Genomic DNA, 56,690 nt, shown 5'->3' on the forward strand with positions numbered 1-56,690 from the left:
CGCTGGCCGTCGCGTTTGCCTGTTTGTGCTGGGCGATTGACAACAATCTGACGCGCAAGGTGTCTGCTTCAGACGCGCTGTTTATTGCAGGGGCCAAAGGGTTGTTCGCAGGGCTGGTGAACTGCGCGATCGCGCTGATGATGGGCGCAAAGATTGCGCCACTTGCGGTGCTAAGCCCGACATTGCTGATCGGCTTTTTGGGCTACGGTGTCAGTTTGGTGCTTTTTGTACTGGCATTGCGTGGCCTGGGGGCTGCGCGGACCGGAGCGTATTTCTCGACAGCACCTTTCCTGGGCGCGGCGATCTCCATCCTGGTTCTGGGTGAGTCGGTGTCGGTGCTGTTCTGGGTCGCGGCGGCGTTCATGATGTTTGGCGTCTGGCTGCACCTGACCGAGCGCCATGAGCATGTCCATTTGCATCAGCCGTTGGAGCACACCCATCGGCATGCCCACGACGAACATCATCAGCATGAACATGATGAAGAAGTCACCGGGAACGCCCCCCATAGTCATGCCCATCAACATCACGTGATCAGTCATAGCCATCCGCATTTTCCGGATATTCACCATCGACATCGGCACTGAGTGGCTGCGTGATAGATTGAGTCGCAGGGACGCCGTAACACCCAGACCTTCAATGGAGCTATAAAGCACCCATGTTCGAACACATCGACTTCAATTACTTGCTGGCAACCTATGGTTATCTGGCCATTTTCATCGGGTGCCTGCTGGAGGGTGAAACCATCCTGCTGCTGGGCGGGATGGCCGCGCACCAGCATGTGCTCAAGCTCTTGCCAGTGATTGGTTACGCCAGTCTGGCGGGGATGCTGGGTGATCAGTTGCTGTTCTGGATCGGCCGGTATTTCGGCGCTCGCCTGCTGCCGCGCCTGCACAAGCAGCAGGCTGTCATCGACCGGGTCACTCAAATGATCAATCAGCATCCAGCGGTATCGATTTTTTCGGTGCGGTTTTTATATGGCATGCGGCTGGTCGGGCCGATGGTGATTGGGGCCTGCAAGGTTTCGCCTTTGAAATTCACCTGCATCAACGCGTTGGGCGCTGCCATATGGGCAACGCTGTTTGCCAGCGCCGGGTATTGGGCCGGGGAGTTTCTGGAAGGGATGCTGGGCGACCTCAAGCCGTATCGTTTGCCGATTGCGCTAGGGGTCATTGCGCTGATGGTTGCCGTGGCCGTGGCACGTCATTACCGGGCGAGAAGCAAGGCCGTCAAATCACTTTGACGGCACGGCCGATAAATTGAATCGGGCCAGTAGGCTTTCCAGTCGTCGAGCCGTTGGGACCTTCAAGGGTCAGCTCAAAGAGTTGATTGGGCTCCAGCGGTGGCAAGCGATCCAGTGGCAATGACAAGGTTTGTCCAGGCTTGACCAGCCCCAGGGACACGGGGCCATCCCAGCCATCGCCCTTGGTCCAGAACTCCAGCGCCTTGTCGCTGGGCACCTGTGCGATGCCCAAGGGGATAAGCTGGATTTGTTGGCGGTTACTGGCCTGGATCACCCAGCCTGGTGCCTGATTTTGCGGTGCGACCAGTACCACCATGTAAGCAGGCGGTGAAGCTGTCGGGGCTGCGGTCAATAACACCGTGCCCAGCACCAGGGCGGCCGCCAGGCCCGCAGCTGACAGGCCGCGCCACAATGGCAGCAGGTTCCACCAGGATGTGCTGGCCTGAGTCCGGGGTACAGGGACATTCAACGCGTTGAGACTGCGTTCGATTCGAGGCCACAGCTGCCTGGATGGCGTCTGTGCGGGCACCAGGTCGTTGAGTGGCAACAGGCGCGCTTCCCAGCGCTGCACCGCTGCTTGCAGGTCGGCTTCATGGGCCAGGCGCTGCTCGACTGAACGCCGCTGTTGCGCGTCCAGGGTTCCCAGCACGTATTCGCCCGCCAAAGCATCAAGGTCGGCCGGGTCGTTGTCTTCAGGTTTGAAAGTCATCCCATGCACTCGCGCAAGGCGCTCAAGCTGCGTTTGATCCAGGCTTTGACCGTGCCCAGGGGCGTGGCCAGTTTTTCGGCAATTTCGGCGTGGGTATAACCGTCGACGTAGGCATGCACGATGCACGTACGCCTGGCGGGTTCGAGTTGTTCGAGGCAGCCGTAAATCCGCTCGGAGCCCGTTCGCCATTCAAGGGCATCCTGCGCCTGACTGCCATCGAGGTCGGCCAGGGGCTGTAGTGCCAGTTCGCTGTCTTCGCTGACTTGAAGCTCAAGGCGATTGTCGCGCATGAAGTTCAGAGCCAGATGCCGTGTCACGCTGAAAATCCAGCCCCGTGCCGACCCGCGCTGAGGGTCAAAACTGGGAGCGCGCGTCCAGATCTTGATAAAGGCGTCATGCACGATGTCCTCGGCCAGAGCGTTGTCGCGGGCAATGCGCCTGGCAACACCGAGCAGTCGTGCGCTTTCCTGGGCATACAGGGCAACCAGCGCCTGCCGTTCACCGCGGGCGCAGGCGAACAGGCAGGCTTCATAGTCAAACAATGGCTCAGGTAGCGTCACTGTATTCAGCCGTTAAAGGTGGGACATCCCCGGGGCATTACCCCAGGCTCCATCGGAGCAGCGTAGACGAGAAACGCTACAAGCCACGGATCTTAACGGCTGGCCCAGAAAATGTAGTCAGCCTGATAAGGAACCACCTGGCGCTGGCCCTTGTTGACGGCCGTGCATTCGCTGCTGGGAGCCACGCCGCCTTTGAGGGCGACACGCTGGATATAGCTCACGCCGCTCATGGCGCCTTTGCCTTCAGCCGGATTGGCCTTGACCAGTTGGTACGGCAGATTGCCTGCGCCGGCGGGAGCTACCGCGAGCTGGGTGCCCGTCACTTTGGAACCGTCCAGGGCTTGCCAGGTGGCTGGCGGGCCAAAATAGGTGCCGACTTGTTTACCATTTGTGTCGTTGAGTTGGGCTTTTGGACCGACAAAAAACCATTCCATCTGACCGGGCGCATTGGCTTTTTCTTTGCACTCGTAAGTGATTTCGCCTACGCCAACTGTCGTCATCGCCATCTTGTGTCCGTCGGGAACCCTAATGTTTTCGGGCAAATCAGCCTGGGCATAGGCGACGGGCACCCCGACAAACATCACGGCGGCAAGTGTAACGCTGGCATGGCTGATCAAGCGTTTTACGTTCATGTACCTATCTCCTGATGGGTTAACAGCGTAGTGGCTGTTACAGGTACTACCCGTAGGCGAGGGGTTTGGATGCAGTTGCAAAAAATAAACATGAAAGGCAAAGTCCGGGACCCGGTTGCGTGACTGAGCCCTTGGCCTAAGCTTTGAGTTACAGGCTCAACGCCACGGGTTTCAAGGCATTGGCAACACGCTCGCGAAGCCGGTCCGATAATAAAAGGAGATCTGGATGTTTATCCGTTTATTGATCCTTGCCAGTGTGCTGGTGAGTGGCACGGTGCAAGCTGTTGAAGTTCCAAGTCCCCTTGAACAGGATCGCGGCAAAGCTCGTCCATTGGTGATTGTTGCCCGTGCCGAGGCTGATCCAACCCTGGTAGCCCTCAAGAAAGCACTCGAAGACCCGGCCACCAAACAGGCTTTCAACGAACGCAACATGGTGCTTTATACAATTGTCGGGATCACTGGCAAACGTGATGGCAAGGACCTTGAGCCCCAGAGCACGATGTCGATGATTCGCGGACTCAAGCCGGGGATGATCATTGACAAGGCCAAAGTGATCCTGATCGGCAAGGATGGCGAAAAGAAAGTCGAGACAGTCGGCGACGTTGATCTTGGCGAGCTGTTCAAAACCATCGATGCCTTGCCTTCGACTGAAAAGGAAACCCAGGCGCCGGTTGCGGTCGAGACTCCAGTCAAGGGCGCTGCTGCGGGCAAGTCGGCCAAACCGGCAAAGCAGGTCAAGGCCCTGGAAGACTGAGAGGTCATTGAAAGACAGGCAAAAAAAGGCCCGCTGGGGGAAGCGGGCCAAATGGGATTCACTAAGGAGTGGATCCAATCTAGGCCCGACGATGTGAAAGTGGTGTGAAAATCCCGTCGTCAAAACGAAAGTACACATTCAAATGTGTGTGGTAAAAATAGAGCCCAGCTGTAGCGCAATGCCAGCACTGTAATCCGATAGGGTGAGTCAACCGCTCCTCTGACTGCCGGATACCCTCATGCCGTTCTCCCTTGAACTGATTACTGCCTTCGCACTGTTTGCGTTTGTCTCATCCATCACGCCCGGGCCCAACAACACCATGCTGCTGGCATCGGGCGTCAACTTCGGGTTCAGGCGCACCATTCCCCACGCGCTGGGCATCAGCTTCGGCTTCATGTTTCTGGTACTGGCGGTAGGGCTGGGGCTGGGCGGTGTGTTCAAGGCCGTGCCTGTGGCCTATACCGTGTTGCGTTACCTGGGCGCGGCCTACCTGCTGTACCTGGCCTGGAAAGTCGCCACGTCAGGGCCGGTTTCGGATTCGGATTCTGCCCAGGGCAAGCCTTTGGGGTTCTGGGGTGCAGCGGCGTTCCAGTGGGTCAATCCCAAGGCCTGGGTGATGGCCGTCGGTGCAATCACTACCTACACGCCGTCCCAGGGGTACATCGCCAATGTGTTCATCATCGCCCTGGTCTTTGCCGTCATCAACTTGCCCAGCGTGTGTGTCTGGGCAGGCTGTGGCAGCGCGTTACGCAGTGTTCTGACCAAGCCAAAATGGTTGTTGGCGTTCAATCTGACGATGGCAACTCTACTGGTGGTGTCGCTGTATCCGATTCTGTTTGATGTTCATTGAGCCACTCCTGACTCAGGGTTGGCGTGTCGCCCAAATACTCCAGTAACCAGCTCATGGCCGGGGAGTGATTTTTTTGCGACCAGGCAATGCATGAAGGGCTGGCCGGGAAGGGCCGTTGCAAGTGCAGCGCCACCAGCTTGCCCTGTTCAATCAAGGGCTGAGCCAGGTGGGCAGGGACCATGCCGACGCAGAGCCCGTCGCTGAGGCAGGCCAGCCCCGTTGCCCAGTCGGGCACCATCATTCTGCGCTGGTTGTCCAGCGTCCAGGTGTCCCGTTTGGGCAGGCTGCGGGAGGTGTCATCCATGCACAGTGAAGGGAAGGGGCGCAGGTGATCATCGCCCAGCAACCCCACAACCGAAGCCAGGGGGTGCTGTGGGCTGACCACGCACAGCCAGTGCAGAAAGCCCATGTCGCGAAAAGCAAAGCTGCCCGCCACCGGCACTGCTCGCGTGGCGCCGATAACAATGTCGGTGCGACCGTCCACCAGCGCGTCCCACACACCGTTGTACACCTCGTACTGGACAATCAGCTCCACGTCGGGAAAGTGCCGATAGAAATCGATCACCATTTGCCGGCAGCGCGGATGCTTGATGATGGAGTCCACGGCCACCCGCAATTGACCGCTCCAGCCATTGGCAACCTGCTGGCACAGGCGACGGGTGCCCAGCATTTTTTTCATCACGTCGCGGGCTTCTTTGACAAACATCTGCCCGGCGGGCGTCAGCTCCACATCCCTGTGGCGACGAACAAACAACGGAACGGCCAGCCACTGTTCCAACTGGCGAACGGTGTAGCTGACGGCTGAGGGGACGCGGTGCAGCTCCTGGGCCGCACCACTGAAACTGCCGTGGCGGGCTACCGCATCAATGACATCCAACGAGTATTCGGACCACATGGGTTTGCCTTCAAAAAATTCGATGCCAGTTGGCAATTATTATCGCTTCACAAGCTGATCCTCGGCTGGATAATGGGCGGCAGTCAACAAATTGTTTGATGGCAAGTTTTTGGGTGCACATGAAGAATTCTTTTGGTTTTACCTGTTATCTGGCCGGGCTCAGCATGCTCGGCTACCTGGCGATGGATATGTACCTGCCTGCATTCGGCGCTTTGCGCAGTGAATTAGGGTTGTCTGCCGGCGCTGTGGGCGCGAGTCTGAGTATCTTTTTGGCCGGTTTTGCAGTGGGGCAGTTGCTCTGGGGGCCGTTGTCGGATCGCCTGGGTCGCAAGCCGGTGCTGCTGGCGGGGCTGTCGCTGTTTGCGCTGGGGTGTGGGGGCATGTTCTGGGTTGAGAACAGCGTGTTGCTCTTGAGCTTGCGGTTCATCCAGGCCATCGGTATCTGTGCGGCGGCCGTTACCTGGCAAGCACTGGTGATTGATCGCTACCCGGCCGACAAGGCCAGCCGTGTATTTGCCGGGATCATGCCGCTGATGGGGCTCTCACCGGCGTTGGCCCCTTTGCTGGGCGCCGTGGTCTTGAGTCACTTGGGCTGGCAAGCGATCTTCGCAGTGTTGCTGGGCCTGGCGGTACTGCTGATCATTCCCACGCTGATGCTCAAGGAAAAAGCGCGCACAACACCCCGGACGGTAGCGTCAGGCGTGAGCTATTGGCAGCTTCTGCGCTCGGCACCGTTTAGTGGCAACGTGATGATCTTCGCCGCTTGCTCGGCCAGCTTCTTTGCCTGGTTGACGGCATCACCTTTTATCCTGGGCGACATGGGCTACAGCCCGAGCGATATTGGCTTGAGTTACGCGCTGCCCACCCTGGCGTTTCTGGTGGGTGGCTACAGCTGTCGCAGTGCACTGCTGCGGGTCAGTGGCCGTACGCTGTTGCCCTGGTTGCTGGTCGCTTACTGCGCGAGCATGGTGGGGCTGTATCTGGTGGCCACGCAAACCGAGCCAACGCTGACCACCTTGCTGATTCCGTTTTGTTTGATGGCACTGGTTAACGGTGCGAGTTATCCCATTGTGGTTGCCAATGCCTTGATGCCGTTTTCGGAAAATTCCGGCAAAGCGGCTGCATTGCAAAACACCATGCAGCTTGGCCTGTGTTTTCTGGGCAGCCTGCTGGTTTCGGCGTTTATCAGTCAGCCACTGCAAATCACCGTTGAAGTGATGCTGGCAACTGCACCCTTGGCGGTGCTGGGTTACTTGATTCAGCGGCGCAAGGCAAATGCCAAGGCATTCGTGACTTCCTGAAGGTAGCGGCAGGTGGAAAATCTGTAGCCGCTGAGGAGTAGAACGAGGCTGCGATCGGCTGCGGAGCAGCCGTAAAACCATGGTTCGCGATTCTTCAGGTGGCACGCGATTGCCGGGTTTTGCGAGGAGTGCCTCCTCGATCGCAGCCTCGCACGGCTCGTCAGCGACTACAGGTTTCGCTACCCATCCCGTGCGTAGTCGCTGACGAGCCGTGCGAGGCTGCGTTCGGTTTGGTGCGCCACTGCGACGAAGCAGTCGTAAAAACGGAATTCATGATTTATCAGGCATACCGGGTGTTCCGGGTTTAGTGAGGTCAAAGACGGATCAGGCCACATCCACCAGCACGATTTCGCTGTCTTCAATGGCTGTCACGCGCAGTACCGACTCATCGACCACTGCCACGCCGTCACGGGCGCTGGCACGCAGGCCGTTGACTTCGATCACCCCGGTGGCAGGTACCAGATAGGCGCGGCGGCCACTGTCCAGCCGATACTCGGCTGTTTCTCCGGCCTTGAGGTTGGCGGCGACCAGGCGTGCATCAGCGCGAATACCCAGGCTTTCGTGGTCCCCATCCTTGCCGCTGGCCAGTGTCACAAAGCCTTCGCGCTGGCCCTTGGGGAAGGGCCGGGCGCCCCAGGACGGTGCCTCGCCTTCCTTGTTCGGGATGATCCAGATCTGGAAGATCCTGGTCGGTGTCGACTCCATGTTGTATTCGCTGTGAGCAATGCCGGTGCCCGCACTCATGACCTGGACATCGCCCGCTTCAGTGCGGCCCTTGTTGCCCAGGTTGTCCTCGTGGGTGATTGCACCTTCACGGACATAGGTGATGATTTCCATGTCGCGGTGAGGGTGCTTCGGGAAACCGGTGCCAGGGGCGATAACGTCGTCGTTCCACACCCGCAGGTTGCCCCAGTTCATACGCTGTGGATCGTAGTATTCGGCGAATGAAAAGTGGTGATGGGCATCCAGCCAGCCGTGGTTGGCACCGCCCAGGGTAGTGAAGGGTCTGAGTTCAAGCATGATACGTCTCCTGTTCAGGTTGCCCGTGGGTGTGAACGGCTACCCGGTTGATAATGGTGTGATTCTCTGTCAGGAACATATCGATAAAAAGCTTAAAAAATGCGTGTAACCAATCTAATAAATAGATGTCTAGTGTTGTCTCTAAATAGGCTTTACCTTCACTGCCTGCCCTAAACGGCTGATGCTCAAGCAATTAGCTAGATCTCTGTGCGCAATGGGGCGACCATAGCTCATCCGCCCGGACAGCCTCACACCCTGGAGTCAGCGTGCCGCAACACACCCCCGAACTGCCTGAAGAACTTGCCCCCATTACCCAATTGCCATTGTTCAAGCGCCTGGCTGCGCGATTATTTGGCAGTGGTTTGAACCGTTTGCGGGCACAACATGCTGCGTCCTGGTTGCAAGGCCAGGCGGACGGGTTTCGCAGCGGGCACAGTGCCGGGGTCGATTACGGCTTTTCAGAGGGTCATGCCGAAGGCCTGGAAGAGGGCCGTCAGGTGCTGTTTATCAGTGACACGCGCCCGCAGGAGCTGCGGGCGCCCGGTATCGATGACAACCTGTTCGATGACTGGCGGCTGCCGCTGGGGCCAGAACTGAAAAAGCAGATCAAGGCGGATGTTGCCGCCATCCTGCCCGAGCACGCTCAGCCCAGTGCCGCACAGTGGAAGATGATCTTCAGCGATACACCATCCACCTCCGTGGTCGCGGGTGCCGGGGCAGGGAAGTCGACGTCGCTGGTGTTGCGGATCCTGCTGCTGACCCACTACCTGGGTTTCGAGCTCGATTCGATGACCGTCGTGACCTTTACCCGCGAATCGCGCAAGGATTTCATCAAGAAGCTGCAAGAGATTTTTGCCTTGTGGGGCCGCACCCTGTCGCTCAAGGAAGCCCGGGATGTAGTGCGCACCTTTCACTCGCGGATTTTGCCCATGGTGCGCAGCTTGCCCGGCTACTCCCGGTTGCAGGCCTTCGAGACCCTGAACACCCGTAGCCTGCTCAACGATGAAGATGCCGACAGCAACCCGTTTGACCTGCGCATCAACGATGCCCAGCGTCAGCAGCTCAATGCCTGCTACCACGGGCTGTACACCCGCGATGAGCGCTTTCGTCAGACCCTGGCACCTCTGCGCATGCATGCCTTGCAGCTCAAGGAACTGGAGCGCGACCATCCTGAAGTGCAAAAGCGCATGGCCGTGACCGAGCTGGCCGCCAAGCGCGATGAAGAACTCTGCGACACCCTGGAAGACTTGTGGTTTGCCGCCGGTGCGTGGCCGATCAAAGGTATCGAGCCCAATCGCGAAACCGTCGAGATCAATGGCTCGCAGTTCCATTGTCACGGTTACATTGCCGAGCTGGATGCCTGGGTAGTGCTGGGCTTTGATCCTCGGGAGAATCCGCAGATTTGCCGTCCCGGTGCCCGGCTCAGTGTGCGTGCCGAGTGGGCAGTAAAACGCACTCTGTTTCGAGCTTTCTGCGGTAAGCCATTGATTTGGCTAGATAGCTATGACTCTGCCAAGCGTGTTATCAGTTCAATGGCGGGTGATGCCAGCGCAGGCCCGGGCTTTGATTACAAGCTCAAGGGTGAGTTGGGTTCAGCGCCGCTGCTCGACAGTTTTGTCGCGGCGGCAAGCTTTATCGAGAACCTGGGGCTCGACGTGGCGGCGGCGGTGGGCGATATGCGCTTTGCCAAGGAAGACCCGGACCGTTTCTTCTTTGAGGCCTTGAGCCTGTACTGGCGGGCGCTGGAGGATCATCTGCTGGCCCAGACGCCCCCGGTCATGACTTACAACCGCATGTTCTCCCTGTTTGGCGAAAATACCCCGCAGAATTTCAAGCTGCTGAGCCATGAGCAACTGCGCCCGCTGTCCCATCTGATGATCGATGAGTTTCAGGACGTCTCGCCGCAGATCGTGTCCTGGTTGCGCGCCAGCTTGCGCGAAATCCGCAGTCGTGGACCGGCGATGCATGTGGGGCGCGGGACCCAGCGCTCATCGCTGCTGTGTGTCGGGGATGACTGGCAATCGATCTACGGCTGGCGAGGCAGCTCGCCCAAATACTTCATGGAGTTCAACAAGGAATTCCCGTCGCCCGCGACCACGCGGGTGATGCTCAGCGACAACTTCCGCAGTCATCAGCACATCATTGATGCGGCCGAGCATATTGTGCGCGCGGCGCCCTCCATTGCCGGCAAAAAGGCCAAGGCCAGTGGCGAGCCCAAGACGCCAGTTCCGGTCAATGTGCTGCATCGCGACGATCAGGGGTTGGCAGCGCGCCTGATCGAGCATTACAACGCCGGTGACAGCATCTTGATGTTATATCGAAAAAGTAGCGATAAACTATTGATAGAAAAGGATATTCAGTCTGTAGTTAATGTTGATTCAAGGTTGGCGCCTGAGGATCGCAGGCTTAAGCAACTGACCTATCACAGCTCCAAGGGGTTGCAGGCGGATGCCGTTTTCTTGCTGGGTGACTGCCAGCACCTGACGTCTTCGCCCTACAAGAATCAGGTGTATCGCATGGCTGGCCTGGGCAAGGACGCAGACCCTGAGCCTTATGACAGCGCCCAGAAAGACGAAATCCTGCGGCTGGCCTATGTAGGCATCACCCGGGCGGTCAAGCACTGCTATTGGTATCTGGAAAATCAGGATGCCCAGGGACCGAATGTCCCCAAGGCCTCTGATCGTGTGCCTCAAGGCAAGGCGTTTTTTGAGGATTTGCGGGCGTAATCTTCAGCAAACGTCGAAACGGCAAGGCCGTCCATCTGCCATCCGCCCTGGATGGCATCACCGCACTCGAATGACTGCACTTGAATGAGTAGGGCTCAGCAACATCGAGCCCACGATTCTGCGTGTCCGCAGTTCCGGGTCCTTCGACCGTTGTCTTGTGTGCGATGCCATCCGAAAACATCAAGTGACTGAGTGTGCCTGGTGTGGGGCTGTGTTATTTGGCAATGTTAAAAAATGTTAGATGAAAAAATAACTTCACATAATCTGATCATTGGTGGATTATCTGCTCAATCCGCATGACAACCTGAAAACAACATAAAACAGGATTGCGACGATGTTCGAGACTACGCCCAGCCGCCTTGTCGCCACTTCTTCTGTGGCTGGCACCGCCATCACCATCGATCCAGTCTTTCCCCTCTCTGCACACGTGGACAATGCCCTGCGCCTTTACGGTCAGGCCGTGCCCGCAGCTTTTCTCTGGAGTACCCCATGAATAACAAGAATGTCGGCGTAATCGGTCTGGGCGCGATGGGACTGGGCATTGCCCGTTCGCTGTTGCGCAGCGGCTTCAACGTGCATGCCTGTGACGTGCGCGAAGCCGTCACCACGCAATTTGCCAGCGAAGGCGGTGTGGCCTGCACTTCACCGGCTCACATGGCCGGTGAGTGTGATGTGATCATCACCGTTGTGGTGAATGCCGAGCAGACCGAAACCGTGTTGTTCGGTGAAGGTGGCGCCGTGGCTGCATTGCGCCCGGGGAGTCTGGTGATTGGCTGTGCCACTGTCGCGCCGACCTACGCAGTGGAACTGGGGCAACGCCTGGATGAGAAAGGCTTGCTCTACTTGGATGCGCCGATCTCCGGTGGCGCCGCCAAGGCTGCGGCGGGCGAGATGACCATGATGACGTCCGGCCCGGCTCCGGCCTACGCCAGGGCCGATGCGATCCTGGCGGGCATGGCCGGTAAGGTCTATCGCCTGGGTGATGTTCATGGCCTGGGTTCCAAGGTCAAAATCATCAATCAATTGCTGGCCGGCGTGCACATCGCCGCTTCCGCAGAGGCGATGGCCCTTGGGTTGCGCGAAGGGGTGGATGCCGATGCGCTGTATGAAGTGATCACCCACAGCGCCGGTAATTCGTGGATGTTCGAAAACCGCGTACCGCACATTCTCAAGGCGGACTACACGCCTTTGTCCGCCGTCGATATTTTCGTCAAGGATCTGGGCCTGGTTCTCGATACCGCGCGGGCCAGCAAGTTTCCGCTGCCGTTATCGGCAACGGCACATCAGATGTTCATGCAAGCTTCCAGCGCGGGTTTTGGCCGCGAGGATGACTCGGCCGTGATCAAGATCTTCCCGGGCATTGAGCTTCCGAAAGCCAAACCTGAATCCGTTTGAGGGCCGCGTCATGACTACTTCCATCGCCCGCCCGTTGCTGGGGTGCATCGCCGATGACTTCACTGGCGCCACGGATCTGGCCAATATGCTGGTACGCGGTGGCATGCGCACGGTGCAAAGCATTGGCATTCCCGGTAGCGAAGTCGCCGCCGGGCTCGACGCCGACGCCATTGTGATCGCACTGAAATCCCGCACCATGCCGACCCAAGACGCTGTCGCAGAATCCCTGGCGGCGTTGAACTGGTTGCGAGAGCAAGGTTGCGAGCAGATTTTCTTCAAGTATTGCTCCACGTTCGACTCCACAGCCGCCGGGAACATCGGCCAGGTCTGCGAAGCATTGCTCGAGGCGCTGGGCAGTGATTTCACCCTGGCCTGTCCGGCATTCCCGGAGAACGGGCGAACCATCTTTCGTGGCCACTTGTTTGTGCAGGATCAACTGCTCAGTGAGTCGGGGATGCAGCACCATCCGCTGACGCCCATGACCGATGCCAATCTGGTACGTGTCCTGCAATCCCAGACCACCCTGAAGGTCGGGTTGCTGCGCTACGACAGCATTGCACTGGGCGCTGAACACGTACGCGGAAAAATCGCCGAATTGCGGGCGCAAGGTATTGGCATGGCCATCGCCGATGCATTGAGCGATGAGGACCTTTACACCCTGGGCACGGCCTGTGCCGACCTGCCTCTGCTGACCGGTGGTTCGGGTCTGGCGCTGGGGCTGCCGGAAAACTTCCGTCGCGCAGGCAAGCTGAGGCAGCTGGATGCGTCGTCCTTGCCCACGGTTTCGGGAGGGGAAGTGGTCCTGGCGGGGAGTGCCTCTGTCGCGACCAATGGGCAAGTTGCTGCGTGGCTTGAGTCTGGCCGACCGGCCTTGCGCATTGACCCGTTGGCCCTGGCAGCCGGAGAGCCGGTTGTTGCCCAGGCACTGGCTTTCGCCAGGGAACACGGGCAGACCGTATTGATCTATGCCACCAGCTCGCCGGACGAGGTCAAGTCGGTGCAACAGCAACTGGGTGTCGAGCAGGCTGGCAGCCTGGTAGAGCGCGCCTTTGGCGACATTGCCAAAGGTCTGCTGAGTACTGGCGTGCGTCGCTTCGTGATCGCAGGCGGTGAAACCTCGGGCGCGGTGGTGCAGGCGTTGGGGGTGCAACTGTTGCAGATCGGGGCGCAGATCGATCCGGGCGTGCCTGCCACGGTCAGCAGCACCGATGAGCCTTTGGCGCTTGCGCTCAAGTCAGGCAATTTTGGTTGCCGGGAATTTTTCGACAAGGCTTTGAAGCAACTGGCCGGAGGTGCGCAATGAGTCGCGAAGCCGCATTGCGCGAGGAAATTTGCGACGTGGGTCGCAGCCTGTATCAGCGCGGCTACACCGTGGGCAGCGCTGGCAATATCAGCGCCCGTCTTGACGATGGGTGGCTGATTACCCCCACCGATGCCTGCCTGGGTCGTCTTGATCCAGCGGCCATCGCCAAGGTCAACCTCGCGGGAGAGTGGGTGTCCGGTGACAAGCCGTCGAAAACCCTGGCCCTGCATCGTCAGGTCTATGACCGCAATCCAGGCGTCGGTGGTGTGGTGCATACCCATTCCACCCATCTGGTGGCATTAACCCTGGCCGGGGTATGGCAACCGGATGACATTCTGCCGCCGTTGACGCCTTACCAGGTGATGAAGGTCGGGCACATCCCATTGATCGGTTATCAACGGCCGGGCTCCCCAAAGGTGGCCGAGCAAGTCGCGCAACTCGCCAACAGCGTGCGGGGCGTGATGCTCGAACGGCTCGGCCCGGTGGTCTGGGAGAGCTCCGTATCCAAGGCCAGTTATGCCCTGGAGGAGCTCGAGGAAACGGCACGACTGTGGCTGATGAGCGACCCGCGTCCGCAGCCGCTGGATCAACTCGCCCTGGATGAATTGCGAGAAGCGTTCAACGTTCACTGGTAGGGCCGATACACCGCTAATGCAGGCTATGCCCGGGAGCAGCAGTGCTACTCCTGTGGGGAGCGGCTTGCCTGAAAACAATAACAACAGGACTGACCTCATGGCATACGATCACCGTATCACTCATGTTTTAAGTGGCATTCGCCCACCCTTCGTTCAACCTGGAGCGCGGCAGTCATGAGCCCGTTCATTCTGATGTTGACTGCCGGAGCCGGGATCGCGCTGTTGCTGTTCCTGGTGCTCAAGTACAAGTTTCAACCTTTCGTGGCCCTGATGCTGGTCAGCATTCTGGTGGCATTGGTGGCCGGGGTGAAACCGGCGGATCTGGTGGCAACCATCGAAGGCGGCATGGGCAAGACCCTTGGTCACATTGCGATCATCATCGCGCTGGGCGCAATGATCGGACGGATCATCGAGCTTTCCGGCGGTGCCGAGGCACTGGCCAAGACGTTGATGGAGCGCTTCGGCAACCGTCGCACGCCGTTGGCGCTGACGGTTGCCGGTTTTATCATTGGTGTACCGGTGTTCTTCGAGGTCGGGGTGATCATTCTGATGCCGCTGGCTTACGGAGTGGCGCGCAGAGCTCGTAAACCGCTGTTGGTGTTTGCGTTGCCGATGTGCGCGGCGCTGCTCACCGTGCATGCTTTTTTGCCACCCCATCCGGGCGCTGTCGCGGCGGCAAGTCAGCTGGGGGCTGACCTCGGTCGTGTGCTGATGTTCGGCCTGCCGATCACGGCCTTCCTGTGCTACGTCGGCTACCGGGTGGCCGGGCGCATGACGCGCCGCTTCTACCCGATGAGCGATGACATTCGCGCTGAAGTCTATGGCCCGCATGTGACCAACGAAGACTTGGCGGCATGGACCAATGGCCAGTCAACCGACACGGTAAAAGCGGCTGTCGCCGAGACCCACATGGGGCTGGAGGAATCCACCAGCAGTATCGTCTCCAGGCTGCCGCCGGCACCGCCGCCCGGCTTTGCACTGATTTCAGGCCTGATCCTGTTTCCCATCGTGCTGATCCTGCTGGGCACTCTGGCTAACTCGTTGCTGCCCCCGGAATCGACCTTGCGCGGGATCATGACCGTGCTCGGCGCACCGCTGGTGGCGCTGTTGCTGGACACCTTGCTGTGTGCCTGGCTGCTCGGCTCGCGCCGTGGCTGGAGCCGCACCCAGGTTTCTGATGTCATCGGTTCGGCCCTGCCCGGCGTGGCCATGGTCATCCTGATTGCCGGTGCAGGGGGTGTATTCGGCAAGGTGCTGGTCGACACCGGGATCGGCGCGGTGGTCTCCGACATGTTGCGTACCACAGGGTTGCCCGTGCTGGCCCTGGGGTTCCTACTGACCATGTTGCTGCGTGCGGTACAAGGTTCGACCACTGTGGCGCTGGTGACTACCGCAGGTATCATCAGCCCGCTGATCGTCACCCTTGACCTGACGCCCAACCACATGGCGCTGCTGTGCCTGGCCATGGGCGGTGGCGGGTTGGCCATGTCGCACATCAACGACGCGGGCTACTGGATTTTCACGAAACTGGCCGGGCTCAACGTCGCGGACGGTTTGCGCACCTGGACCGTGATCACGACGTTGCTGGGCACGCTCGGCTTCTTGATCACGCTGGTGATCTGGCCATTTGTCTGACCCATTTCCCAAGGAGTTAACATGCCTCGTTTTGCTGCCAACCTCAGCATGCTGTACCCGGAGCACGCTTTTCTGGATCGTTTCGCCGCGGCGGCGGCCGATGGTTTTGAAGCGGTGGAGTATCTGTTTCCTTACGACTACAGCGCCCAGGAACTCAAGCAGCGCCTGAGCGACAACGGCCTGGTCCAGGCCCTGTTCAACGCGCCGCCCGGAGACTGGGCGGCGGGAGAGCGGGGCATTGCAACCTTGCCGGGCCGCGAGCATGAGTTTCGCTCGGGCTTCGACCGCGCGCTGGAGTACGCCGCAGTCCTGGGCAACAGCCGTATCCATGTGATGGCGGGGTTGCTGCCTTCGCCAGCCGAGCGTGCACGCCACCATGGCGTGTACCTGGAAAACCTCTCGTACGCGACGGCTCAAGCGAGCCAGGCGGGCATCACCGTGTTGCTGGAGCCGATCAATACGCGAGACATGCCCGGGTTTTTCCTCAACCGCCAGGATCAGGCCCACGCCATTTGCAAGGAGGTGGGCGCGGCCAATCTCAAGGTTCAGTTCGACTGCTATCACTGCCAGATAGTGGAAGGGGACCTGGCCACCAAGCTTCGTCGCGACTTTGACGGGATCGGTCACATTCAGATTGCAGGTGTGCCTGATCGTCATGAGCCCGATTTGGGGGAGCTCAATTACCCGTTCCTGTTCGACCTGATGGACGAGTTGGGCTATGACGGCTGGGTCGGCTGCGAGTACCGCCCCAAGGGAGACACTTCGGCGGGGCTGCAGTGGTTACGGGAGTGGAGGGCACGCTGATCAGGCGTTCACTCAAGTGATTTCTGCCGCTGTGGGAGCGGGCTTGCTCGCGATGATCGTTAACGATGACGCGTATTGACTGAGTCAATGCGCCCCTCTGAAGACCATCGCGAGCAAGCCCGCGCCCACAATTGCAGCCAGTACCGGCGCTGTTTGTCAGGCCGGCTTTTGATCGCCCGGTAACAAGAGTTCGATACCCTGCTTGCGAATCCCGTCGGCTGCCGCGGCCGCAAGGGCATCATCGCTGATGATGATGTCGAACTGCTCAAGCCCCGCGATCTTGTACATGCTGAACGTGCCGTACTTGGAGCTGCTGGCGATCAGCACCACTTGCGAGGCTGAATGCATCGCCACCTGCTTGACCTCCACCTTCAACGCCGAAGGGGTGGTAATGCCGCGACGCAAATCCCAGGAGCTGGTGGAAATAAAGGCGACGTCCGTGACTATCTGGCGCAAGGTCGCGACGGCCAGGTTGCCGACACAGGAATGGTTGGAGTGATCAAGCTGCCCGCCGGTATGAATGACCGTCACCTGGGGGGCGTCCAGCAAGGCTTGAACCACGCCAAAATCGTTGGTCACTACGGTCATGCCCGTCAGTGCCTTCACATAGGGCACAATTTCCAGCGTGCTGGTACCGGCATCCAGGTACACCGTCATGTCGGCATGCAGAAGTCGGGACGCGAGCCTGGCCATGGCTTGCTTTTGCGGCAACTCGACCACTGCCTTGAGCTGATGACTGGGCTCGCTGTGCAGTTGGCTGGCAATCCGTACACCACCCGTTACCGAATAGGCGCGCCCCTCTTGCTCCAGCAAGGCGATATCGCGGCGTACGGTCATGTGCGAGCAGTCGAACATCTCCATCAACTGATGGACACTCAGTATCTGGTGCTTGCGCAATTGTCGCAGGATCAGCTCGCGGCGCTGGTCAGGAATCACCGGTGCGGTGCTTGGGGCTGCGGTGTCCTTTTGGCTGGGCATTCGGTGCTCCAAGGGGGTAGGGCTGCGTGTTTCGCATGTGCGTGCATAGTAGCGAATCCGCTGCCTGATCAGTAGTGCCAGGGCTCAATGAAGGTGTGGATTTTCAGGGAGATAATGACGAATCAAGGACATGGTTTTTATCCTCCAGGCCGGGAAAATTGCTCCGGATGGCTCGACGGTCAAGAATGCCTGTCAGTGATTGTTGCAACGTTTCAGGCAAAAGTGGCCACTACGTTTCAGTACGTATAGATACACTGCGCGGGTCACCAATTCGCGACAGGCCTGTTTAATGAGTGATGTCCGTAAAACAAAAAAGTGAAGGAACTTCTTTTGATCAATACCCTGCTTGCCAAAAACAACCACGCCCGTGCTATTGGTTTATCGGCCCTTGCCCTCTTGATCGGGGGCTGCAGCAGCGGATACCAGCCACCTGATAAAGCCTCCGAATTGCCCCCTGCACCCGAGATTTCCTCGGGCTTTCGGGCTGGCATGGCCCCCGTGCATGCAACCCGTCACATGGCCGCGGCAGCCAATCCATTGGCAACCGCTGCAGGGCAGCAGATGCTGCGCAAGGGTGGATCGGCAATTGATGCGGCCATCGCCATGCAAGCCGTGCTCGCACTGGTAGAGCCTCAGGCAAGCGGCATCGGCGGCGGTGCGTTCATCGTGTACTGGGACGGCAAGCGGGTTCAGGCCTTTGATGGCCGGGAAACGGCCCCGGCAGGTGCCACTAGCCATATGTTCATGGGTAAAGACGGCCAGCCGATCCCTTTTACGCAGGCCCAGATCGGCGGGCGTTCGGTGGGCGTGCCGGGGGTGCTCAGAGCGCTGGAAATGGCCCATCAGCAACATGGCAAACTGCCTTGGCGTGACCTGTTCCAGCCTGCCATTGAACTGGCGCGCGAAGGGTTTCCTGTCTCCAAACGCCTGCATACCCAAATCACCGCCGACCCCTTCATCGCCGCTTCACCGCAAATGGCCAAGTACTTCCTGACGGACCAGGGGCAGCCTTTGCCGGTCGGCACACTGCTTAAAAACCCTGAGCTGGCCCAGACCCTGGATGCCATCGCTACACGCGGGGCCGACGCCTTCTATCAGGGCGCCGTGGCGCAGGGGATGGTGAATCAGGTCAGGTCCCACACCAACCCCGGCACCCTGTCCCTGTCCGACATCAGCAGTTACCGGGCCATAGAGCGTCAGCCAGTGTGCGGTGACTATAAACAGTGGCAAGTCTGCGGCATGCCGCCGCCGTCCTCAGGTGGCGTTGCCGTGCTGCAGACCCTGGGGATTCTCGAAGTCCTGCAAAGCAAATCGCCAGCGCTGGATCTGGCCACCCTGCAACCCGTTCCGAGCAAGACCGGGGCAGGCCTGGAACCTGCGGTTAGCGCCGTGCACCTGATCTCGGAGGCCGAGCGTCTTGCTTACGCCGACCGGGCGCTGTATCTGGCAGATAGCGACTACGTGCCGGTCAATGTGAAAGGGCTGACCGATAAAGCGTATTTGCAGGCCAGGGCATCTCTTGTTGGCGAGCGAAGCATGGGGCGCGCCCAGGCGGGGACTCCCGCAGGGATGAACCTCGCGTTGGCACCGGATCGATCACCACTGCGTATTTCCACCTCGCAAATTGCAGCCGTTGACGATCAGGGCGGCGCCATATCGATGACCACCTCGGTTGAAGCTGCATTTGGCTCACATGTGATGACCAACGGCTTTATCTTGAACAACCAACTGACTGATTTCTCCTTTGTCCCTGAGGAAAACGGCAAGCCGGTGGCCAACCGTATCGAGCCGGGCAAGCGACCTCGTTCTTCAATGGCCCCGACACTGGTATTCGATCGAAAAAGTGGCGAGCTGGTTGCCACCATTGGTTCTCCGGGTGGCTCCCAGATCATCGAGTATGTGAACAAGGCGGTGATTGGCCTGGTGGACTGGAAACTCGATCCTCAGCAGGCGATCAATCTTCCCAACTTTGGTAGCCGCAACGTGGGCACAGAAGTCGAGGCCAGCCTTGTCAGCCCGGCACTGGTGCAGCAGTTGAAGGATCGAGGGCACGATGTGTCCGTCATCGAGATGACCAGTGGCACCCAGGTTATCGTTCGCGATAAGCAAGGCTGGGCCGCCGGTGCCGATCCTCGCCGTGAAGGCACTGCATTGGGGGACTGAGCCAGCGCCCACAGGTCTGGTAATGCCCTTGATGGCAGAGTCAATGTGGGAGCGGGCTTGCTCGCGATGCAGGCGCAGGCGCTGATCAGGCCTGCGCCTGCCAGGCCTGTGGCGGTACGAAGCTTTCGAGTTCGTCCTCCACGACCTGGATGATGTGCCCCAACTGGCCCAGGCTCATGACCGTGGCGCAGGGGATGCCGGCAATCGCAATCACGGTCTCGCCACTGGCGCGGTCAAACAGTCGGGCGATCATGCTGCTCGGCGCGTCCATGGTCGCCTCGAAGCCCATCGGATGAAAATGCCAGCGCATCAGTTGGCAGGCGTTCGGGAAGGTGACTTTATTGATGTTTCCCTGCGAGTACATAGAGCAATTCCTTTAGCTCAAGTTGTGGCTGCGGCACGATTCTGGCCGCGTGTGTTTGCACGTATTGCGAGCTCAAAGCTAGCATCCAACACTGATAGCGATAAGCCTTATTTTGCCCGTTAGCCGATTGAGTGCTCAGGTTTTGATATGAATCATGCACTTAGGCTTTTTATCTCCTGTCGAAGGCCATTGAAGCCGGCGCACAAACTCGGCACTCTCTGTTTTTTGCCTTCGAGCACTCTATGTCAGCCTTAGACGACGGCCCCGAGCACACCCGCGCCACTGGCGAAACCGTGATGCGTTATCACCTGTGCTGGAAGCATCGGGACCTTGATGGAGTCATGGCGCTTTATCATCCCGAGGTGATCTACAACGATTTTTTCCAGAATCGGGTCATGACCCTCGATGAACTGCGCGAGTATGTGCAGTCGTCCATGCCCAGAGAACCGGATGAAGCACTCGAACACAGCGATCGTATCCGCCTGGATGGCAATACCGCCTTTATCCAGTACCGCATGACCCTGCGCGGCAGCCAGGGCCTGGTGTCCTTCCGGGCCAGCGAAGCCATTACCGTGCGTGACGGGCTGATCTGGAGGGTCAATGAGTACGCCTCTCTGGTTCACGAAGCCGCCGCTCATTGCGCACGTCCGGGATCGTTGCGGCCTGCGGTCAGCCGCCTTGGGCTTTCGGCCCGGCAATTGAGCTTCATGGCCCAGGACCTGCAAACCTATTTCGAACGCCAGCAACCCTGGCTCGATCCCGACCTGGACCTGCAACAAGTGGCCAAAGCGTGCGGTTACACCCGCAATCAGATGTCCTATCTGCTCAACCAGGTGCTGGGGCTCAGCTTTTATCGCTATGTGAACCAGGCACGGCTGCGCCATGTACTGGCGGCGATGGATGTGGCCGCAACCCCTGTCAAAGTCGATGAGCTGGCTTTTTCGGCGGGGTTCAACTCGATATCAGCGTTTTACAGCTGTTTTCGCCAGCACACCGGGCAATCGCCCAAGGCCTACGCCAAACAAATTTCTTTGCGGGCACGCACGCAAGACGCGCCAGAGGCCAACGACTAGGATCGAGCCATTCTTGGATCGGTGTGGAGTCGGTAATGCCAGCATGGCGCTCAATCAGTTTGTGGATGGACCAGCTTGGGGAGGAACTCGTACCTCGCCCGTCCCTTGAGCACGACCTGGATGTCGATGTGGTCATTATCGGCGCCGGTTACACCGGACTCTGGACGGCGTACTACCTCAAACGCCATGCGCCTGAACTGAGTATCGCCATCGTTGAGGCGCAAACAGCAGGCTTTGGCGCTTCCGGACGCAACGGTGGCTGGTTGATGGGCAACTTGCTGGGTGAAGACCGCTTGCTCGCAGGCCTGTCTGTGGAGCAGCGGCGCCAATCCTTCGATTTGCTGCACGGCATTCCCGATGAAGTAAAGAGCGTCATTGATCGTGAAGGGATCGAGTGTGATTACCGCAAAGGGGGCGGGCTGTATTGCGCGGCCCGCTATCCGGAGCAGGAAGCCAGCTTGCGCAGCTATCTGGCGAGTCTTTATGCCGAAGGCCTGGACGAGTCCGACTACCGTTGGTTAAGCCCCGCCGAACTGGAACAGCAGATCCGCGTCGCCAAACCCTATGGCGGGATTTTCACACCCCATATTGCAACCATTCACCCTGCCAAACTGGTACGCGGCCTGGCCCGTGCCGTTGAGCGCATGGGGGTGAAGATTTATGAACAAAGCCCGGTAACCGAATGGCGCGCAGGTTTTGCCCGCACTGCCAGGGCCCAGGTCCGCAGCCGGTGGGTGGTGCCAGCCGTGGAAGGCTACGCCAACACCCTGGCCCCTCTTGGGCGTTATCAATTGCCTGTGCAGAGCCTGCTGGTGGCTACCGAACCCTTGTCGCAAGCCACTTGGGACGGCATCGGCCTGTCCCGAGGCCAGGCCTTCAGCGAAAGCAGCCGTCAAGTCACCTACGGCCAGCGCACTGCGGACAACCGCCTGGTGTTCGGGGCCCGGGGTGGCTATCAGTTTGGCGGGCGCTTGCGCGAGAACTTTGATCTGAGCAAGGACGAAGTCCAACTGCGTCGCTATCTGTTTGGCGAACTGTTCCCGCAGCTTAAAGATGTGGAGATCACTCACGCCTGGGGCGGCAATCTGGGGATGTCGCGACGGTTTCAGCCGCACATGCTCTGTGATCGCCAGCAGGGCATTGCGTTGGCCGGTGGGTACGGCGGAGAGGGGGTAGGCGCCAGTCATTTGGGCGGGCGCACCCTGGCAGACCTGATTTTGCAGCGCGACACCCTTGAGGTCAGGCAACCGTGGGTGTTGACCGAAGGCGGTCTCGGCGCACTCAAGGCCTGGGAGCCCGAGCCGTGCCGCTGGCTGGGCTACAACGCGATCATTCGCAGCTTTGTGTACGAAGACAAAACCCTGGCCAATCCGGACAGCCCGCCCTGGCGTCGGCAATTTGCCAGCCGCATGGCCGGGTTTATGGAAGGTTTCATGCATTAACCCACACTTGCGCTTAACAGGAAGCATCCCATGAGCATCACTCAATTCAAAAATACCGCCCACGTGGCCTTGCACGAGTCTTTCCCCGTCGCCGTACCGCTCGGTACGCCGGTGGCGGTGACGTCAGTCACCTGTGTCGAACGTAGCGACGGCGTCGAAACCGGCATCTGGGAATGCACCCCGGGCCGCTGGCGTCGCCAGATCGTGGCGCAAGAGTTCTGTCACTTTATCCAGGGCCGCTGCACCTTCACCCCGGATAACGGTGAACCCCTGACAATCGAAGCGGGCGATGCACTGATGTTGCCTGCCAACAGCACCGGAATCTGGGACATCCAGGAAACCGTGCGCAAGACCTATGTATTGATCCTTTGATCGCCGAAACCTGCCAATAAAAACAGCTGCCCAAAATATGCAAGGAATCGAATCATGATCCGTATGACCCTGTTGCCCCTGATGCTGGCCGGTACGCTGTGTCAGGCCGCCGAAACTGTGAAGGTCTATAACTGGTCGGACTACATTGCTCCTGACACGATGAAGAACTTCCAGCGCGATACCGGTATTGCGTTCAGCTATGACGTGTTCGACAGCAACGAGACGCTGGATGGCAAGTTGATGACGGGCTCATCGGGTTATGACGTGGTGTTTCCCTCCAACCACTTCATGGCGCGGCAGATCCAGGGCAAGGCCCTGAAGAAACTCGACAAGAGCCAGTTGCCGAACTGGAAGAACCTCAACCCGGTGCTGCTCAAGGCGCTGCAGGTCAATGATCCGGGCAACGAGCACGGGTTTCCCTATCTGTGGGGCAGTACCGGGATTGGCTACAACATCGCCAAGGTCAAGGCCGTGTTGGGTGACGATGCGCCGGTGGATTCCTGGGACTTGATCTTCAAGCCCGAAAACATGGAAAAGCTCAAATCCTGTGGCGTAGCGATTCTCGACAATGGCCCGGAAATCCTGCCCGCGGCGCTCAACTACCTGGGCTTGCCCCATCACAGCAAGAACCCGGCCGACTACAAGAAGGCTGAAGAGTTGCTGCTCAAAGTCCGGCCCTATATCAGCTACTTCCATTCATCGAAGTACACCAGTGACTTGGCCAACGGCAATATCTGCGTGGCAGTCGGCTTTTCGGGAGACATTCTGCAGGCCGAAACCCGGGCCAAAGAAGCCAATAACGGCGTCGAAATCGGCTACAGGATTCCCAAGGAAGGTGCCGCCATCTGGTTTGACATGGTTGCCATGCCCAGCGACGCACCGGACGAAAAAGCTGCCTATAGCTTTATGAACTACCTGCTGCGCCCGGACGTGATGGCCGGTATCACCAACCATGTGCATTACGCCAATGGCAACGAGCAGGCAGATGCCTTGGTCAGCCCTGAAATCAAGGCTGACACCAAGGTCTATCCAACCCCTGCAATGATGGACACGTTGTTTGCGCTGGAGGCCATGCCGCTGAATATCGACCGGGTACGCACCCGTATCTGGACCAATATCAAAAGCGGCAAGTGATTAGCGCAGTGCTTGCGGGTTAACCAGGTTGGCCGGGCGGTCACCGGCCAATGCCGCCAGCAGATTATCGACCGCACAGCGCGCCATTGCTTCGCGGGTCTCGAACGTGGCCGAGCCGATATGCGGGGTGGCCACCACGTTATCCAGTTTCAGCAAGGGCGAGGTCAGCTCCAGCGGTTCGCGCTCGAATACGTCAAGCCCGGCAGCCCGTATCTGGCCGTTTTGCAAGGCATGAATCAGCGCCGCTTCGTCCACCACCTTGCCCCGCGAGATATTGATAAAGATGCTCTCGGGACGCATCAGGGCAAATTGCCCGGCACCGATCAGGCCTTCGGTCTGAGCGGTCAGGGGCAGGGTCAGGCAGATAAAGTCGGCTTGCTGCAATAACTCATCCAGGCTGCGGTATTGCGCGTTGAAGCGCGCTTCAACAGCGGGCTTGGGCGAATTGCTGTGGTAAATCACCGGCATTCCGAAGCCAAAGTGGCCGCGTTGGGCCAGGGCTTCACCAATGCGGCCCATGCCGATAATGCCCAGGGTCTTGCCATGCACGTCGGTGCCGAAATGCTCGGGGCCGACGTTTTTTTGCCATTGGCCATTACGCACCATATTGGCCAGTTCCACCACGCGGCGGGCGCTGGCCAGTACCAGGGCGAAGCCGGTGTCTGCGGTGGTCTCGGTGAGCACGTCAGGTGTATTGGTGAGCTGGATTTTACGTTCGGTCAGGTAATCGATGTCGTAATTGTCGACACCCACCGAGACGCTGGACACCACTTCAAGATCTGGCGCCAGATCCAGCAACTGCGCGTCCAGCTTCAGGCTTGCCCCCAGTATTCCCTGGGCCTGGGGCAGGGCGGCACGCAATGTGTTCATGCCGTCGGCGTCCAGGCGCTCGATCAGCGTGACATTGGCGTGGGCTTCTAGGCGCTGCATCAGCGCCTGGGACAGTTCTTTGTAGAGCACGACATTCTTTTTCAAGGGAATCACCAACGTTGAATTCAAGAGTGGGCCAGGCGTTGCGAAGTACTGTGGTGCGGCGCAGCAGGGTCTTTGGCAGCGGGTTTGAGCATCAGTGTCAGGAGCACCGAAATCATCAGGGCACCGCTCATCAACAAGAAGGATGCACCGGTGGAGCCGGTGGAGCTGTTCAGATAGCCAACCAGGTACGAGCCTGCAAATGAGCCCAGCGCGCCCATGCTGTTAATCAGGGCCATAGCGCCACCGGCCACGTTGGAGGGCAGGATTTCCGGGATGATGGCGAAAAACGGGCCATAGGGTGCGTACATGCAACCACCGGCGATCACCAGCAATGCGTAGGACCACCAGAAGTGTTCGGCGCCCAGCATGTAGGATCCGTAGAACGCGATAGACGCGATCAGCAGCGGCGGCCAGACAAAGCGTTTGCGCTTTTGCAGTTTGTCCGAGCCCCAGGACACCACCAGCATGGCGATGACCGCTGCCAGATACGGCAGGGCAGAAAGCCAGCCCGCTTCGATCATGTCCATCTGCGCGCCCTGCTTGAGGATCGACGGCAACCACAGCACAAAGCCGTACACGCCGATACTCCAGCAAAAGAACTGCAAGGCCAGCAGGATAACGGCCGGTGTACGGAACGCAGCTGCATAGTTTTTCACCGGCTTCATGCCGACTTGCTCGGCATCCAGCGCGCTTTGCAGGTCCACTTTCTCCTGGTTGCTCAGCCATTTGGCTTCGCTTGGACGGTCATCGGCCAGGCGCCACCAGATAAACGCCCAGAACACTGCAGGCAGGCCTTCGACGATAAACATCCAGCGCCAGCTGTAATGCTGTACCAGATAGCCAGAGACCACCGACATCCAGAGCATGGTCACCGGGTTACCCAGGATCAGGAAGGTGTTGGCGCGTGAGCGTTCGGCACGGGTGAACCAATGACACAGGTACACAAGCATCGCCGGCATCACGGCGGCTTCAACCACCCCGAGCATAAAGCGGATAGCGATCAGCCAGTAGGCGTTGGAGACCACGCCGGTCAGTGTGGCGAGGCTGCCCCAAAGGATCAGGCTGACAAAAATCAGCTTTTTGACGCTGTTTCTCTGGGCGTAGATGGCACCGGGTACCTGGAAGAAGAAATACCCCAGGAAGAACAGCGCGCCCAGCAATGACGACAGGCCTGGGGTGATATTGAGGTCTTCGGCCATCCCGGAGGCAGCGGCGAAGCCGTAGTTGGCTCGGTCAAGGTACGCCAGACTGTAGGTGATAAACACGATCGGCATGATGTACCACCAGCGACGGGCGGCGAGTTTTAGCGATTGCATGTGAGGTGCTCCTGAGCTTGTTTTTGTTTTTTCGCAGCAGGTTACAAATGAAGCCAATGACGGTGTTTAAAGGGACGCGGGCAGCGCGCTGTAGGTGTTCAGTTCGGCACGGGTCGGCAAACCCTCCATGTCGCCACGGCTCTGTACGGCACGGCTGCCGATCCAGTTGCCCCGTTGTACGGCCTGGGCAAATCCGAGGTTTTCCAGCAAGGCACTGACCACCCCGACGGCAAAGCCATCACCGGCACCGACGGTGTCGATGACGTTGGCCACGGGTACGGCCGGGATAAATTGTTCATCCTGGGCCGTGCGATAGAACGCACCTTTGGCACCCAGTTTGATGATCACTGCTTCCGCGCCCTGGTCGAGGTAGAACGCGGCAATATCAGCCGGGTCGTCGTAGCCGGTCAGTATCCGGCCTTCGCTCAGGCCCGGCAGTACCCAGTCGGCACAGGCGGCGAGGGCGTTGATGTCGCGGATCATCTGTTGCTCGCTGGCCCATAGCGAAGGTCGCAGATTGGGGTCGAACGACACGCTGCTGCCTGCGGCGCGCATCGACTTCATCAAATCGAAGGACAACGCATTGCAGCTCGGCGAGAGTGCAGGGGGGATGCCGGTGGCGTGCAAATGCCTGGCACTGAGCAACTGCGCATTGAGCGCAGAACTGTTCAGGTGACTGGCGGCCGAACCGCGACGGAAGTATTCGACCTGCGGGTCGCTGCCATCATCGACGCGGGACTTGAGCTGAAAGCCGGTGGGGTTCAGCGGATCGATTTCAACATGCTGGCAGTCCAGGCCTTCGGCTTGCAGCGTGTCGAGTACAAAACGCCCCAGGGAGTCGGCGCCTACGCGGCTCAGCCAGGTGACATTGAAACCCAGCCGGGCAAGGCCGATGGCTACGTTGCTGTCAGCCCCGGCGATGCGCTTGTGGAACTGCCCGACTTGCGCCAGATCACCGGTGTGCTCGGCGACCAGCATGGCCATGGTTTCGCCAAACGACAACACATCAACCTTAGACATGGCTCAGCTCCTGTTGCTTCTGGCTCAAGCGGGCCAGCACGGCAACATGGGCCTGGGTCAGACCGTCGAGATCCGCGCCCTGCAGCGGGTATTCGATGGCACGGGTCAGGCCGTGGGGCATGTGGGTCATCAGGTGTTGCCACTGTTGCAAGTCGATGGCAGTCGGTGGCGTTGCGACCAACTTGCCGTCCGGGCGACGGACCACGCCTTTGCAGTGCAGGTAAGTGACGTAGCGGCCCAGCAGGCGGGCAGCGGTGCTGGCCGACTGGTCCTGCCACTGCCAGTTGCCGATATCGAACGTCATGCTGATGGGCGCTTGCTGCTGCTCAACCTGATCGAAAAAGCGCTGCATGGGTTCAATGCGCCCGCCATAGGAGGTCTGGTCGTTTTCCACCAGCAGTCGCACCGGTTGCTGGTTCAGGCAGGCTGCGAGGTTCTGCATGTCACAGTGTTCAGTGAAATAGCCCAGCGACACCTTCAGCCATTGGGCGCCGAACGCGTGGGCCCGCTTCAGGGTGGCGAGCAGTTGGGTATTGGGACGTGATTGCCCGGCTTCCCACAGTTCCAATGGCGAGGAGAATACGCACTCCAGCCCCAGTTGTTGTACGGACTGGCTAAAGGCGATCGGGTCTTCTGTGGTCAACAGTTCTTCGCGCAGCTCGATGCGGGACACGCCAGCATTGGCCAGCAACTCAATGAAACTGTGTTGTCCGCGCTGGCGAACCAGATCGGCGCCGTAGCTCGACAGGCTGATGGAAACGGGAAATGTCGTCATTGTTATTAATCTCTGAAACCGGTTTCATTTTATTGTGCGTTAAACGGCTGGTCACCGGTTCATGGGTTACCAGCCGCTGAAGTGTCAGGCCGTCAGGGGGTGTGTTGAGCCGCGAATAATCAATTGCGCAGGAAAATCCAGCGCCCGTGGCGGTGACGTGTCACCGCTCAGGCGCTTAAGCAGGCAGTCAAAGGCACTGGCGCCGATCTGTTGCGTGGGCTGGGCCAGTGCGGTGATGCCGCTGCCCACCAACGGGAACCATTCCAGGTCATCGAGGGCAATCAACCCTACGTCTTCGAACAACCGGCAGTTCAACTCGCGCAACACCTGGGTGCACGCCAGTGCGGCGAGGCCGTTGGCGCAAAAGATCGCCTTGGGGCCGTGGCCGGTTGTTTGCAGGAAGGTCTGGATGTCGGCGCGAAGGCCCGGGCCGGTCTTGATCACGGCACCGCGAAGGGCAGGGCGTGCGGCCAGTTGCCCGGTAAAACTGCTGATACGCTCGATCCGGGAACTGGTACCGTCAACCGGCTCGCTGACCATCAGCACATCGCGATAACCCTGCTGATCAAGATGCTCCAACGCCATGCGCACCGCCTCGGGGTTATCGAGGCCCACCAGGTCGGTGTGCAACTGCTCCACTTTGCGGTCGATCAGCACGATGGGCATTTCTTGATGCAACGCTTGCAGCGCGTCAGGGTCATGGCCAAGGGTATTAAGGATCAGGCCTTCGATATTGTAGGCACGCAGAGCTGCCAGGTGCTGGCGCTCCTGCTCGTCATTACGGTCGGTGTTACAGACGACAAGGTTGTAGCCATGCAGGCGGCAGGCGGTTTCGACGCCGTGCATGACTGCAATGGAATAGGGGTTGCGAATATCGGCCACCAACATCCCGATCAGTCGGGTGCGACCGCGTTTCAGGCCACGGGCCATTTGATTGGGCCGATAGCCCAGATCATTGATTGCCCGCTCGATACGCTCGGCGATGGCTTCGGACAGCAAGGCGCGGTCTTCGCCAATAAAGCGCGACACGCTGGCCTTGGACACTCCGGCCCGCTGGGCAACATCGAGCATGGTCACGCGGGTGCGCTGGGCTGCTGAAAAACTGTTCACGGCCTGAAACCTTTTATTTGAGTTATCGCAGGCGGTTTCGCGGCAAAGCGCTGAAACCGGTTTCATGGAAACTCAAAAGATGGAGAGATGTCAAGGTTTCAGCGGCAAGCTGAAACCTTGCACCTGCTTCTAGACCCTGAACTGACGCAATAACCCATTGAGCTGCACGCTCAATTCCTTGAGGTGGGCACTGGCGGCGCTCGACTGTTCTGCCGCCTGGGCAGTGCCCTGGGACAGTTGGGCGGCCTGGGTCACGTTCTGGTTGATGTCTTCCACCACGTGGGCCTGTTGCAACGTGGCGCTGGCAATGGATGCATTGAGATCGTTGAGATTGTTCAGTGCATGGCCAATGCTGGTCAGGCTTTGCCCGGCCTGGGTGGCTTGTTCGATGGTCAGTTGAGAGGCCCGGCTGCTCGTGCCGATGACATTGACCGCGGCTTCGGAGTGCTTCTGCAAGCCTTCGATCATGGTCTGGATTTCGGCCGTGGATTTTTGCGTGCGCTGGGCCAGCAGCCGGACCTCGTCGGCCACAACGGCAAAGCCACGCCCTTGCTCGCCTGCGCGGGCCGCTTCGATGGCGGCGTTGAGCGCCAGCAGGTTGGTTTGTTCGGCAATCGAGCGGATCACCTCAAGCACGCTGCCGATTTCGCTGCTTTGCGTGGCCAGGGTCCGGATGACGTCGACTGCCTGATTGATGGTGCCGGACAGTTGGTCGATCTGTTGCAGGCTGCTGTCGATGTTTTGCTGGCCAAGCTCGGCTTGGGACTGGGCGCCGCGCATTTCGCCGGCAGCATGCTCGGCGTTCTTGGCCACCTCTTGCACGGCGTACGTCACTTCGTTGATTGCCGTGGCGACCTGATCCATTTGCAGGGCCTGCTGCTGGCTGCGCTGCTGGGCGTCGGTCGCGTCATTGCCCAGCTCAGTGGAAGACTGCTCAAGTGCCGTGGCGGTGGACTGCAGATGGCTGATCACATTGCGCAGCTTGGCGGTAAAAGCATTGAAATGCTGTGCCAGAAGGGTGACTTCATCCCGGCCGTGGGTATCGAGGCTACGGGTCAGGTCGCTTTCACCGCTGGCAATATTGGCCATGGCCTGCACCGCCTCTTGCAGCGGTCGCACAATGCTGCGGGCAATGAGGGTGACCAGCAGCGCCATGACCAGCGCTATGCCCAGGCCTGCCCAACTGGCTTTCCAGGCCTGGGCGCGGAATTCGGCCTGCATGTCGTCGATGTAGACGCCAGAGCCGATGACCCAGCCCCAAGGCTCGAACAATTGCACATAGGAGGTTTTTTGCACCGGATCTTGCGCGCCGGGTTTTGGCCAGCGGTAGTCAACCATGCCCGCGCCCCTGGTTTTGGCCAGGTGTGCCATTTCGTTAAAAATCCCGAAGCCGTCCGGGTCTTTGATGGCGGACAGGTCCTTGCCATCGAGCTTGGGGTTGGTGGGGTGCATGACCATGTACGGGCGCAGGTCGTTGATCCAGAAATAGTCGTCATTGTCGTAGCGCAGTGTGCTGATCACGCTCAGAGCCTGCTGCTGTGCCGCTTCACGGCTCAAGCTGCCGGCCGTCTCCAGGCCGTGGTAGTAGCTGAGCACGCCACTGGCGGCCTGCACCACATGTTGGGTCTTCTGGGCTTTGCCTTCATACAAATCGTCATGTATCTGCTTTAGCATCAATAAGCCCAACGCCAGCAGCATCGCCATTGCAACGATCAGAATCAGCCATAAACGACGGCTGATGGACAACCCGCGCAGGGTATTCATAAATGTTCACTCCTGTTTTTCTTCTTGTGGTGTTTCGCAGAACAACTTTTTTCAGACTTGCCTGTCAGACGAAACCGAAGTCATGTCATAGCAGCGAAAGTAGAACGTGTCTGATAGGATCTCGGCCGAAATTGGCAAAGCTTCATCTTTATTGATTTCTGACAGTTTTTTCACACCGTTCTGGGGAACATGTCGCACCTGTAACCCACTTCAGGGCAGCGGTGGCAAACACTTAATCAAGACTAATCAGCTCTGCATGAGGCAGGGCTTTATGGGGGAATAATGGATCTTTGGACTGCCGCTCAGGCGTTGATACTTGGCGTCGTTGAGGGCTTGACGGAGTTTTTGCCGATCTCAAGCACCGGTCACCAGATTATCGTGGCCGACTTGCTGAACTTCGGCGGCGAGCGGGCGATGGCGTTCAACATCATCATCCAGCTGGGCGCCATTTTGGCTGTTGTCTGGGAATTTCGTCGCAAGATCATCGACGTTGTCATCGGTTTGCCCACTAAACCAGAGGCGCGCCGTTTTACCACCAACCTGATCATCGCGGTGATGCCTGCTGTGGTGCTGGGAGTGATTTTTGCCGATGTGATTCACGAGTACCTGTTCAACCCGATTACCGTTGCCACGGCACTGGTGGTGGGTGGTGTCATCATGTTGTGGGCTGAGCGTCGCCAACACGTGATTCGTGCCGAAACAGTGGACGACATGACCTGGAAAGACGCGGTGAAAATCGGCTTTGCGCAATGTCTGGCGATGATTCCAGGCACTTCGCGCTCGGGCTCGACCATTATCGGCGGCCTGCTGTTTGGCTTGTCCCGCAAGGCGGCGACCGAGTTTTCATTCTTCCTGGCCATGCCAACCATGGTCGGTGCGGCGGTGTACTCGGGCTACAAGTACCGTCATCTGTTCCAGCCTGACGACTTGCCAGTGTTCGCGATTGGTTTTGTGACCTCGTTTATCTTCGCCATGATCGCGGTACGGGCATTGCTGAAGTTCATTTCGAACCACAGTTATGCCGTGTTCGCTTGGTATCGCATCGGGTTTGGCTTGCTGATTCTGGCCACCTGGCAGTTCGGCTGGATCGACTGGTCTGCGGCTTCGGCGTGAAAACCAAGGTCAAGGACCGGCGCGAGCATGCCGGTATGCGTGAGCGCCAGGGGGCGCCGATTCGCGGCTTGAAACTCAAGCTGGCGATATTGGCGCTGCTCTGTGCATTGCCACTGGGCGGTTCGGTGAATGTACTGCTCACCGGGGGCAGCCGGTTGCCCTTGCTGGCCTATGCAGTTGCCAGCGTTCTTGCGTTTGGCCTGTATTGGTACGACAAGCAGCAGGCCAGGACTGGCCAGTGGCGCACCCCGGAAAATGTGCTGCACGGGGTTGAGCTACTGGGCGGATGGCCGGGAGCCTTGGTGGCGCAACAGGTGTTTCGCCACAAAACCCGCAAGGTGTCTTACCAGGTGTTTTTCTGGCTGATCGTGGCTTTGCACCAGGTGATCTGGATTGACATTCTGTTCGTGAAAATGACCTTTGCGAACCTGTAGCGATTAAAGCAATAAGCCGATCTGACGTTTTTTTGCCAGCTTGGCGACCACCAGTTGATGGGATCGTCGCAACAGGTCTTGCAGTTCTGCAGCGCCCATCGGGTAGGGCGCTTGCATGTTGATCCAGAACGCCCGCGCCAGATACGGCGACGGGTGTATGCCCGGACGATCGACATAGCCCAGAAACAATTCTTTCTCGACCTTGAACGAGAGCCCGTCGCGGTTGAGGTTGAGCAGGGCGAACATCTTCCTCTGGTCGACATAAAACACCTGAACGCCTCCCCATTGCACCACTTCCTTGACGCCCGGCAGGCTGCGACAGAATTGGGCTACGTCATGCTGGGTCATCTGGCTCATAGCAGTTTGTCTCCACACCTTTCGAATGATTCGACCAAATGGTCGATCCAGGCCCTGACGGCAGGCATCACCCCGCGTCTGTGGGGGTAAACCGCATGCAGCCAGCCCCCTGGCAGGGTCCATGAGGGCAGGATTTGAACCAGCTGCCCGTCCAGCAGTTCCTGTTCGCAATACATCATGGGCAGTACGGTAAAGCCCAGGCCGGCCAGGGTGCAGGCTTTGCGCACGACAAAATCATCAATGCCCAGGCGCGCTTCCAGTACCAGGTTGCTGGCCTTGCCCTGTTCGTCGAGCATGCGCAGATGAACCATGCGATCAGGTTCAAGGGCACCCAGCAGCGGCACGTTTTTCAAGTCTTCCGGGGTATTGACCGGCCACTGGCGGGCAAATCCGGGGCTGGCCACCATCACGGTGCGGGCCTGGCGCAAACGCCGCGTGACCAGTAACGGGTCTTCATCGCCTTCTTCACGCACGCGCAAGGCGACATCAATGCCTTCAGTGACCAGATCGACGCGACGGTTGAGCAGGCTGACTTCCAGCTGCACAAGCGGGTAGGCCTGCAGAAACGAACTGATCACGCCGGGCATGAACTCGTGTGCCAGGCCCACAGGGCACGATACGCGCAGGCGGCCTCGCGGCTCGCTGGACATGCTGGCCACTGCCTCGTCGGCCATTTCGGCCTCAAGCAACATGGCCTGGCAGTGACGCAGGTAGCGCTCACCCACGGCCGTGAGCTTGAGTTGGCGGGTAGTACGCTGCAGCAGGCGGGCGCCAAGGCGCTCTTCAAGCTCGGCCACCCGGCGCGACAGGCGCGACTTCGGAATCCCCAGCAATCGACCCGCAGCGGCAAAGCCACCGGCTTCGACCACCTTGGCGAAGTAATACAAGTCATTGAGGTCTTGCATGACGGGCTCACTGTCCTATGGATGGGACGAACTATCGCACGATGGCTAACTTATCGTCGATTACTTTCATCGGTAGCATCTACTTCATCAGATCGCCCAGTAGCGGTCCTCATTTGGAGATCACACATGAAACTGTTGCATATCGATTCGAGCATTCTGGGCGACAACTCGGCTTCGCGTCAGTTGAGCCGTGAAGTGGTCAAGGCCTGGCAGGCTGCCGACCCTGACGTAGAGGTGAGCTATCGCGATCTGGCTGCAGAGGCCATTGAACATTTCTCGGCCGCAACCCTGGTGGCGGCGGGCACACCGGCTGAGCTGCGTGATGCGGCACAGAAACATGAAGCCCAATTGAGTGCCGATACCCTTGCGCAGTTCCTGGCCGCTGACGCGGTAGTGATTGCGGCGCCGATGTACAACTTCACCATTCCTACCCAGCTCAAGGCCTGGATCGACCGCATTGCCGTTGCCGGTCAGACCTTCCGTTACACCGAAGCTGGCCCGGAAGGCCTGTGCGGCAATAAAAAGGTGATCGTGGTGTCGACCTCGGGCGGTCTGCATGTTGGGCAGGCCACGGGCGTTGCCCATGAAGACTATTTGAAAGTGATGCTGGGCTTCATGGGCATCACCGATGTCGAGTTTGTTCGCGCCCACGGCCTAGCCTATGGCGACGAAGTTCGCACCAAGGCCATGAACGATGCCCAGGCGCACATTAACCAGGATCTGTTCAGCGCAGCGTAAGTAATCTGGACGGTTTCACCGACTAAACTCTGTACTCTGGATGTCTTCAAAGACCGGAGTACGGAGTTTTTTTGCGTTTGGCTTGGGTTATGCAGAGTGTGTGGATAGACGTCCTGCATGTCCGGTTTCAAGCTACGCGCCATTAAAGGTGAGCCTCCATGATACGTCTCAATGCGGCACTGGTTTTACTCCTGGCATGTTGCCCCGTCCTGGTGCAGGCCGAACCTGCCATGCAATGGGGCGTGGGCTTTCATCGCTTGAGTTTTCTCGACCCTCTGGACGATCAGCCCATGCGCGCTATCGCCTTTTATCCGTCCAATGAAGCCCGGGGGCTGACCAGAATGGGCGGTTATGAAGTCGAGGCGACTGAAGAAGCCAAAATTGCCATGGGCCATTACCCGCTGTTGATGTTGTCCCATGGCAACACCGGAACCCCGCTGGCCCTGCACGATCTGGCCACGTCATTGGCGCGCAAGGGGTTTGTGGTGGTGGCGGTGTTGCACCCGGGAGACAACTACAAAGACCACAGTCGCCTGGGTACCCTGAGCAACCTCTACGGACGGCCGATGCAGATATCGGCCGCCATCACTGCCACGCTGGCGGATCGCGAGCTGTCACCGTACGTGCATGACGATCAGGTGGGGGTCATCGGTTATTCGGCAGGCGGCGAAACGGCGTTGATTCTTTCCGGAGCCCAGCCTGATCTGGATCGCTTGCGCCGCTATTGCCAGGAGCGACCTGAGGACCGTGATGCCTGTACGACAAAAGGCGAGCTGATCGCCGATCGTGATGACCTTGTTCCCGTTGCCGATCCTCGGGTTCATGCACTGCTGCTGATGGCCCCCTTGAGCCTGATGTTTGGCCGGCAAACCCTGGCCGATGTGCATGTGCCGGTCCTGCTGTACAGCGGCGACAACGACAAGCTGGTGTTCCCGGACAAAAATGCCGACGCCCTTGCGCGCAAGCTGCCAGTGGAGCCTGAGTTCAAGGTGATTCCTGGTGCCGGGCATTTCGTGTTCATGGCGCCTTGCACCGACGAGCAAATGGGCGCAATGCCCGGTCTATGCACCGACGCGCAGGGGGTCGACCGCGAGGATGTGCACCGTGATCTGATTTATGAGGCGGGACGGTTTTTCAGCAAGACCCTGCAAGTCCGCCAGCGCACGGGGTTTCGCACTGCCGACCACTGATCTAGGATCTAGCCGTTTGCGCGACGCGACAGGGTCACGCTCAGCAGCAAACCCACGCAGCACATGACTGCGGCGCTGAAGAAAATCCACGGGTACCCCATGTTCAATGCGATGGCGCCCATGATCGGGCCCGCGATGGCGAGGGCCAGATCGAAAAACACTGCATAGGCACTCAACCCCGCGCCCCGGCTGGAGACCGGCACCCGCTTGACCGCCTCCACACCCAGCGCCGGGTACACCAGCGACAGGCCAAAACCGGTCAGGCCAGCGCCTGTCAGGGCATATGCCTCGGAAGGTGCCAGCCACAATAATGTCAGACCGACCGTTTCGATCGTCATGCAGACGATCGCCACGGTGTAGCCGCCAAAGCGGCTGATGCTGTTGGTGAAAATCAGGCGCGCAAGGATAAAGCACACGCCGAACACCGACAGGCAATAAGCGGCTCCGACCCAGCCGCGGTCGATGTAAAACAAGGTAATGAAGGTGGTCAGGGTGCCATAGCCAATGGATGCCAGGGTCAGGCTGATGCCGTACGGTGCGATCAGGCCGAACACCGACCAAAAGGGCAGGCGCACGCCGCTGATCACCGGAATCGAAGGTTTTTTACGAATAAGCAGCAAGGCAAACAGTGCCAGCAGTAACAGCGTCACCCCCAGGCTGAAAAACCCCAGCTGGCCGATCATCACGACACCCAGCGGGGCACCGATGGCGATTGCACCATAGGACGCAATGCCGTTCCAGCCAATCGCCCGGGCGGTGTGTTGCGACCCGACCTGAGCGATCCCCCAACTGATCGTGCCGACGCCGATCAAGCCTTGGGCAATGCCCAGGAAAATCCGTCCGGCGATCAAAATGCACAGGCTAAGCAGTGGCCAGCCTTGCAGTGCGACGGCCAGGGAGGTGAGTACGCCGCTGATGGCAATCCCGATCAGGCCATACACGATGGCGGGCTTGGTGCCGAGGCTGTCCACCAGGCGTCCGGCGAAAGGACGGCTGAGCAAGGTTGCCAGGTATTGCGAAGCAATGGTCAGGCCTGCGATTACGGCACTGAAACCCAGTTGGTCGTGGACATAACCGGGCAATACGGCTATCGGCAAGCCGATGCAAATAAACGCGATGAAGGTGTAGAACACGATCGAAAGGATTTGCAGCGTGACCGACAGGGAACTCTCGACGTGGGGTTGTTGCGCAGGCATAGACGGTGAATCCGGCTGACGGTCATAGACCCGCATCATGGCTCGGCTTCAGAAGAAATGAAAGCAGGCTAACTATATTATCAGGAAGCAAAAAGCCAATGCCCCGACACGTCGGGGCGTTGGCTAAAGCGTGAAACACACATTACCTGTCAATCAGGCTTCAGTTCCAGGGACGATCGCCGTTCTCATCCTTGATACGAGTTGGCAGGCCCATCACGTCCAGCGCCTTGAGGAACGGCTCTGCTGGCAGTTCTTCGACGTTGACCATGCGTTTTACGTCCCACTCGCCGCGAGCGACCAGCAAGGCTGCTGCTACCGGAGGTACACCGGCGGTATAGGAAATGCCCTGGCTGTCAGTCTCGGCAAAGGCGTCCTCGTGGTCGGCGACGTTGTAGATGAACACCTCGCGCGGCTGACCATCCTTGGTGCCCTTGACCAGATCACCGATGCAGGTCTTGCCCGTGTAGCCGGGAGCAAGCGAGCTCGGATCAGGCAGCACGGCCTTGACCAGTTTGAGTGGCACGACTTCCAGGCCTTCAGCGGTCTTGACCGGCTGTTCGGAGAGAAGGCCCAGGTTCTTGAGCACCGTGAACACATTGATGTAGTGCTCGCCGAAACTCATCCAGAAACGCACGTTTGGCACGTCGAGGTTCTTCGACAGGGAATGAACCTCGTCATGACCGGTCAGGTACAGGTTCTGCTCGCCCACGACCGGCAGATCGTCGGTACGCTTGACTTCGAACATGCTATTGCTGGTCCACTGGCTGTTCTGCCAGCTCCAGACCTGCCCGGTGAACTCGCGGAAGTTGATTTCCGGGTCGAAGTTGGTGGCGAAATACTTGCCGTGGGAACCGGCATTGACGTCGAGAATATCGATCGAATCAATGCGGTCGAAATACTGTTGCTGCGCCAGAGCTGCATAAGCGTTGACCACACCCGGGTCGAAGCCTACGCCGAGGATGGCGGTGATGTTTTTCGCTTTGCACTCCTCGATGTGGTTCCACTCGTAGTTGCCATACCAGGGCGGCGTTTCGCAGACCTTGCCCGGCTCTTCGTGAATGGCGGTGTCGAGATAGGCCACGCCGGTATCGATGCAGGCACGCAGCACCGACATGTTGAGGAAGGCAGAGCCGACGTTGATGACGATCTGCGATTCGGTTTCCAGAATCAGCGCCTTGGTCGCTTCGACATCCAGAGCGTTCAGCGAGAAGGCTTTGATGTCGGCGGGCTGCTTGAGGCTACCCTTGGCGATGACGCTGTCGATGATGGCCTGGCATTTGGAGATGTTGCGCGACGCGATAGCGATACGACCAAGTTCATCGTTGTGCTGCGCGCACTTGTGGGCCACCACCTTGGCGACACCTCCTGCACCAATGATAAGAACGTTTTTCTTCAATTTGTTTAAATCTCCCTTCTGCCAGATTACGAGAGGCTGGACAGGTAGTCGTTGAAATCAAACTCGCGAACCACTTCGACTGTACCGTCGAGTTGTTTCACTACGATGGACGGCATTTTCAGACCGTTGAACCAGTTTTTCTTGACCATGGTGTAACCCGCTGCGTCGATAAACGACAGCCGATCGCCGATGGCCAGCGGACGATCAAATGGATACTCGCCGAAAATGTCTCCGGCTAGGCATGACTTGCCGCACACCATATAGGTGTGTTCACCCTCGCTTGGGGCCAGCTTGGCGTTCAGGCGATAGATCAGCAGATCGAGCATGTGGGCTTCGATGGAGCTGTCTACGACCGCCAGGTGCTTGCCGTTGTAGAGTGTGTCGAGCACGGTCACTTCCAGCGAGGCGCTCTGGGTGATGGCAGCTTCACCAGGTTCCAGATAGACCTGCACGCCGTACTTTTGCGAGAAGGCCTTGAGGCGCGCGCAGAAAGCATCCAGTGCATAGTCGTCACCGGTGAAGTGGATACCGCCACCCAGGCTGACCCATTCAACCTTGTGCAGCAGATCGCCGAAGCGTTCTTCGATGGTGCACAGCATCTTGTCGAACAGGCCGAAGTCACCGTTCTCGCAGTTGTTGTGGAACATGAAGCCCGAGATCTGGTCGATGACCTGCTCGATCTTCACCGGGTCCCATTCGCCCAGGCGGCTGAACGGACGAGCGGGGTCGGCCAACAGGTAGTCGGAGCTGCTCACCTGCGGGTTGACCCGCAGACCGCGCACTTTGCCGGCAGAGGCCTGGGCATAGCGCTGCAACTGGCCGATGGAGTTGAAGATGATCTTGTCGCTGTTCTCGAGCATCTCTTCGATTTCGTCGTCGGCCCAGGCCACGCTGTAGGCGTGGGTCTCGCCGGCGAACTTCTGTCGACCGAGCTTGAGTTCATACAACGACGACGACGTGGTGCCGTCCATGTACTGCTGCATCAGGTCGAACACCGACCAGGTGGCGAAGCACTTGAGTGCCAGCAGGGCCTTGGCCCCGGACTGCTCGCGTACGTAGGCGATCTTCTGCATGTTCGCCAGCAGCTTTTGTTTATCAATCAGGTAGTACGGTGTTTTGATCATTTCGAGGCGCCTGCGGCATGGCCAGCCAAAAAAGGATGCGCATTGTGCCTTCACTGACCGCAGATCGAAAGAGCAGAACGCCAAGTTTGATCGGCGCGAGGAGCGTAACGCCCGGCCCGCAGCGAAGATAATGCAATAAACATCGTGCTCATGGCGCATGTGCTGGCTCGATTGGCGCCCGTTCATCGCCATGAAAAATTGCACGTTTCCATCGCGCTCGAACGCTGGAGCGCACCAGTTAGAGGCAAAACTGTCGCTGCTCAGTGATCGTTGTGCCTTAAAACTGTGTTGTTACAAGGCCCATCCCGGTCTGGCACAAAGACTGCAAGTCCTGATTCAGGTCCACCGGCGAGGCATTAGAGTGGACAGCCCCCTCGGTCAACGACGATCGACAGGCCGCACAGGTCATGGGCAACAGCGGTGGGTCAGGCGAAGCAGCCCGATTTAACCCCGCATAAGAACAGGCAAAGACGCCTGGAACCGTAAGGTTTCAGGCGTTTTTTTTTGCTTTTTAATAACTGTGATGGGCTTTGGCGGGTGCTTTATATGAACTCCAATGTTGCCGTGTTGAACAACGTGAAAACCCTGGTCGTAGTGGGCAATGGCATGGTCGGACATCATTGTGTCGAGCAGTTGATCGCGCGTGGCGCGCTGGATCACTACCGACTGCATGTGTTCAGCGAGGAGCCCATGCGGGCCTATGACCGGGTGCACCTTTCTGAATACTTCACCGGTCGCGATGCCGAGTCGCTGGCACTGTCAGAGGAGTCGCTCTACCAGACGCCCGGTGTCACGTTGCACTTGGGTGTCCCCGTACTGGAAATCGATCGCGCCCGGTGTGAGGTGATCACTGCGCAATGCAGCGTGCCGTACGACAAATTGGTGCTGGCCACCGGGTCTTATCCCTTTGTGCCGCCGATTGAAGGGGCGGAGGGGGATTCACGCCTGGTGTATCGAACCCTTGAAGACCTCGACGCCATACGGGCTGCGGCAATCAATGCCCGACGTGGCGTGGTGGTGGGCGGTGGTTTGCTGGGCCTTGAGGCGGCCAACGCGCTCAAAAGCCTTGGCCTGGAAGCCCATGTTGTCGAATTCGCACCGCGCCTGATGCCGGTGCAACTGGATGACTTCGGCGGCCTGGCACTCAAGACGCAAATCGAACGGCTGGGGGTCGGCGTCCACCTGTCGCGCGCCACCCAGTCGATCAGCGCTGGCGAGCAGTATCGCTATCGCATGAACTTCGCCAATGACGAGTTCCTTGAAACCGACCTGATTGTCTTCTCGGCCGGTATCCGCGCCCAGGATGGCCTGGCCCGTCAGGCAGCTTTGGAGATAGGCCCGCGCGGCGGTGTGGTGATCAACGACGAATGCTTGAGCAGTGATCCGAACATCTATGCCATCGGCGAGTGCGCTTCCTGGAACGGCAGCGTGTTCGGCCTGGTCGCGCCGGGTTACCAGATGGCCCGGGGGGTGGCGGCCGTGTTGTGTGATCAGGCCGCTGAGCCGTTTATCGGCGCGGACATGTCGACCAAACTCAAACTGCTGGGCGTAGACGTCGGTTCCATTGGCGACGCCCACGGCCATATGCCGGGTTCGCGCAGCTATCAGTTTATCGACGAGGCCACGGCCAGTTATCGGCGCCTGGTGGTCGACGCCACGGGCAAGCATGTGATCGGTGCCGTACTGGTCGGCGACAACAGCTACTACGACACCTTGCTGCAATACATGCAAAACAGCATTGCCTTGCCAGCGGAACCTGCCAGCCTGATCTTGCCGTCGTCCACCGGTGCACCCACCCTGGGGCCGGGTTCACTGCCGGAATCGGCGACGGTCTGTTCTTGCCACAACGTCACCAAAGGTGCCATCTGTTCTGCCATTGACGGCGGCTGCGGCGACCTCGGCATGCTCAAGGCGCAGACCAAGGCCTGTACTGGCTGCGGTGGTTGCGCCGGTTTACTCAAGCAAGTATTCGAGCACGAGCTGATTGCCCGGGGTGTGGCTGTCGACAAGAGCCTGTGCGAACACTTCGCCTATACCCGTCAGGAACTTTACGCTCTGGTTCGCGTAGAAGGCGTGACCACCTTTGAAGAGTTGCTGGCCAGCCATGGCCGTGGCCACACCGGTTGCGATGTCTGCAAGCCGGCCGTGGGGTCGATACTCGCGTCGTGCTGGAACCAGCCGATCATGGATGCCTCGCTGGTGCCGCTGCAGGACACCAATGACACATTCATGGCCAATATGCAGAAAAACGGCACTTACTCCGTAGTACCGCGCATCCCCGGTGGCGAGATCACGGCCGACAAGCTGATCGCAATTGGCGTGGTGGCGAAGAAGTACGACCTGTACACCAAAATCACCGGTGGCCAGCGTATCGATCTGTTTGGCGCCCAGTTGCATGAGTTGCCGGACATCTGGAGTGAGCTGATCGAGGCCGGTTTTGAAACAGGACACGCCTACGGCAAATCGACCCGTACGGTTAAATCCTGTGTCGGCAGTACCTGGTGCCGCTACGGTGTACAAGACAGCGTGAAAATGGCCCTGTTGATCGAAGATCGCTACAAGGGACTGCGCTCGCCGCACAAGCTCAAGTTCGCCGTCTCCGGATGCACCCGCGAGTGCGCCGAAGCGCAAAGCAAAGATGTTGGCGTGATCGCTACCGAAAAAGGCTGGAACCTGTATATCGCCGGTAACGGCGGCATGCGTCCTCGTCACGCCGAACTGTTCGCCACCGATCTGGATGACGACACGCTGATTCGCTACATCGACCGCTTCCTGATGTTCTACATCCGCACGGCTGACAAGCTGCAACGCACTTCGGTGTGGCGCGAAAGCCTGGAGGGTGGCCTGGACTACCTCAAAGCCGTGATCCTCGACGACAGTCTGGGCCTGGGTGCCGAACTTGAGTCCCAGATGCAGCTGGTGGTCGATCGCTATGAATGCGAATGGGCCAACACCCTCAAAGACCCTGAAAAGCTCAAGCGCTTTCGCACCTTTGTCAACGACAAGCGTGCAGACCCCGATATCCATTTTGTCCAGGAGCGCGGCCAGCGTCGTCCGATCATGGCTGCCGAACTTAACCTTATTCCTGTTATCGAGGAGATTGCGTGATGAGCCAGTCGAATACCCGGCAAAACCTGGCCACCTGGAAAACGGTGTGCAATGAGCAAGACCTGGTGACCAACTCCGGGGTGGTGGTCTGGTTTGAAGGGGCGCAGGTGGCGCTTTTTTACCTGCCTCAACACGAGGGCAAATCCCTCTACGCCATTGACAACCATGACCCGCAATCCGGGGCTAATGTCATCGGCCGCGGTCTGATTGGCACGATCAAGGGTGAGCTGGTGGTGGCGTCGCCGATCTACAAACAGCATTACCGACTGGAGGACGGCCATTGCCTGGAGTCGCCGCAACAGCGCTTGCGTGTGTGGCCCGCACGCTTGAGCGATGGCCAGGTGGAGCTTTGCGTGGGTTGATAGTGCGGGGGGGCAGGCCTGGCGTGTCACAGGGTCCACCAGGTGCGGTATTTTCAGGTGCCAGAAACGCCAATGCCCCGACGAGTCGGGGCATTGGTCTTGGGGCCTGCTCAGGTTGCGCTGTTACACAACCAGGGCAGGGGGCCGTTCGCGGTGTCTCAAATCAGAACACAACGCCCTGGCTACGCAGGTAGTCATCGTATGTACCGCTGAAGTCGATCACGCCGCTTGGGCTCAACTCGATGATACGAGTGGCCAGGGAGGATACGAACTCACGGTCATGGCTGACGAATACCAGGGTGCCCGGGTAGTTCTCGAGTGCCAGGTTCAGCGCCTCGATGGATTCCATGTCCAAGTGGTTGGTCGGTTCGTCCATGATCAGCACGTTGGCTTTTTGCAGGATCAGCTTGCCGAACAGCATGCGACCTTGCTCACCACCGGAAATCACCTTGACCGACTTGAGGATGTCATCGTTGGAGAACAGCATGCGGCCCAAGGTGCCACGTACCATTTGCTCGCCTTGAGTCCACTGGCCCATCCAGTCGAACAGGGTCATGTCGTCTTCGAAGTCGTGGGCATGGTCCTGGGCGTAGTAGCCCAGCTCAGCGGCATCCGTCCACTTCACAGTACCGGCATCCGGGGTCAGTTCGTTGACCAGGGTGCGCAGCAGGGTGGTTTTACCGATACCGTTCGGACCAATGATCGCGACGCGCTCGCCGGCTTCAACGGTGAAGCTGAAGTCCTTGAACAGGATCTTGCCATCAAAGCCTTTGGCCATTTGCTCGACAATGACTGCCTGACGGTGCAGCTTTTTGTTCTGTTCAAAGCGAATGAACGGGCTGACACGGCTCGAAGGCTTGACCTCGGCCAGGGTGATCTTGTCGATCGCCTTGGCGCGGGAGCTGGCCTGCTTGGATTTCGAGGCGTTGGCCGAGAAGCGGCTGACGAACGCTTGCAGTTCGTTGATCTGGGCCTTTTTCTTGGCGTTTTCAGACAGCAGCTGTTCGCGCGACTGGGTAGCGACGGTCATGTACTCGTCATAGTTGCCCGGGAACAGACGCAGTTCGCCGTAGTCCAGGTCAGCCATGTGGGTGCAGACACTGTTCAGGAAGTGCCTGTCGTGAGAGATGATGATCATCAGGCTGTTACGCTGGGTCAGAATGTTTTCCAGCCAGCGGATGGTGTTGATATCCAGGTGGTTGGTCGGTTCGTCGAGCAGCAGGACTTCAGGGTCCGAGAACAGCGCCTGAGCCAGCAGAACACGCAGCTTCCAGCCCGGCGATACTTCGCTCATCGGACCGTTGTGCTGTTCGATGCCAATACCCAGGCCCAGCAGCAACTCGCCAGCACGGGATTCGGCGGTATAACCGTCCATTTCTGCGAACTCGGTTTCGAGTTCGGCAACGGCCATGCCGTCATCTTCAGTCATTTCTGGCAGCGAGTAGATGCGGTCGCGTTCGGCCTTGACCTTCCACAGCTCTTCGTGACCCATGATCACGGTATCGATGACGGTGAATTCTTCGTAAGCGAACTGGTCCTGGCGCAATTTACCCAGACGCACGTTCGGCTCCAGCATGACCTGGCCGCCAGACGGCTCAAGATCATCACCGAGGATTTTCATGAAGGTGGACTTGCCGCAACCGTTGGCGCCGATCAGGCCATAACGGTTACCTGCACCAAATTTTACTGAAACGTTCTCGAATAGCGGCTTTGCGCCGAACTGCATCGTGATATTTGCTGTGGAGATCAAAGGGGTTACCTATCAAGGGGTTACGCGGTGTGCTTTTGTCGCTTGGGCCAATCCTGGGCCATTCAAGAGCTTTTCCATCTCATCCCAATCACCGCTAGAGTTCAGCCAGCGCGCATAAGTAGAGAGCAACATTTGGACGCTATGGCCAAGTTGCTGAGCAATAAAGGCGGGATTCATGCCGGACATTAAGCATATTGTCGCATAGGTGTGACGACAGTTATATGGCGGGCAGTATCGTATCCCCAGCTTTTCTAGGGGCGGGCGCCTTCGGCAATGGCCCTGTAAATATGGTTTTTGCGTTTTTCCAGATCAACGGCATTCTGGTGCAGGGCAATCGACTCTTGTAAACGCAGCCCTGCTTTAGCACTTTGTGTACCTTGCCCTGAAGGAGCGCAGCATCAAAAAACCGACCATTGAGGCGGTTTATTGTTCTTGATCATTGGCATCTGCGCCAGATCGCGAGCTTACAACTCCAACTGATCCGCATTGATCCCAAAAGCCGCCGCGATTTTCTCGCGGGTCGCCTTACGTGGTTTCGAGACGGTTTCTTGCTGGGCGTAAGCTGGTTGGGAAATTCCCAAACGCTTGGCCACTTCCTCCTGGGTCAGGTCCAGGTATTCACGCCATGCGCGAATAGGGGTGGCACCCTCCACGATGCGGCTGACAACGTCATGTGGGATGACATCGCTGTCAGGGTGCTGCGCAACGTATTGCGCGTAAGGGATGACGACGAACGCGGGCTTGCCGTCAGGTCCGTTGATGATTTGTATGTCAGTAGGTGCGTTCATCGCGTTTTTTTACCTCTTGAATGCTGACCACTTTAATCGTGCCGTCCCAGTCGAACAGGACTCGGTAGTTGCCCCACCCGCAGGCGGTATCCGAAGTCGTGGTCAGTCAGTGACTTGATATTTACCACGTCGGGGATGTCCTTGAGTCCGGACACCGCATCACGAATTTGAACCTGATGCCGGGAGTGCAGTTTCAGGAGCTGCTTAACAGCTTTCCGAGTCCAGTTGATCGTGTTCATAAAGATAAATATAAGTCTTTTATAAGTATTAAGGCAGTGCTTGCCTATATTTTACGTAGCTTCAACCCTCAAGCTTTTCTCAATATTGCGGCGCGGGGAGTTTAACGGCTTTCCCGTCAGGAGAACGGAAGCGCGCAAGGGGCTGTAAGGGCATAGGGGATATGAAGAAGGGGTCTTGGACGCGAGCGAAGGCCCTTGGTAAAAAGAGCGTGTTCGTAGAGCGTATTTCAGGAGTTTACTTTGAGAACGTGTAGCGAGCAGGAGTCCCGGATTGCTTGTTGGGACCCGCCCTTGGTAATGGGCAGTGATCAATGGGCTTCAGCATTGAGCTTCGAGTTAATCTACTCCCTGCCAATCTAGGCCAATGACTCAAGGTTTTGGTTCATTGATCACATCTATTCAGGCTGCCCGACGGCTCAAAGCGCGGGCAGTTCGAGCGCCGGGAGGAGCCGCACCCATGCTGCGGTCATCCCTGTATCCATCAGACTGGAGGCCGTCCATTTCAAGCGAAGTGGACGGCCTCTGACGTGTTGTGCTCGACACATCGCTCAAAGCTGCTTGAGGGTCTCCTGGGTTATGGCTTCAAGGCCGGCTTCGGTAATGTGCTTCCAGTCGTTATCCGTGGCCACTTTCACCTTCTCGCTGACCAGGGTTTTCAGGGACAGCTCAGGTGCGCCTGCGGTTTTTATCTGCAACAACGACTTGTTGCGCAGCACCTTATCGAGCACGCCTTCAGCCGTATACCATGACCAGAACTCAATGATGTTGACCTTCACTTCACTGACATCCGGGGCTGCGCGAGTGCTGACCACTTCATAGCCTGCCTGCCGGTAAGCGCTGGCAACAGCATCGCCCACCAGTTCTGAAACCGTATGCCCTTCAGGCAGTAGCACGTCGCCAATGGCCATGTTGTAGTTATTGCGTTTGCGCGCAATCGCCCGCGCAGTAATCGACGTGTCGTCGACCTCGTCATATTTCAGTGAAGGTATGTCGAAGCTGGAAGGCTTGATCTGAAAAACGCGACTGTCCACGGCGCTGATGTATACCTTCTTGCCATTGCTGGGGGCAGGGGTCTGTGTATTGCCAGGTGGCAAGACATTCACGCTCACTTCTGCCCTGTTAGTGGCGCATCCTGCCAGCAGCACCAATGCCATAACCGCCAAAACTCTGCGAACCATCTTTATTACTCCCTTTCCATAGTGCGCCTTCACAGGCTTGACCCAAAAATGGCCAAAAAAGAGTGTAGAAGACAAATCGCAGCTCAATTGCGCGTGTACGGACATTGAAGACACCGTGTGCAGTGGCGTGTTTTATTCAAGTAAGGTATCGCTTTGGTTTGGGCGCTTGGTCTGTCAGGGAGTTACTTGAATGAAACACATACTGTTGGGGGTTGTTCTGGCATCTGTTGCCGCCGTTGCGCAGGCCGGGATTCCTTTGGTTAACGCAACCTGTCCTGGAGGCTTTGAGGTCCATGCGGATCGTGGCGGCCCCATTTATATCAACGGCAAAGAGGCCAGGCTGAAGAAGTTCAGTGAAACCTATTTCGAGGCCAAGGGCAGCGGTATCACGATCTCATTGATGATCAATCCAGACGGCTCGGCGAGTGTTTCGTATACAGGCAAGGCCAGAGCCAATGGGATATGCCAGGTAAAAGGGCAGGACACCTGACAAGTACCCCTCTTCAGGTTTTGGTGGAGCTCAGTGGGATAAATCAAATGAACCCCTGAAGACCGCCCATGTGCCGGGCGGCCATAACTGGGTCTGGGTCGTTGGCAATCAACAGTCGATGTTTTTCAGCCCGTTCACTACGCCCTGCAAACGCAGCTTCATGGCTTCACTGCTGCGTTGCATCGGCGCTCGCAATTCGTCATGGATCAGGCCTGCAAGCGCCAGGGCGGCTTTCACCGGAGCAGGATTGGGTTCGATGAACAGGCTGTGAATCAACGGTACCAATCGCAGGAACGTCGCACGACCCTCGGCCAGCTGGTTGTCGCGAATTTGCTGATACAGCGCCACGAACAGCTCGGGATGAATGTGTGCCGAGGCGGCAATTGCGCCGGATGCCCCGAGGCACAATGCACTGAATATCTGGTTGTCTTCGCCGCACAACACATCCACTTTTTGACTGGCCAGCAACGCCAGTGTGTTGGCCTGATTGCCGCCGCAATCCTTGATAGCGACAATCCGCTCATGCTCGACAATGTTGAGTAAGGTCGCTTGTTCGAAGGTCACGCCGGTGCGATACGGGATGTCATAGAGAATGATCGGAACGCTTGATGCATCGGCGACGGTGTTGAAAAACCCTTCGAGCCCCGCTTGGGACGGGCGGATGTAGTACGGCGGCGGAACCAGCAAGCCTGCCACCGGGCGCTTGAGGATTTCACTCTGAAAGTGCAGCAGTTCGGTCAAATTATTACCGGCCAGCCCCATGACCACCTGCGGTCCTGGTACCTGTTCCAGCACCGCATCCAGCACATCCAACTGCTCACGTTTGCTCAGCGCCGCTGCTTCGCCGGTGGTGCCGCAGACCACAATACCGTCGATGCCACTTTCGAGCAGATGGCTGACCAGCCGCCGTAGTGCGACAAAGTCGATCGCGCCGTTATGGAAAGGTGTAACGAGTGGAACCCAGATCCCTTGAAACGATGACATGTACTGACTCCTGAAGGTTGACCGATTGAGTCACCGCCAGAAGTGCAGAAGGGAAGAAAGCAAGGGAGGAAGTCCGTAGCGCTCATGTCCTGTCAGCCCATCTGACGGGACAGCGCGCCCCGGTCAAATGAGCGACTGTTTCTTGAATTTGGAGGCGATGCAGGCACGACCCGACGCATCGGCATGTAAACCGATATCGCGCAGCATAAGGTCGGTGATTAGCAACATCAGAGGGATCGCCTTCAATCAATGACCCCTTTTTTAGAAGTTTGCCGCGCAGATGTCAACTGGCCATTGGGCCTTGGACTGAAAAGGGCGGGACGCTCGCAGCAAGGCAGTTGATCGACATTCATCGCGTAGCGCCCGTAAGCTAAGACGGGGTCTGGGGCCCGGACTTGAACGGGATAGTTATCCTCAACGTGAAACAGGGAGTTACATGGGCTTTTTATATCGGCTGTTTGGTGGACGCTTCACCATGCCTCCACCCGAAGAAACCAACCTCAGCGCTTCAAAAATCATGAAAGAACTTCGACCGGAGGGGCACGATCCTGCCCGGAAAAAAGCACTTGAGGCTTTTGCCAATGAGCTGGTAGCCCTCGTTCCACAAAAGGAAGGGTCCAGGCTTGTGCGGCGTGTGATGCGTCGATACGCGATGGGAGATGACGCACCCGGCGCCCTCACAGAGGGGCTGTTGAATGACGTCAAAGGACAAAAACTTGAAGCCCTCGTTCTGCTTAGCGTGGACTGGAAGGGTTATGACGTGTTCGAGTATCAAGCGCCCTTTCTGGTAAGCGCCAGTGGCTTGAAAGAACCCTACGTCTATGTCCATGAAGGCGCCTCATCCATGCCTGAGGTTCTCGGCAACCTTGACCAGTGGTTGGCCCGGTTGGGTAAACGTTATCTTCACCTGGACTCGGGAGGGGACAATTACGACGGTTTCATTGTTGATGCTGATCGGGTACCCGGGATTATCGAGTTGGCGGGGCGTGCGGGGATAAAAGTCAGCCTTGAGAATTTTTAGAGGCTTCGCATCTTGATGATGGGAGAGGGGCTGATATTGGCCTAAGCTAATTCCAAAATAGTATTTATTTCTAGTTTTTAAGATCGTTTAGCTTTATGCCTCTGCAAGGCGCCGCCCTCAACTGCGGCGCTTTTTTTTGCATCAGGCTTACCGTATTCGGAGCATGGCCTGGGGCGCAGCCCTTATTCCCACTCTGGAGCGAGCAGCACGCCGCCTCCAGGGAGCGCTTGCTCGGAGCTACTGTGACACTGACTCAAACCGCTTCATCAGCAGCCCGGATCGAGCCTTCTCAATGGCTCGCCCATCCCGCCAGCCATCCCGAAAGGGAGGGTGACGTCGTCCTCGAATTGCGAAACGTCACCAAAACCTATCAGCGCAAGAATGCCTCGACGTTGCCTGCCGTCAGCGATGTGAGCCTGAAGGTGCGTCGTGGTGAGGTGCTGTGCCTGATGGGAACATCCGGCAGTGGCAAATCAACGCTGCTGCGCCACATCAATCGCCTGATCGAGCCCTCGAGTGGCGAAGTCCTGATCGAAGGCCAGGCCATCAGCGGCTTGAGTCCCGAGGCTTTGCGCGAGTTGAGGGGCCAGCGCATCGGGATGGTGTTTCAGCATTTTGGCCTGCTGCCCCATCGCACGGTGCTGGACAATGTCGCGTTGCCCCTTGAGTTGCGCGGCGAACCCGAGCCGATTCGCTATGCGGCGGCCACGCTGCAGTTGCAGGCGGTTGGGCTGCAAGGGTGGGGCGATCATTATCCCCATGAGCTTTCCGGTGGCATGCAGCAACGGGTCGGGCTGGCACGGGCATTGGTGACTGACCCCGACATCTTGCTGATGGACGAGCCATTCAGCGCACTTGATCCGACCATCCGCCGGGATCTGCAAACTCATTTTTTGGCCCTGGTGCGTGAACGCGGAATCAGCACATTGCTGGTCACCCACGACCCGGCGGAAGCCATACGTCTTGCCGATCGGATTGCCGTGCTGCGCCGCGGTCGCCTGGTGCAGCTGGGCACACCCCAGGAGTTGCTGGAGCATCCGGTTGACGCTGAAGTGGCGGATTTTTTCCGGGACTGCACCCCAACCCCGTCAGTGCTGCGAAGCGTTGAAAACGTTCCCGTCCCGGCTGCTGAAGGTGCTCCCCGCGAGCAAACGTCCAACCCTGGGTTGAGTGGCTGGCAATCCGTATTGCTGGGCCCCGCTGCCCTGGCCGCACAGGGCAAGGGCGGTGCCTTCTGGCTTACGTTCGTTGCAGAGCTCGCCGCCTTGGCTTTGGTGGGGCAAAACATTGCCAGCGGTTCGTGGCTGGCGATTCTGGCGGCCGTGGCGCTGTTTGGCGTCAGTCGCTATGCAGCGTTCTCGTTGAGCCGCCATCCCGTGCGCAGCAACGCATCGGGTTGGGCGCTGCCTTTGGTGGTATTGCTGGCCAGTCAGGCATTGGTGATCTGGCGTGTCATCACGCCAGACACGACTAATGTGCTGCTGCAGTTCCCGAGCAATCGCCAGGCGCTGTTGCTGACAGCGCAGAGCATCGATGACTTCATTGGCTGGTCCCAGGTGACGTTCGAGAGCGCATTCGTGGGTGTGATCGTTGCGGTCAGGACCGTCATCGAAGGCATCGAAAGCCTGCTGGGCTGGCTGCCGTGGCCGGTTTCGGCGCTGGCGCTGGTGTTTCTGGCGTGGCGCTCGGCGGGCTTGGCGTTGGCACTGACCAGTGGGGCTGCGTTGCTGTACATCGGCCTGTTCGGCTTTTGGGAGCGCACCATCGCCACTCTGGCGCTGGTGGGGTCTTCCGTGTTGATTGCCCTGGTCATTGGTGTACCCACCGGCATTCTGCTTGCCAAACGACCGCTGATACGCAAGGTGATCACGCCCTTGCTGGATGTGATGCAAACCCTGCCAACGTTTGTGTATTTGATCCCTGCCGTGGCGTTCTTTTCGGTCGGCAAGACGCCGGCGGTAATCGCAACGGTGATTTTTGCGCTGGCGCCGATGATTCGCCTGACCTCCCTGGGGATTCAGCAAGTTCCCAAGGATGCCGTCGAGGCTGCGGTCGCCCACGGGGCCAGTCCCTGGCAAACCCTGACCAAGGTGCAACTGCCTCTGGCTCGAAGGTCGCTGTTGCTTGGGGTCAATCAAACCATCGTCATGAGTTTGTCGATGGTCGTCGTGGCGGCACTGATCGGCGCTGGCGGCCTGGGCTATGACGTCATGACGGCGTTGCGCAATATCAAGGGTGGCGAGGGCGTGCTGGCGGGCGTGGCGATCGTTCTGTGCGCGCTGATCCCTGATCGAATCATTCAATCGAGCTTGCGCAAGCAAGATCATCTGCACACCTGAACAGTGAGACTTAATGTGAAGACACACGTATTGCGAAACTGGGGCGCTGCTGCACTGCTGGCCTCCCTGATTCTTCCCGCCACAGCCCAGGCCAAGGACAAAATAGTCATTGGCGAGCAAAACTGGACGGGCGCTATCGCCATTCAGTACATCCTGGGGGAAGTGATCAAAACCCGTCTTGATGGCGATGTTTCGTACCTGGCAGGGGATGTCCCGGTGCTGTTCAGTGCCGCGTCCAAAGGCGATGGCTCGGTGGACGTGCTGACGGATATCTGGCTGCCCAACCAGTCGGCAGCCTGGGCGAAATACGTCACAGGCGGCACCCGGTCCCTGGTACCGAACACTCAACCCTACGCGGCCGTGCAGGGCTTTTATATTCCCGGCTATGTGCAGGACAAGTACGGGGTCAAATCCGTCTATGACCTGAAAAAACCGGAAGTGGCCAAGCTCTTCGAGCCTCTGGGCGGCGGCAAGGCCGAGTTGCTGGTGGGGCCTGCCGGATGGGAGTCGACTTACATCGGCCAGATCAAGGCCAAGGATTACGGGTTCGCCGACAAATTCGAGTCGGTGTCCACGGAGGCATCGGTGACCTACGCCAAGTTGGCGTCGGCTTACAAGGCGCAGCGTGGCGTGGTGTTCTATGCCTATACACCGGACTGGATCTTTTCGGCGTTTGACCTGCGTCGTCTGGATGAACCCGCGTTTGACGGCTATGCCCAGGACAACAAAAAAGATGACCCGCTGTACAAGGCCGATGGCTGCTGGAAATTCATCAGCCCGACCGTTGACCCGGACTGGCTGAACAAGAGTCAGATCACCTGCGCCTTCCCGGATGCCAGGGTTCACGTTCTGGCGTCCTCATCCTTGCAGAAACGCGCACCTGAAATTGCCGAGTTCCTGCGCAATGTGGCGATCGAGCCTGCGCAACTCAATGACCTGATTCTGAAGATCGAAAAGGAAAAACTGCCTGCAGATGTCGCCGCCAAGGCGTGGGTCCAGGCCAACGGTGCCATCGTCGACCAGTGGCTCGCCCCATCGGCGCCGAAAGTGAGTGCGATCCAATGAGCCACCCATCCTTGCGTTTACTCGATGGCGGCATGGGGCGTGAGCTGCAGCGGATCGGGGCGCCGTTTCGCCAGCCTGAATGGTCAGCGCTCGCGCTGATCGAGGCCCCCGAGTTCGTGCTCCAGGCCCATCAAGCGTTCATTGAGGCCGGTGCACGAATCATCACCACCAACAGCTACGCGGTGGTGCCTTTTCATATCGGGGATGAGCGCTTTGCCAGGGACGGACGCGCCCTGGCCGAGCGGGCTGCAGGCCTAGCCCGTGAGGCGGCATCCGGCAGTAGCGAGCCGGTCACGGTGGCCGGTTCTTTACCGCCAGCCCTGGGGTCGTATCGACCGGATTTGTTTGATCATCAACGTTCGGTCGCTATTCATCGCGAGCTGATCGCCGGTCTGCGGGCTCATGTCGATGTCTGGTTGGCGGAAACCCAAAGCTCCATCGCTGAAGTACGGGCTGTCGTGGAGGCGCTCGGCGCAGAAACCAAGCCACTCTGGGTCGCGTTTACCCTCCTGGATGAGGCCGACGAGCCACCGCGACTGCGCTCATCGGAGACGGTCGCCGATGCCGTGCGTGCAGCGCTCGAGCTGGGGGCGAGGGCAGTGCTGTTCAATTGCAGCCAGCCAGAAGTGATGGCTGCGGCACTCGCCAGCGCACGGGAAGTCATTGGCAGCGTGGATCAAGCCGTTGAGCTTGGGGTTTACGCCAATGCATTTCCTCCTGTCAGTACGCAGGCAAAAGCAAACAGCACCTTGCTGGAGATTCGCAGTGATCTGGGGCCTGAGTCATACCTGCACTGGTCCAGGTCGTGGGTGGTGGCAGGCGCCAGTATTGTTGGAGGGTGCTGTGGTATCGGGCCTGAACATATCGCGCAGTTGCACTCGCATCTGCTGCCGCAAAAAGAGGAGGTCAGCCCATGACTGATGTTCAAGAAGACGTGAATGTTGAGCAGGCTACTTTTGGTGCGGGCTGTTTTTGGGGGGCTGAAGCCGCGTTTCGTTTATTGCCGGGCGTGATCGACAGCCGGGTCGGTTTTGCCCGTTCGCCCATAGATGGGGCAGCGTGGATTGAAGTGGTGCAAGTTGACTTCGATCCGGGGGTGATTGCTTACAGTGGCCTGATCGAACAGTTCTGGACATTGCATGATCCGACTTCGTTCGATCGTCAGGGAGCGGATGTCGGGGTGAAGTACCGTTCGGCCTTGTTTTCCAACTCCGATCAACAAGCCCGGTCAGCACTGGTCGCCATACAGCAACTGGATGCCAGCGGGCGGCTGGGAAAACCGGTGGCCACGGTGATTCTTGCACTGGGCGAGTTTCAAAAGGCAGATGAAGATCAGCAGCGTTATCTTGAAAAACACGGTGCCAGCGCCTGCGCTATCTGAACGGCTTGCGGGTGTGCTCAGTGAAGAGTGACCGCACGGCGACTTTCGCCAATCCTGATCCTGTCCAGCGCACGGTTCAAAGCATCCAGTGCATCGATCAGGGCTTTGGCCTCGGCTACCCGATCCTCTCCCCACAGGCGCTCAGCCATTTTGTTCAGGGCCTGAATTGAGCGTTCTATGTCTGCTGCGGTTACGGCCGGGGTCTCTGCGGGTTGCTTCTTCTTTGGCATTATCTGGACTTCTTGGGCACGGGCTCGATGAGCCTTGCGTTCAGGCATGGCTCATCAACCGGATAGCCAACAGGTGACTTCAACCCCCCTCCGTAGGCAAGGGGGGGAATAGATGCAGGCAATTGTACTGGCTTGCTCGCGTAACAACAGGATGGGAGCTTCCCCATTGCGCTTGCGAGACCTCTGGGTTTCAACAGGCATATAAAATGCCTGCGATTTATGTGCAGGCGAGCCGCGCAACGAGACTGAAAGCCGTTAGCGGCTAATGCGGATTTTTTTGTGTGTCACTTCACAAACAAATGTACCCGTGTTCCCGCGGAGAACGTACAGGGTGGCCCTGTAAAAGGCAGAAGGGCGCGTGCAGTGCAGATCACGCAGCTTGCGGTAAGCCCACTTCCACCCTCGTTTAGTTGTGGCGCTCATATGCTTCTTCCTTGAATGGCATTTTTAACTAAGTCTAACAGTACATTAAAAAATAGAATGCCCCCTTACTTTGGTATTTTCATCTGCTGAACACGAATGTGTGAAAGAGTTAACTGTTATAGGTTTTTTTGGATGTATTAAATTATCATGTTAATCCAAAGAGATACTGCGCTATTTTGGTGCGTACAATAAATTCATACAGTAATAAAACTGTCTTTAGTCCAGCGTTGTTCAATGTGTGCCGTCAAATAGTCCAGGAACGCTTTGACTTTTGGCGTCATGGCGGCGCGATCCTGGACACACGCATAAATATCCAGGGGTTCTGCGCAGGACTCGGTTGATTCATGGCTACTTTCAAGCAGTGTCACCAGTCGACCTGACTCGATAAAGGGGGCCGCCAGGAACTCGGCAAGGCGCGCAATCCCTGCGCCGTGAATCGCCATTTGAGTCAGCGCATCGATATCATCACTGATCGCGGTGACGTTGAGCGCTGCGTAGTAGTGCTGGCCTTCGCGGATAAACCCCCAGCGCAGGAAGCGCCCGTCCAGCGGGTAGCGGAAGGCCAGGCAGGCATGCTGCTGGAGTTCCTCGGGGGTACGGGGGGCACCGGCTCGGGCCAGATAGGCCGGGGAGGCGCAGATGATGAAAGGAACGGAAGCGATTTTGCGCGCAACGATGCCTTCTTCCAGTTGCGGCTTGATCCGCAGGCTCAGATCAATGCCGTCCTGGATATGATTGATCTTGCCATCGGTGGTACACAGCTCCAGGGTCAAACGCGGGTAACGGTTAGCAAAGCCCGCAACCAGAGGGGCCAGCACATGCCGTCCGAATGCGGATGTCGACGCAATGCAAAGCCGCCCTTGAAGTTCAGTTTCTCCAGTGCTGATGGCCCTGTGCGCTGACTCAAGGTCGGACGCGATATGTCGCACCCTTTCATAGTAAGTCGCTCCCTGTTCGGTGAGCGCCATGCTGCGTGTGGTGCGTTGCAGCAGGCGTGTGCCGAGATGTTCTTCCAGCCGATTGATGGTCTGGCTGACGGCCGCTGCACTAAGACCAAGATTTTTGGCTGCGCCTGCGATGGAGCCGGTTTCGACCACTTTGATAAAGCTGGTAATTGCCGCTAGCAGATTCACTGTGGGGGGGCTCATAAAGGCTATTCGTAAGTTTTTATTTATAAAGTAACTGTCGATAGGCGTCTAGTTGCCGGTTTTTGATCTTGTTAAGGTGCATGACTCCTGAAAATGAAGCTGGATAAGGTCCCATATGACATCAAAAGTAACTGCTGAAACCCCGATTTCGAAACGTCTGAAACTCTCTGTACGGGCTACGCCCTACGTTTTCGCGTTTTACATGTCGACGATCATGGCCTTCCTGATGTCGTTGGTGATTACGGCGGCAAACGCCGGTATTGAGCACGATTATCTAAGCAATGTGCTGCATGCCTATCAACTGGCAATGCCTGTCGCGTTCCTGTGCATTCTGGTGGTGCGGCCGATTGTGGTGAGGCTGGTGTCTTTCACGGTTCATCCGCACCGTTAGTCCAAAAAGGCTTTTTATGACCTGCGGCAAGGGCGCTGTCGAAAAAGGCTGCTTAACTGCATCAATGATTTTAGGGGCTGCCACTCGGGGTGCACCTGAGTGGCAGTGCTGATTATTTTTTGATCAGGTAAAGGATGGCCATCATGAAAGCGCTCACTTATCTGGGGCCTGGCAAAAAAGCCTGGGCCGATATCCCCCAACCAGTCATCGACAAACCGACCGACGCCATTGTTCGAATCCTGCACACCACCATCTGCGGCACAGACCTGCACATTCTCAAGGGCGATGTGCCTGAAGTTACCCAGGGGACAGTCCTGGGTCATGAAGGGGTGGGAGTGGTCGAAGCGGTCGGCTCTGCCATTCGCAACTTCAAGCCCGGTGATCATGTGCTGATT

General features: G+C 58.3%; 54 protein-coding genes and 3 pseudogenes (2 of these 57 running past the window's edge). 30 read left to right on the plus strand and 27 right to left on the minus strand.

Annotation, left to right across the window (positions count from 1 at the left end):
- Together KO536_RS10085 and KO536_RS10090 are read left to right on the plus strand one after the other, a co-directional pair.
- Positions 1-584 carry the 3' portion of a DMT family transporter gene (locus tag KO536_RS10085; protein WP_219261823.1) on the plus strand. Its footprint begins 463 nt before the window's first position, so 584 of the gene's 1,047 nt are visible here — the last part of the coding sequence; its start codon lies off the left edge, out of view; its stop codon occupies positions 582-584.
- Positions 585-655: 71 nt separating this feature from the next.
- Positions 656-1,240 (plus strand): DedA family protein, encoded by a 585-nt coding sequence (locus tag KO536_RS10090; RefSeq protein ID WP_219261824.1) that lies wholly within the window; start codon positions 656-658, stop codon positions 1,238-1,240.
- On the opposite strand, the gene KO536_RS10095 is transcribed toward KO536_RS10090, so the two are convergent.
- From KO536_RS10095 to KO536_RS10105, 3 genes are all read right to left on the minus strand, one after another.
- Entirely contained in the window at positions 1,227-1,949 is a 723-nt protein-coding gene (locus tag KO536_RS10095; RefSeq protein ID WP_219261825.1) for an anti-sigma factor domain-containing protein, read from the minus strand. The genes KO536_RS10090 and KO536_RS10095 overlap by 14 nt on opposite strands.
- Positions 1,946-2,509, minus strand: coding sequence for a sigma-70 family RNA polymerase sigma factor (locus tag KO536_RS10100; protein ID WP_219261826.1), 564 nt, complete (start codon positions 2,507-2,509; stop codon positions 1,946-1,948). Before KO536_RS10100 ends, KO536_RS10095 begins: the two co-directional genes overlap by 4 nt.
- 92 nt (positions 2,510-2,601) lie before the next feature.
- Positions 2,602-3,141, minus strand: coding sequence for a DUF3455 domain-containing protein (locus KO536_RS10105; RefSeq protein WP_219261827.1), 540 nt, complete (start codon positions 3,139-3,141; stop codon positions 2,602-2,604).
- Positions 3,142-3,367: 226 nt separating this feature from the next.
- Between KO536_RS10105 and KO536_RS10110 the strand changes: the two genes are divergently transcribed.
- Both KO536_RS10110 and KO536_RS10115 read left to right on the plus strand, forming a co-directional pair.
- Positions 3,368-3,895, plus strand: a complete 528-nt coding sequence (locus tag KO536_RS10110) for a DUF4174 domain-containing protein (protein ID WP_219261828.1) — start codon at positions 3,368-3,370, stop codon at positions 3,893-3,895.
- 238 nt (positions 3,896-4,133) lie between these two features.
- The gene (locus KO536_RS10115; protein WP_133078010.1) at positions 4,134-4,745 is read left to right on the plus strand and encodes a LysE family translocator; all 612 of its coding nucleotides are present in this window, start codon (positions 4,134-4,136) and stop codon (positions 4,743-4,745) included.
- On the opposite strand, the gene punR is transcribed toward KO536_RS10115, so the two are convergent.
- Entirely contained in the window at positions 4,681-5,640 is a 960-nt protein-coding gene (punR, locus tag KO536_RS10120; protein WP_219261829.1) for a DNA-binding transcriptional activator PunR, read from the minus strand. The genes KO536_RS10115 and punR overlap by 65 nt on opposite strands.
- Positions 5,641-5,759: 119 nt before the next feature.
- Between punR and punC the strand changes: the two genes are divergently transcribed.
- Complete coding sequence (gene punC / locus KO536_RS10125; protein WP_219261830.1) at positions 5,760-6,941, plus strand: purine nucleoside transporter PunC; 1,182 nt, start codon at positions 5,760-5,762, stop codon at positions 6,939-6,941.
- 324 nt (positions 6,942-7,265) lie between these two features.
- Here the strand turns inward: punC and KO536_RS10130 are convergent, their stop codons facing one another.
- A complete protein-coding gene (locus tag KO536_RS10130) occupies positions 7,266-7,961 on the minus strand; it encodes a pirin family protein (RefSeq protein ID WP_133078013.1) in 696 nt (231 codons plus the stop codon).
- Between the two features lie 266 nt (positions 7,962-8,227).
- Between KO536_RS10130 and KO536_RS10135 the strand changes: the two genes are divergently transcribed.
- The 6 genes from KO536_RS10135 (at position 8,228) to otnI (ending at position 16,459) form a co-directional block, all read left to right on the plus strand.
- Positions 8,228-10,687, plus strand: a complete 2,460-nt coding sequence (locus KO536_RS10135; protein WP_219261831.1) for a UvrD-helicase domain-containing protein — start codon at positions 8,228-8,230, stop codon at positions 10,685-10,687.
- Positions 10,688-11,164: 477 nt separating this feature from the next.
- Positions 11,165-12,082, plus strand: a complete 918-nt coding sequence (ltnD, locus tag KO536_RS10140) for an L-threonate dehydrogenase (RefSeq protein WP_257622890.1) — start codon at positions 11,165-11,167, stop codon at positions 12,080-12,082.
- Between the two features lie 10 nt (positions 12,083-12,092).
- Positions 12,093-13,385: a 3-oxo-tetronate kinase gene (gene otnK / locus KO536_RS10145; protein WP_219261832.1), complete on the plus strand. Its 1,293-nt coding sequence runs from the start codon at positions 12,093-12,095 to the stop codon at positions 13,383-13,385.
- Complete coding sequence (locus tag KO536_RS10150; RefSeq protein ID WP_219261833.1) at positions 13,382-14,020, plus strand: aldolase; 639 nt, start codon at positions 13,382-13,384, stop codon at positions 14,018-14,020. The genes otnK and KO536_RS10150 overlap by 4 nt, the downstream gene beginning before the upstream one ends.
- Before the next feature lie 174 nt (positions 14,021-14,194).
- On the plus strand, positions 14,195-15,655 hold the full coding sequence (locus KO536_RS10155) for an SLC13 family permease (protein ID WP_219261834.1): 1,461 nt from the start codon (positions 14,195-14,197) through the stop codon (positions 15,653-15,655).
- 21 nt (positions 15,656-15,676) lie between these two features.
- Entirely contained in the window at positions 15,677-16,459 is a 783-nt protein-coding gene (gene otnI, locus KO536_RS10160; RefSeq protein ID WP_219261835.1) for a 2-oxo-tetronate isomerase, read from the plus strand.
- A 156-nt stretch (positions 16,460-16,615) separates the two neighbouring features.
- Here the strand turns inward: otnI and KO536_RS10165 are convergent, their stop codons facing one another.
- Positions 16,616-17,437: a DeoR/GlpR family DNA-binding transcription regulator gene (locus KO536_RS10165; protein ID WP_133078020.1), complete on the minus strand. Its 822-nt coding sequence runs from the start codon at positions 17,435-17,437 to the stop codon at positions 16,616-16,618.
- 330 nt (positions 17,438-17,767) lie between these two features.
- Here KO536_RS10165 and ggt point away from each other — a divergent pair, with 330 nt between their 5' ends.
- Positions 17,768-19,600 carry a gamma-glutamyltransferase gene (gene ggt, locus KO536_RS10170; RefSeq protein ID WP_219261836.1) on the plus strand — a complete coding sequence of 611 codons (1,833 nt, stop codon included), beginning with the start codon at positions 17,768-17,770 and terminating at the stop codon, positions 19,598-19,600.
- 85 nt (positions 19,601-19,685) lie between these two features.
- Here the strand turns inward: ggt and KO536_RS10175 are convergent, their stop codons facing one another.
- Complete coding sequence (locus KO536_RS10175) at positions 19,686-19,964, minus strand: DUF1652 domain-containing protein (RefSeq protein WP_219261837.1); 279 nt, start codon at positions 19,962-19,964, stop codon at positions 19,686-19,688.
- 242 nt (positions 19,965-20,206) lie between these two features.
- Here KO536_RS10175 and KO536_RS10180 point away from each other — a divergent pair, with 242 nt between their 5' ends.
- From KO536_RS10180 to KO536_RS10195, 4 genes are read left to right on the plus strand one after another with little or no spacing between them, the layout of a single operon-like run.
- Positions 20,207-21,037: an AraC family transcriptional regulator gene (locus KO536_RS10180; protein WP_219261838.1), complete on the plus strand. Its 831-nt coding sequence runs from the start codon at positions 20,207-20,209 to the stop codon at positions 21,035-21,037.
- A 35-nt stretch (positions 21,038-21,072) separates the two neighbouring features.
- Positions 21,073-22,479, plus strand: a complete 1,407-nt coding sequence (locus KO536_RS10185; RefSeq protein WP_219261839.1) for an FAD-binding oxidoreductase — start codon at positions 21,073-21,075, stop codon at positions 22,477-22,479.
- A 30-nt stretch (positions 22,480-22,509) separates the two neighbouring features.
- The gene (locus KO536_RS10190) at positions 22,510-22,851 is read left to right on the plus strand and encodes a cupin domain-containing protein (RefSeq protein ID WP_133078025.1); all 342 of its coding nucleotides are present in this window, start codon (positions 22,510-22,512) and stop codon (positions 22,849-22,851) included.
- 54 nt (positions 22,852-22,905) lie between these two features.
- The gene (locus KO536_RS10195) at positions 22,906-23,985 is read left to right on the plus strand and encodes a polyamine ABC transporter substrate-binding protein (RefSeq protein ID WP_133078026.1); all 1,080 of its coding nucleotides are present in this window, start codon (positions 22,906-22,908) and stop codon (positions 23,983-23,985) included.
- Here the strand turns inward: KO536_RS10195 and KO536_RS10200 are convergent, their stop codons facing one another.
- The 7 genes and pseudogenes from KO536_RS10200 to KO536_RS24535 all read right to left on the minus strand — a co-directional run.
- Complete coding sequence (locus KO536_RS10200) at positions 23,986-24,960, minus strand: NAD(P)-dependent oxidoreductase (RefSeq protein WP_133078027.1); 975 nt, start codon at positions 24,958-24,960, stop codon at positions 23,986-23,988. It lies immediately after the preceding gene.
- Positions 24,961-24,980: 20 nt separating this feature from the next.
- Positions 24,981-26,276 (minus strand): MFS transporter, encoded by a 1,296-nt coding sequence (locus KO536_RS10205; protein WP_219261840.1) that lies wholly within the window; start codon positions 26,274-26,276, stop codon positions 24,981-24,983.
- A gap of 66 nt (positions 26,277-26,342) precedes the next feature.
- Positions 26,343-27,296, minus strand: a complete 954-nt coding sequence (locus KO536_RS10210; RefSeq protein ID WP_133078029.1) for a sugar kinase — start codon at positions 27,294-27,296, stop codon at positions 26,343-26,345.
- On the minus strand, positions 27,289-28,071 hold the full coding sequence (locus tag KO536_RS10215) for a sugar phosphate isomerase/epimerase (RefSeq protein ID WP_219261841.1): 783 nt from the start codon (positions 28,069-28,071) through the stop codon (positions 27,289-27,291). Before KO536_RS10215 ends, KO536_RS10210 begins: the two co-directional genes overlap by 8 nt.
- A gap of 84 nt (positions 28,072-28,155) precedes the next feature.
- Complete coding sequence (locus tag KO536_RS10220; protein WP_133078031.1) at positions 28,156-29,181, minus strand: LacI family DNA-binding transcriptional regulator; 1,026 nt, start codon at positions 29,179-29,181, stop codon at positions 28,156-28,158.
- A 129-nt stretch (positions 29,182-29,310) separates the two neighbouring features.
- Positions 29,311-30,045: a methyl-accepting chemotaxis protein gene (locus tag KO536_RS24530; protein WP_374105703.1), complete on the minus strand. Its 735-nt coding sequence runs from the start codon at positions 30,043-30,045 to the stop codon at positions 29,311-29,313.
- A gap of 123 nt (positions 30,046-30,168) precedes the next feature.
- Positions 30,169-30,945, minus strand: a pseudogene (locus KO536_RS24535) (cache domain-containing protein); the annotation flags it as partial.
- A gap of 282 nt (positions 30,946-31,227) precedes the next feature.
- Here KO536_RS24535 and KO536_RS10230 point away from each other — a divergent pair.
- A complete protein-coding gene (locus tag KO536_RS10230; RefSeq protein ID WP_133078033.1) occupies positions 31,228-32,058 on the plus strand; it encodes an undecaprenyl-diphosphate phosphatase in 831 nt (276 codons plus the stop codon).
- A gap of 35 nt (positions 32,059-32,093) precedes the next feature.
- Positions 32,094-32,492 carry a DUF1294 domain-containing protein gene (locus tag KO536_RS10235; protein ID WP_219261946.1) on the plus strand — a complete coding sequence of 133 codons (399 nt, stop codon included), beginning with the start codon at positions 32,094-32,096 and terminating at the stop codon, positions 32,490-32,492.
- Positions 32,493-32,495: 3 nt separating this feature from the next.
- Here KO536_RS10235 and KO536_RS10240 read toward each other — a convergent pair whose 3' ends face one another.
- Together KO536_RS10240 and KO536_RS10245 are read right to left on the minus strand one after the other, a co-directional pair.
- On the minus strand, positions 32,496-32,840 hold the full coding sequence (locus KO536_RS10240) for an MmcQ/YjbR family DNA-binding protein (RefSeq protein ID WP_133078101.1): 345 nt from the start codon (positions 32,838-32,840) through the stop codon (positions 32,496-32,498).
- A gap of 5 nt (positions 32,841-32,845) precedes the next feature.
- On the minus strand, positions 32,846-33,754 hold the full coding sequence (locus tag KO536_RS10245) for a LysR substrate-binding domain-containing protein (RefSeq protein WP_133078034.1): 909 nt from the start codon (positions 33,752-33,754) through the stop codon (positions 32,846-32,848).
- A 126-nt stretch (positions 33,755-33,880) separates the two neighbouring features.
- On the opposite strand from KO536_RS10245, the gene KO536_RS10250 reads away from it, so the two are divergent.
- On the plus strand, positions 33,881-34,492 hold the full coding sequence (locus KO536_RS10250; protein ID WP_219261843.1) for an FMN-dependent NADH-azoreductase: 612 nt from the start codon (positions 33,881-33,883) through the stop codon (positions 34,490-34,492).
- A gap of 158 nt (positions 34,493-34,650) precedes the next feature.
- The gene (locus KO536_RS10255; protein WP_219261844.1) at positions 34,651-35,682 is read left to right on the plus strand and encodes a dienelactone hydrolase family protein; all 1,032 of its coding nucleotides are present in this window, start codon (positions 34,651-34,653) and stop codon (positions 35,680-35,682) included.
- An 8-nt stretch (positions 35,683-35,690) separates the two neighbouring features.
- Here the strand turns inward: KO536_RS10255 and KO536_RS10260 are convergent, their stop codons facing one another.
- The 3 genes from KO536_RS10260 to KO536_RS10270 form a co-directional block, all read right to left on the minus strand.
- Positions 35,691-36,878: an MFS transporter gene (locus tag KO536_RS10260; protein ID WP_219261947.1), complete on the minus strand. Its 1,188-nt coding sequence runs from the start codon at positions 36,876-36,878 to the stop codon at positions 35,691-35,693.
- 160 nt (positions 36,879-37,038) lie between these two features.
- On the minus strand, positions 37,039-38,274 hold the full coding sequence (locus KO536_RS10265) for a saccharopine dehydrogenase family protein (RefSeq protein WP_133078037.1): 1,236 nt from the start codon (positions 38,272-38,274) through the stop codon (positions 37,039-37,041).
- Positions 38,275-38,300: 26 nt separating this feature from the next.
- A complete protein-coding gene (locus KO536_RS10270; RefSeq protein WP_133078038.1) occupies positions 38,301-39,398 on the minus strand; it encodes a carboxynorspermidine decarboxylase in 1,098 nt (365 codons plus the stop codon).
- A gap of 546 nt (positions 39,399-39,944) precedes the next feature.
- On the opposite strand from KO536_RS10270, the gene nirB reads away from it, so the two are divergent.
- The gene (gene nirB, locus KO536_RS10275; RefSeq protein ID WP_219261845.1) at positions 39,945-42,506 is read left to right on the plus strand and encodes a nitrite reductase large subunit NirB; all 2,562 of its coding nucleotides are present in this window, start codon (positions 39,945-39,947) and stop codon (positions 42,504-42,506) included.
- The gene (nirD, locus tag KO536_RS10280) at positions 42,506-42,868 is read left to right on the plus strand and encodes a nitrite reductase small subunit NirD (RefSeq protein WP_133078040.1); all 363 of its coding nucleotides are present in this window, start codon (positions 42,506-42,508) and stop codon (positions 42,866-42,868) included. Before nirB ends, nirD begins: the two co-directional genes overlap by 1 nt.
- A 163-nt stretch (positions 42,869-43,031) precedes the next feature.
- Here the strand turns inward: nirD and KO536_RS10285 are convergent, their stop codons facing one another.
- The 5 genes and pseudogenes from KO536_RS10285 to KO536_RS10295 all read right to left on the minus strand — a co-directional run bounded on the left by KO536_RS10285 (position 43,032) and on the right by KO536_RS10295 (position 46,823).
- Complete coding sequence (locus KO536_RS10285) at positions 43,032-44,618, minus strand: ABC-F family ATPase (RefSeq protein WP_133078041.1); 1,587 nt, start codon at positions 44,616-44,618, stop codon at positions 43,032-43,034.
- 12 nt (positions 44,619-44,630) lie between these two features.
- Positions 44,631-44,879: pseudogene (locus KO536_RS24275) on the minus strand (site-specific integrase); the annotation flags it as partial.
- Positions 44,880-45,082: 203 nt separating this feature from the next.
- A complete protein-coding gene (locus tag KO536_RS10290; RefSeq protein ID WP_219261846.1) occupies positions 45,083-45,406 on the minus strand; it encodes a helix-turn-helix domain-containing protein in 324 nt (107 codons plus the stop codon).
- Positions 45,390-45,645, minus strand: a pseudogene (locus KO536_RS24280) (type II toxin-antitoxin system RelE/ParE family toxin). The gene KO536_RS10290 and the pseudogene KO536_RS24280 overlap by 17 nt, the downstream one beginning before the upstream one ends.
- Before the next feature lie 548 nt (positions 45,646-46,193).
- Positions 46,194-46,823, minus strand: a complete 630-nt coding sequence (locus KO536_RS10295; RefSeq protein WP_219261847.1) for a flagellar biosynthesis protein — start codon at positions 46,821-46,823, stop codon at positions 46,194-46,196.
- Positions 46,824-47,013: 190 nt separating this feature from the next.
- On the opposite strand from KO536_RS10295, the gene KO536_RS10300 reads away from it, so the two are divergent.
- Complete coding sequence (locus tag KO536_RS10300; RefSeq protein WP_219261848.1) at positions 47,014-47,313, plus strand: hypothetical protein; 300 nt, start codon at positions 47,014-47,016, stop codon at positions 47,311-47,313.
- A 108-nt stretch (positions 47,314-47,421) separates the two neighbouring features.
- Here KO536_RS10300 and dapA read toward each other — a convergent pair whose 3' ends face one another.
- Complete coding sequence (dapA, locus tag KO536_RS10305) at positions 47,422-48,297, minus strand: 4-hydroxy-tetrahydrodipicolinate synthase (protein WP_219261849.1); 876 nt, start codon at positions 48,295-48,297, stop codon at positions 47,422-47,424.
- 436 nt (positions 48,298-48,733) lie between these two features.
- Here dapA and KO536_RS10310 point away from each other — a divergent pair, with 436 nt between their 5' ends.
- From KO536_RS10310 to msrA, 5 genes are all read left to right on the plus strand, one after another.
- Positions 48,734-49,318, plus strand: coding sequence for a hypothetical protein (locus KO536_RS10310; protein ID WP_219261850.1), 585 nt, complete (start codon positions 48,734-48,736; stop codon positions 49,316-49,318).
- Positions 49,319-49,560: 242 nt separating this feature from the next.
- Complete coding sequence (locus tag KO536_RS10315) at positions 49,561-51,657, plus strand: ATP-binding cassette domain-containing protein (RefSeq protein ID WP_374105701.1); 2,097 nt, start codon at positions 49,561-49,563, stop codon at positions 51,655-51,657.
- 15 nt (positions 51,658-51,672) lie between these two features.
- Positions 51,673-52,722, plus strand: a complete 1,050-nt coding sequence (locus KO536_RS10320; protein ID WP_326426914.1) for a glycine betaine ABC transporter substrate-binding protein — start codon at positions 51,673-51,675, stop codon at positions 52,720-52,722.
- On the plus strand, positions 52,719-53,639 hold the full coding sequence (locus KO536_RS10325) for a homocysteine S-methyltransferase family protein (RefSeq protein WP_219261851.1): 921 nt from the start codon (positions 52,719-52,721) through the stop codon (positions 53,637-53,639). Before KO536_RS10320 ends, KO536_RS10325 begins: the two co-directional genes overlap by 4 nt.
- Complete coding sequence (gene msrA, locus KO536_RS10330) at positions 53,636-54,103, plus strand: peptide-methionine (S)-S-oxide reductase MsrA (protein ID WP_219261852.1); 468 nt, start codon at positions 53,636-53,638, stop codon at positions 54,101-54,103. The genes KO536_RS10325 and msrA overlap by 4 nt, the downstream gene beginning before the upstream one ends.
- Positions 54,104-54,120: 17 nt before the next feature.
- On the opposite strand, the gene KO536_RS10335 is transcribed toward msrA, so the two are convergent.
- Together KO536_RS10335 and KO536_RS10340 are read right to left on the minus strand one after the other, a co-directional pair.
- Complete coding sequence (locus KO536_RS10335; protein WP_133078050.1) at positions 54,121-54,333, minus strand: hypothetical protein; 213 nt, start codon at positions 54,331-54,333, stop codon at positions 54,121-54,123.
- Between the two features lie 617 nt (positions 54,334-54,950).
- Entirely contained in the window at positions 54,951-55,889 is a 939-nt protein-coding gene (locus KO536_RS10340; protein ID WP_219261949.1) for a LysR family transcriptional regulator, read from the minus strand.
- A gap of 130 nt (positions 55,890-56,019) precedes the next feature.
- Here KO536_RS10340 and KO536_RS10345 point away from each other — a divergent pair, with 130 nt between their 5' ends.
- Positions 56,020-56,295: a DUF2798 domain-containing protein gene (locus tag KO536_RS10345; protein ID WP_133078052.1), complete on the plus strand. Its 276-nt coding sequence runs from the start codon at positions 56,020-56,022 to the stop codon at positions 56,293-56,295.
- A 143-nt stretch (positions 56,296-56,438) separates the two neighbouring features.
- Positions 56,439-56,690, plus strand: the beginning of a protein-coding gene (locus tag KO536_RS10350; RefSeq protein ID WP_219261853.1) for a zinc-dependent alcohol dehydrogenase family protein. 786 nt of this gene lie beyond the right edge of the window; 252 of the gene's 1,038 nt are visible here — the first part of the coding sequence; the start codon lies at positions 56,439-56,441; the stop codon falls past the right edge of the window.

The sequence above is a fragment of the Pseudomonas sp. NKUCC02_KPG genome, from assembly GCF_019345465.1.
Lineage (GTDB): Bacteria > Pseudomonadota > Gammaproteobacteria > Pseudomonadales > Pseudomonadaceae > Aquipseudomonas.

Excerpts from the sequence above, each read along its gene's own strand:
- dapA (WP_219261849.1), bottom strand. The coding sequence starts at position 48,297 with ATGTCATCGTTTCAAGGGATCTGGGTTCCACTCGTTACACCTTTCCAT.
- KO536_RS10105 (WP_219261827.1), bottom strand. The coding sequence starts at position 3,141 with ATGAACGTAAAACGCTTGATCAGCCATGCCAGCGTTACACTTGCCGCC.
- otnK (WP_219261832.1), top strand. The coding sequence starts at position 12,093 with ATGACTACTTCCATCGCCCGCCCGTTGCTGGGGTGCATCGCCGATGAC.
- KO536_RS10325 (WP_219261851.1), top strand. The coding sequence starts at position 52,719 with ATGAGCCACCCATCCTTGCGTTTACTCGATGGCGGCATGGGGCGTGAG.
- msrA (WP_219261852.1), top strand. The coding sequence starts at position 53,636 with ATGACTGATGTTCAAGAAGACGTGAATGTTGAGCAGGCTACTTTTGGT.
- KO536_RS10130 (WP_133078013.1), bottom strand. The coding sequence starts at position 7,961 with ATGCTTGAACTCAGACCCTTCACTACCCTGGGCGGTGCCAACCACGGC.
- KO536_RS10090 (WP_219261824.1), top strand. The coding sequence starts at position 656 with ATGTTCGAACACATCGACTTCAATTACTTGCTGGCAACCTATGGTTAT.
- KO536_RS10345 (WP_133078052.1), top strand. The coding sequence starts at position 56,020 with ATGACATCAAAAGTAACTGCTGAAACCCCGATTTCGAAACGTCTGAAA.
- KO536_RS10295 (WP_219261847.1), bottom strand. The coding sequence starts at position 46,823 with ATGGTTCGCAGAGTTTTGGCGGTTATGGCATTGGTGCTGCTGGCAGGA.
- KO536_RS24530 (WP_374105703.1), bottom strand. The coding sequence starts at position 30,045 with ATGGATCAGGTCGCCACGGCAATCAACGAAGTGACGTACGCCGTGCAA.
- punC (WP_219261830.1), top strand. The coding sequence starts at position 5,760 with ATGAAGAATTCTTTTGGTTTTACCTGTTATCTGGCCGGGCTCAGCATG.
- KO536_RS10260 (WP_219261947.1), bottom strand. The coding sequence starts at position 36,878 with ATGCCTGCGCAACAACCCCACGTCGAGAGTTCCCTGTCGGTCACGCTG.
- KO536_RS10300 (WP_219261848.1), top strand. The coding sequence starts at position 47,014 with ATGAAACACATACTGTTGGGGGTTGTTCTGGCATCTGTTGCCGCCGTT.
- KO536_RS10250 (WP_219261843.1), top strand. The coding sequence starts at position 33,881 with ATGAAACTGTTGCATATCGATTCGAGCATTCTGGGCGACAACTCGGCT.
- KO536_RS10150 (WP_219261833.1), top strand. The coding sequence starts at position 13,382 with ATGAGTCGCGAAGCCGCATTGCGCGAGGAAATTTGCGACGTGGGTCGC.
- KO536_RS10190 (WP_133078025.1), top strand. The coding sequence starts at position 22,510 with ATGAGCATCACTCAATTCAAAAATACCGCCCACGTGGCCTTGCACGAG.
- KO536_RS10335 (WP_133078050.1), bottom strand. The coding sequence starts at position 54,333 with ATGCCAAAGAAGAAGCAACCCGCAGAGACCCCGGCCGTAACCGCAGCA.
- KO536_RS10290 (WP_219261846.1), bottom strand. The coding sequence starts at position 45,406 with ATGAACGCACCTACTGACATACAAATCATCAACGGACCTGACGGCAAG.
- KO536_RS10195 (WP_133078026.1), top strand. The coding sequence starts at position 22,906 with ATGATCCGTATGACCCTGTTGCCCCTGATGCTGGCCGGTACGCTGTGT.
- KO536_RS10110 (WP_219261828.1), top strand. The coding sequence starts at position 3,368 with ATGTTTATCCGTTTATTGATCCTTGCCAGTGTGCTGGTGAGTGGCACG.
- KO536_RS10235 (WP_219261946.1), top strand. The coding sequence starts at position 32,094 with ATGCGTGAGCGCCAGGGGGCGCCGATTCGCGGCTTGAAACTCAAGCTG.
- KO536_RS10210 (WP_133078029.1), bottom strand. The coding sequence starts at position 27,296 with ATGTCTAAGGTTGATGTGTTGTCGTTTGGCGAAACCATGGCCATGCTG.
- KO536_RS10185 (WP_219261839.1), top strand. The coding sequence starts at position 21,073 with ATGCCAGCATGGCGCTCAATCAGTTTGTGGATGGACCAGCTTGGGGAG.
- nirD (WP_133078040.1), top strand. The coding sequence starts at position 42,506 with ATGAGCCAGTCGAATACCCGGCAAAACCTGGCCACCTGGAAAACGGTG.
- KO536_RS10215 (WP_219261841.1), bottom strand. The coding sequence starts at position 28,071 with ATGACGACATTTCCCGTTTCCATCAGCCTGTCGAGCTACGGCGCCGAT.
- KO536_RS10205 (WP_219261840.1), bottom strand. The coding sequence starts at position 26,276 with ATGCAATCGCTAAAACTCGCCGCCCGTCGCTGGTGGTACATCATGCCG.
- KO536_RS10255 (WP_219261844.1), top strand. The coding sequence starts at position 34,651 with ATGATACGTCTCAATGCGGCACTGGTTTTACTCCTGGCATGTTGCCCC.
- KO536_RS10310 (WP_219261850.1), top strand. The coding sequence starts at position 48,734 with ATGGGCTTTTTATATCGGCTGTTTGGTGGACGCTTCACCATGCCTCCA.
- KO536_RS10180 (WP_219261838.1), top strand. The coding sequence starts at position 20,207 with ATGTCAGCCTTAGACGACGGCCCCGAGCACACCCGCGCCACTGGCGAA.
- KO536_RS10155 (WP_219261834.1), top strand. The coding sequence starts at position 14,195 with ATGAGCCCGTTCATTCTGATGTTGACTGCCGGAGCCGGGATCGCGCTG.
- punR (WP_219261829.1), bottom strand. The coding sequence starts at position 5,640 with ATGTGGTCCGAATACTCGTTGGATGTCATTGATGCGGTAGCCCGCCAC.
- KO536_RS10270 (WP_133078038.1), bottom strand. The coding sequence starts at position 39,398 with ATGATCAAAACACCGTACTACCTGATTGATAAACAAAAGCTGCTGGCG.
- KO536_RS10115 (WP_133078010.1), top strand. The coding sequence starts at position 4,134 with ATGCCGTTCTCCCTTGAACTGATTACTGCCTTCGCACTGTTTGCGTTT.
- KO536_RS10240 (WP_133078101.1), bottom strand. The coding sequence starts at position 32,840 with ATGACCCAGCATGACGTAGCCCAATTCTGTCGCAGCCTGCCGGGCGTC.
- nirB (WP_219261845.1), top strand. The coding sequence starts at position 39,945 with ATGAACTCCAATGTTGCCGTGTTGAACAACGTGAAAACCCTGGTCGTA.
- KO536_RS10230 (WP_133078033.1), top strand. The coding sequence starts at position 31,228 with ATGGATCTTTGGACTGCCGCTCAGGCGTTGATACTTGGCGTCGTTGAG.
- KO536_RS10245 (WP_133078034.1), bottom strand. The coding sequence starts at position 33,754 with ATGCAAGACCTCAATGACTTGTATTACTTCGCCAAGGTGGTCGAAGCC.
- KO536_RS10165 (WP_133078020.1), bottom strand. The coding sequence starts at position 17,437 with ATGCCCAGCCAAAAGGACACCGCAGCCCCAAGCACCGCACCGGTGATT.
- KO536_RS10095 (WP_219261825.1), bottom strand. The coding sequence starts at position 1,949 with ATGACTTTCAAACCTGAAGACAACGACCCGGCCGACCTTGATGCTTTG.
- KO536_RS10175 (WP_219261837.1), bottom strand. The coding sequence starts at position 19,964 with ATGTACTCGCAGGGAAACATCAATAAAGTCACCTTCCCGAACGCCTGC.
- otnI (WP_219261835.1), top strand. The coding sequence starts at position 15,677 with ATGCCTCGTTTTGCTGCCAACCTCAGCATGCTGTACCCGGAGCACGCT.